Consider the following 57,671-nt stretch of genomic DNA (forward strand, 5'->3'; position numbering starts at 1 on the left):
AACGGGAATTACCGGAGCGACAGGAGAAACCGGACTTACCGGAGCTACCGGAGAGGTTGTAACAGCATCTTCTATGTATGCGGCTAATACAATTGGTAGTACAATTCTTGTTCTACTCGGCGGTACTAACATACCTTTACCGAGTGCTCAGAACTTAGATGGATTCACTTATAATGCGGGAGCTGCTACATTTACGGTACCAGTCACGGGAAGATATTATATTGCGTATCAAATTAATACCACTGCAGCACTTCTAATTTCATCACGTGTCGTGGTAAACGGTGCGCAGGTTGCTGGCACGGTAATAGCCCCTGCTGTATCGATTTCCAACTATCAAGGTAATGTAATTGTAAACCTTACCGCTGGCAATACAGTCGCAGTTCAACTCTTTGGATTAGTAGGAACAGCCATTCTTAATGGCGGTGGCTCTACAGGAGCATCACTGACTATCATTCGTTTAAGTTAAAAATAGAGGTGTCACCAAAAAGGTGACACCTCTATTTCTTTTGTTCTCGTATGACGTTGTTGATCCGCACCATGGTTTCTGTCATTTGATGCAACTCCTCAAGGTCGATTTTGGAATAATATTTATCGATGAGTATCTCATCTAATTGCTTGAGACTATCCATATATTCTCGACCGTTGTTACCAAGAGCTAAAAAGTATTCCCGTTTATTTGTAGGGTTAGCTTGCTTCGTAATCATATCTCTTTTCTCCAGTTTAGATAGCACTTGGCTAACAGCACTTTTGGAGATACCGAAATCTGCTGCAATATCATTGGCGGTAGTTTGTTTGTTTCTCTGGATATAAGACAGCATGTATTCTTGCTGAACAGTTAAATCCAGCTCATCAAGTTTCTTTGTCTCTTGGGAGATAAGAATGCCAAACTCCTCATAGGCTTCATTCATTCTTCGGATAATTTCCTTATACGAACGGCTCATATGCATCGTTCCTTCCAAAACAACTTCTTTTATTGCATATTACGCCATTTTTTAGCTTTTGCAAATACTAGGGCTGCCATAAGTAATCCAGCACCGGCAAATGCGGCAAGCAGAATACGTGCAGAAAAACCAGCGCTCATCAGGGAACTGAACAGGGTTTGAGAAATAGGGTCAAATGCTGTGGAAGCCAAGAATACGATACTCATGACCCTTCCCATCATCGCAGGATCTGTTTTCTCCTGAATGATGACATCAGTCGGAATGTACGTTATAAAACCGAAAAATCCAATCACTGCTGCAACCGGGATCAGCCAATGTAAACTTGGGATTTGACTAAAGAATCCAAGAGCTAAAACACTGGCAATCAGGAATATAAGAATTAGCCTTCCACGGTTCTTTTTTAGTGTGAAAAAAAGTAGGAAGATAGTGGCTGTTAGGGAACCAACAGAGAAACCAGCCTCTAGAAAGCTAAGATCCAAAGCGCTGCCGCCAAGTTCTTCAGCCAGGATAGGCAAGCTAAGGAACATCGGACCGAAAACAAAGAAATTCACGATGATAATAATGCTTATTGCAGATATATAAATAGAAGAGGATCGCAGATAACGATATCCTTCTTTAAATTCCGTAATAAATGAAGTTTTTTCTTTGTGTTTATCTGGTTTTGCATCCTTAATAAAAGCTGGGAAAACAAAACAAGCTCCTATTAAAGTAGCTGCAATGCTGACAGCAAAAGTAGCGCTGAAATTGTAATAATGCAAGATGGCTCCGGCAGCAACTGGACCAATTAAATAGAGCAGTTCCTGAGAGCTATGAATAAGTGTATTGGCAGGCTGCAATTGTTTCTGAGAAACAATACTCGGTATTAAAGACGAAAGAGCTGGGAAGAAAAAACCATCCAAACAGCCGATGAAAAAGGACACAATCAGGAGTAGAGCTAAAGTTAAGGAATCATCCATTACGCTCCAAAGCAGGATACCTAGTAAAACTCCCTTTAGCAATTGAGTACTGAACAAAATCTTTGATTTCTGTATGCGATCAGCAAGTACACCGCCAATTATCATTGTGATCATACGCGGTATCGAAGCAGCTGCCATTACTAAGCCAAGATACTGAGGGTGATGCAGCACATCAACCACATACCAGGACACTGTAATCATATACATGGAGAAACTCAAGACCGTAAAGAGTTCGGAAAAGAGAAGCCAGCTGAATTGTTTGTTCTTAAATAAAGCCTTCATCGTTAAGCACCTCATAAATTAAGTTAACTAAACTAAACTATATGAGTTTCTTTTATTGTTGTCAACAGGGAAACGTCTATTGGTATATACTGGAGATAGAGAATAGAGGAGGTATGGAGATGAAAGAAGTACGAGTAGCCTACGCATTGATTCATAGTGAAGAGACACAGCAAGTTCTTATGGTACATAATAAAAAGAACGGCAGTTGGACATTACCAGGCGGCTTAGTCGAACCAAGCGAATCATTGGCCGAAGCTGCAGTACGGGAAGCAAAGGAAGAAACAGGCTTGGATGTAGAAGTAACAACTATCCTTGCTGTGAATGAGGCTAAATTACAAGTGAAAAATGAACATGTTACCTTTGTGACGTTTAAAGCTAAGCGGATTAATGGAGAAATTCTGATTCAGGATACAGAAAAAATAGCCGAAGCTGTATGGAAGTCTTATTCCGAAGCGGATGAAGTGATGACGTACCATCCGGGTGGAATTGAGAGCCTTCTTCGAAATGGCGTGCCTTATGTGTATGAAGGAGTTATTGTTCCGACTTAGGATGAAGTACAGGTATTAGACAACTGCGAATATGGAATAGAAAGAGCGTATAGCTTGGAGGAAGTTGGTTTATCCTTCGAATATAGTTATGAAAAAGGAGATTGCATACGCGATCTCCTTTTTTCTAATTAATGTAGTTTGTTGAAGTGGTGGATAAGGGTGAAAAACATTGATATGAAGCATCATAGAGCGATTTAGGTCCTTTATACTGTAATACATAAGGAGTCCTGGAAAAGAAAGGTGCTATAAAACGAAATTTACTACTAAATGCCGATATTGTAAGAATATAGAACATGTTACGCTAATTAACAGAAGTTTTGAATGGAGGATGAAAAATTGAATAAAAAATTAATGCTACTCTTTGGCGCGATTCTTTCTGTATTTATTATTAGTGGTTGCGGAAGTGACAGTGAGAAAACAAGCACAGAAGAAAAACCAGCAGCATCTAAAGCAGCAGACAGTGAAGATAATACGGAAGTAAAAGCAGAGAAAGACTCTTCTGATAATAAAGAAGCAGCGGCAGCTGATTCCGAATCTGCAGATTTCACAGAACTTATTGATTATATGAAAACAACTATGGATGCGGAGGAAACAACTGTTTTTTATGAAGTCTCTGAACCACAAACACATGAAATGGAAGGTGTCACAGTCTCTTTGGATGCATACTCCCTTGTCGGTTTAAAGGATTTCCATACAGATTACAGTATTCCTTTTGATGACGAGACAAATGGTGCTGTCGTTCTTGCTAAGTACACCGTAACGAATGACACAGATACGGAAGTATATTATATGCCTAAGATTGATTTGACGTATTCCAGCGGACAAGTGTATAACAGCGATTACGGTGAAATTGTTCCAGAGGATCAACAGCTTTTCAATAAACTGCATCCAGATGATAAATATGCGCTTGGAGCCGGAGAATCAGTAACTGGTTACATAGCATATCCGTTCGGTACATCTGAACTTGAAACAGTAATGACGGAAGGCTCAGCTTTAATCGAAGTTCCGGCTGCACAAGCTAAGCCTGATGATTTCGGGAACGCAATCGGACAGCCTGGCAAGTTCACTATCAACTTCGATGAAGCAGGAGCAGAACAAACAAAAGCAAATGCAGAGTTTTACCAGGATGCAATTTCTGTTGATAATATGGGTGAAAAAACAATGATTGAGGAGAAGGAAGGCATCGGGCAAAGTAAGGATCTGGGTGATTCAACCATTACATTGGATGGCTATCAGTTCACAGATTTTACACCAAATGAATATGAAGCACCTCGCTTTGAGAATTTCCAAAATGGGGTCGTCCTGCTGACTGTTAAATTCAACGTCGATAACAAAGGACCAGACAATATCGGATTGGATAACATTGCATCCAATCTTTATGTAAATGATAGTTCGCAGTATCAAATGAGCGAACGTATGCTATCTCCTTATGAGTACCAGCAAAGCATTGCAGCTGGTGACTCTGGTGAATTGCTTCAGGTATATGTACTTGATAAAGAGCAGTACGACAAGATATGGAAAGATAAAGCGTTCGATATCGAACTTGGACCTTTGTATGATGAAAATTCAGAGGATATTTCCAAAGGAAAGAAAGCTGAATTCAAACTTAAATAAAAAGTCTACCTTTACTTTGGGTAATAGCCACTTAGAAGTTTGGGAGATGAACCGGTTGGCACCTGCCAGCCGGTTTTTTAATGATGCTAAGAATATAATGAATAGGGATACAGCTGATCAAGGTGCTTAATTTAATCCTGTAAACAATATGTTCACAAAAGTAAACTAAATAGACACTATATGTGTGTTAATATAAGGTCGCGATATCTATATATAGTTTAATTTGCTGTGGTAAGGGAACAGCTTACAGTATCGAAGAGACTCGGATTATGATAAAATGATGGGACTGACTTTTATGAAGGTACTTTCTGAAAGAGGATCTGCAATAATGTCGAACCCGAAAAAAACAAAAAACTTACTCATCGCCTATGCTTCCGTTAGCGGTAATACGAAGGAAGTTGCAAAGCTTATTGCGGATGAACTGACACATAAGCAGCAGGACGTGACGCTTTATTGCATGAATGGCAATGAGCCGTTTCCTCATGTGCCAGATTATGATGCTATGCTGATTGGTACGTATACATGGGGATCAGGTGATACCCCATTCGATGTGAAGGATTTTGTGGCGGATGTTGGATATAAGCCGGAGAATGTGTTCGTTTTCGGCACTGGTGATACGCAGTTTGGCGGTGATGATATGTTTTGCATGGCAGCGGACAAGCTAGCCAAATTCTATCATTCGCCAATTGCCCCGCTCAAAATAGAACAATCACCAAGAGGATCACAGGAAGAAGAAGTATTGAAATGGACGAGAGGAGTATTGGAATGTCTAAATTGATGAAGGCTACCGTTTTGGAGCCGACGAATCCAAATAAATCAACTGCATTATTTAACGGAGATGCAAGCGGAATCCTACATTGGGATAACGTTGCTTACCCGCATTTCTATGAACTGCGCAAAACGATTCGCGGTTTGTTCTGGACTGCCAATGAAGTGAATATGGTGGCAGATACGAAGCAATTTGCGAATCTATCCGATCAGGAGCGGACAGCATTCCTGAAAATTATCGGTTTGCTGGCGACATTGGACGGTCCTCAAACGGATATCGCCTCTAAAATAGCTGCTTATTCGACAGACCCAAGTGTAAAATCGATTTTAGCAACAATTGCTGATCAGGAAAGCGAGCATAACCATAGCTATACGTATGTACTTGCTTCAGTTACAAATTACGATAACCAAATTACGTCCTTTAACGAAGGACGTACGGATAAGGTTTTATTGGAACGGAACGAAAGAATCGCAGCTGTATATAACGAATTCGCCCAAAATCCGACAATTGAGACAGTGCTAAAAGCAATGGTGTACTCTACACTTTTGGAAGGATTATTCTTCTATAGTGGATTCGCGTTCTTCTATAACTTGGCGCGTAATCAGAAAATGGTCGGTACATCGACGATGATTTCCTACATCAACCGGGATGAACTGCATCATGGTCGTTTTATCAGTGAATTGTTCCGTGCGACACTAGCGGAAAATCCAGAGTACAATAACGACGAATTCATTGAGTGGGTATATGATCAATTCCGTCATTCAGTAGAGCAAGAAGCGCGCTGGAGCCGTTATGTATTGGACGGTATCGATGGAATCAACCTGGATGACATGGAAGGCTACGTGAAATATCGTGCGAATAAAATGCTTCGTATGCTTGGACTGAGCGAAATTTACGAAGGCTACGAAAAGAACCCGATGAAATGGATTCGTGCCTACACGGATAACTTCAATGGTACGAAATCCGATTTCTTTGAACAAAAATCCCGTCAGTACACGAAAACAAGTGATTTGAACGGATTCGATGATCTATAAAAACAGCAATAGAGCCAGCCGGTGACGGCTGGCTCTATCTGTATTCCTCTTTCTTTTGAACGATTCGGTGAATATGGATCGTCAGGTAAAGTAAATCTTCATTGGTCAGCTGCTCCTGGTACATCTTTTGGATGTAGGACTGGACCTTCTGCGCACATGCAAAGGCTTTACTATAATTGGTCTTTACCATTTCGAATAAGCTATTATCTTCGTCCTTTTGTTTGCGGTGATTCAAGATCCTCTGGGCAAAGAACTTCAAGTGTGTAACAAATCGGTAGTAGGCTAGCGACTCTTCATCGTATTCGATACCAAAATGGAATTTAACAATATGAAGGACATCCTGGATGAACTTCGTAATATTGATCATTACTGGCATGTCTTCATTCATTTGAGCATTGACGATATGCAAGGCAATGAAGCCTGCTTCGTCCTCAGGCAGAATGATGCCGACTTTTTCCGCAATAATCGAAAGCGCATGCTGTCCGATACGATATTCATCTGGATAAAATCGTTTGGTTTCCCAAAGCATTGCATTCTTAATATCGATTCCCTGCTTGAATCTTTCAACCGCATAGTAGATATGATCAGTTAGGCTGACATAGATATTGTCATGTATTTTCTTATTTGTGTGTTGCTTGGCATATTGGATAATCTCTTCAGATACTTCGACAAAGGAAAGCGGAATCTCAGATAATAATTCCATCAGTCGTTTGTTCATTTCCTTATCATCGAGCTTGAATGTCTTTTCAATCCTCGTTTCATCCACTTCATCGCCAGCTTTACAGCCAAAGGCAATTCCACGCCCCATGATGACAAGCTCTTGCTCCTGCTCGTCCAAGACGGTGATGACGTTATTATTCAACACTTGCTTGATCTGCATCAGGACCACCTATTCCTTAAAAAGGATAAACTATCTAGGTCTATAGTATAGGAAAATGATAACGATTACAATCGACATTATCTTAATTACATGACAAATTAGTGAGCAGATTTACTTTCCCTTTAAAAAGGGTCCTTTTATGCTGGAAAGCAAATTTGATTTTGTTATTTTAATATTGTTTTATCGCGCGTTGAGTATACTATCAACAACGTTATTTCTTGTAGGTATAAGAAAAAAATCACTATCAAAAGAATAAATAATAATAAAACTAGGTGCTGCAGATGCAGCATCATTTACGTGTTGAATAGTATATCAAGTAAATAAAATAACATGGCAAAAAATTATGTGAAATAATTCTATACTATGTAAAGAAATAGAGCCGAGCAGTGCACTCGGCTCCTTAGGACTTACAGGATATCTACTCTTACAAGTAGTGCCACTAGCAATTGAACAAGCAATTGAACATTTACAGCTATATCAGTATCTGTGGTTGTTACTCTAACATTACGGGAATTTTTCACAAAGGTCTTTTGAACATTTTTCTGTTTTACAGTAGCTTTCTGGAAGAGTTCCTGGGCAATCTGATCTGATCTGCTGCTATCTGCAATAGAGATATTCAAGATGACTGCAATAGCTGCTTGCAAAGCCGCTTGAATAGTCAGAGCCGCTTGCGTGTCAGTTGTTGATACTTCTACATCTACAGAATCGATAACATAGATACTTTCCTTAGAAAACTGTTCTGTTACGGATTTTTGTCTAGCTTCTTGATTCACATCAGGGTCAGAGAAGTTTTTTGCAGTTCTTGGATCTAGAGCACTCCACTTTTGATTATTATCTGGACGCCAAACATCACTCATCTATATCACCTCCTTAATCTAGTATTCGTTTAAGTTCTAACTGAAGTTCGTCAGAAATCTTCTTGATTTGATTTTTTCTTTCAGGGGAAAGGTTCCGTAGAGCATTATCGGATACCCCATGCTTTGCTAGAACATCCGTTAGCAGTAAATCCATAATGGATCCCTTAGGATTGCTTCCAGCAGCTTCCATGAATTTTTTTTTGAAATTCTCATCCATGAATGGCCAGCCTCCTTCTTTAATAAGTTTTTCATTCGTATAGTGTAGACTATGAGGAAATGCAATATTGTAGTGGGTAGATTACAGCTATGAAAAACCTATTTTTTCGGAAACTAGAATAGATGTCCCTGTTTTAACTAGATAAAAGTCCTTATATAAGTAAAAATAGGACAGGTGTCTCTATTAGGTTTATGAAATATTTTTTAAGTACTTTAGTGTCGTTATAGAAGTTGATAGGCAGATGGTGTGCCATGTCTTCTTGTCGATTTCTTGTGCGGTTTTATTTGATTTGTCAAAAGCAAATGAAGGTGTTATCTTAATACTGTACCGTCTGGACGGTTAGGAGAGATAAAATGAAGACACAAGATAAAATCCTGGATGCAGCAGCTGTGCTTATCCTGGAAGAGGGCGTCAGTAACGTCACACTCGAGAAGATAGCTAAGCGTGCGGAAATCAGCAAAGGTGGCTTGCTGTATCATTACGGCACAAAGGAAGCATTGTTTCAGGAGTTGAATGTAGCTGCCCTCAGGGAATTTGATGAGGCAATTGTCCAATATCTAAATAAACAACCAAATGGAAGAGGCGCGTATGCAAGGGCATATGCATTAGCAACAATAGAAGATATCCAAAAAGGCGGCACACATCGCAGCAGTGCACTTATTTCTATCTTCAGTGACCACCCAGAAATCATGGCAATTTGGAAAGAAGGCTATGCGAGATGGCAGGAGCAGTTTGACCAAGATGGGTTGGATTGGGAAGAAGCTGCCACCATTCGCTATGTTTGTGATGGCCTTTGGTTCAATGAAATGGCTGGCACAACAAGCACATCTGCCATTGCTGCGGACTTATTGCACAATCTGCTAGCACGTATAGACAAGGGAGAGGGGGATTAATATGTCTTATTTATTCTTGGCTGCATCCATCTTATTCGAAGTATTCAGCTCCACAATGCTGAAATTATCGGATGGATTTAAACGCCTGCTGCCAGTCATTGGAATTGTTCTGGGGTATGGCATCAGCTTTTACGCACTATCCATCACATTACAGTCCCTTCCGCTAGGAGTTGTCTATGCGACGTGGAGTGGTGTTGGGACCATTTTGACTGTTGTGATCGGTATATTACTTTTCAAAGAGAGGGTCAATAAAAAGGGTGTTCTGGGCATCGCCATACTGCTTGTCGGGCTTGTATTGATGAATTTATCGAAGTGAAGGTGGATGTAATATGAAAGCAGGTATATTTCTTGCACTAGCAATTGTACTGGAGACGATCGCTTCTTCTATGCTGAAAGTATCAGATGGTTTTTCTGTCTTACTTCCGTCGATAATCGTAGTGGTCGGATATCTAGGCGCATTCCTATTTTTATCTTTCACGCTGAAGTCCATGTCACTATCTACTGCTTACGCGACTTGGTCTGGAGCTGGCACAGCTCTTACAGCAATGATTGGAATCACTGTATTTGGAGAATCGGCTTCCTGGATGAAGTTTATCGGCTTGGCATTGGTTATTGTCGGACTTGTGTTATTGAATACACAGCATAAAGAGGCAAAAGAAAAAGAGGCATCAGCTCAATAAGAAAAGAGGTACTGCGCATGCAGTACCTCTTATTTTTTCAACAAAAGATAAAGAAAATAAGGAGCGCCTATGAAGGCGACAACGATGCCAGCAGGCAGTCCATCAACCGTGGTTATATTCCGCCCGATCGTATCTGCCAGAAGTAACAGCCAGCCGCCGATCAATGAGGCAACAGGGAGCACGTACTGATGTCTGGCACCTACAAGCGCTCGTGCGATATGAGGTGCCATCAAACCAACAAAGCTGATTCCTCCAGCAACCGATACAGCCGCTGCAGCAATTGCTACTGCTGCGACCATAAGAATGATACGATCGCGATTCAGTTGAACACCGATACCAACTCCGACTTCTTCACTTAGAGCCAATACATTGAGCCGATTCGCCATATAAAGTGTAAGCGGCAGGATGATAAGAATCCACGGTAATAGTGCAAGGACGAATGGCCAGTCCGTACCCCAAATATTTCCCGCTAGCCACTTAGCGATAAAATCTACTTTCTCCCTGTCAGCGGAGGATATTAGGACAATCATCATACCGGATAAAGCCATGGAAAAACCGACACCGACCAATACAAGACGTACCGGCTGGAGGCCGTGCTGTTTGCTGTAGGAGAAAAGATAAATCAGCATGGCTGTCAAAAGTGCACTCACAAATCCAACAAGCGGCAGGACATATGCAAAGCTTCCTGCATCAATTGGCATGAATAAGAAAAACACTGCAATACCTAATCCGGCACCGGAATTGATACCGATGATTCCGGGATCTGTCAGATCATTCCTCGTAATTCCTTGCAGAATTGTACCGGACAGGGCTAATGCCATTCCGGCAAGCAGTGTAACTGTAATACGAGGAAGCCGTATATCAAACAAAACGAATGATTCAGGGAAAGTTCCATTGCCAAATAGCGTTGGCAGTAAACGGTTATAAGATAACGAGGCAGGTCCAAGCCCCATACCGATGATGATTGTAATAAGGATCAATGCAGTAAGAGAAATCAACAGGATAGCCTGTCTGCTTTTCTTTGCAGTTTTCATGAGTATGCGCGACCTCCCCGATGGACGATGAATAAGAAGAATGGCAGACCAAGTGAAGCGACGATAGCTACAAGTGGTGTTTCATAAGGTGCATTGATCGTCCGCGCAGCCGTATCAGCGAGCAGCATGAAGGTTCCTCCGGCAAAGAACGACAACGGCAGTATATACCGATAATCCGTGCCAGCAAAAAAGCGGACAATATGAGGAATCATTAAACCGATGAAGGTCATGTTTCCAACCAAAGCGACAGATGCTCCTGCCAGCAGAATAGTCACAAGGAATAATAATGCCTTGATTGCAAAGGTCTTCTGACCAAGGCCCACAGCTACTTCATCACTTAAGCTGAGCAGCGTCAGCTGATGCGAAAGAAATAACGACAAGATGATTCCTGCCAGTATGATTGGAATAAAGAGCTTTAACTGCGTCCAGTTAACACCGACAAGTCCACCTGCTGTCCAAGCAGAAACCTGTTTAGACAGTTTAAAGCTTAAGCCAATCGCTTCGGATACCGCATATAATAAGGCGGATACAGCAGCACCAGCCAGGACGACTTTGATTGGGGAAAGACCGCCAAGACGAAGTGATCCAATCCCGAATACAAGACCGGCGCCAACAGCAGCACCGATAAAGCAGGCAATTATAATAACAATGTAATTTGCTTGGGGGATGAACGCTATAGCAGCTGCCAGCGCTGCATTCGCTCCAGCGGTCAAACCGAGCAGGCCCGGATCTGCGAGCGGATTACGTGTCATACCCTGCATAATGGCACCCGCCACAGCTAAAGCTGCTCCAACAAAAAAGGCTCCAACTTCGCGCGGCAGCCGGTTTTCACGGATGATCAGAATATCATCATTTGTTTGATTACTGAATAGTGCGTTCCAGATATCACGTAAGGAAATATCGGCAGCACCCAGAGACAAAGCCACAGCAAATGCTGCGATAGATAATAGGATTCCAATAACAAGTTTCAAAGCAAATGGTATGTTCTTCATCGGCCAGCCATCTTTCTATGTAAGGATAAGGGAAAGAGCTTCCTATTTTCCTAGGAAGCTCTCTTTGATAAATTCTAACTGATAATCCAGTGTATTGGAATCGTTAAAGTAGAAGGCATTTCCATCAACTTCATATACCTGATTGTTTTTTGCGGCAGTCGTATTCTGGAAGGACTCGGAATCTTCGACAGATGTATCTGCATCATCGAATTTGCTGAAAATGACATAGTCACCCATATACTCAGGCAATACTTCTGTCGATAATGCGAAGTAACCTGCCTCCAGTGCATCCTCTTTCACTTTCTCCGGCATATTCAAGCCCATTGCCTGGTACAGCACTTCTGTTCCGCGTCCCCAGTTATCGCCGTACACGTACAGCTGTTTATCGAAGTTCTCGACAACGGATACTGTTGCGTCAGCTCCGATTTTATCCTTAATCTGTTCACCAGTTTCTGTTGCACGTTTTGTAAAATCATCAGCCCAGGCTTGCGCTTCATCCTCTTTATTGACAAGCTTACCGATCTCAACATGCTGATCAAGATAGTTCAATTTACCATAAGTGAACGTAACAGTAGGTGCAATTTCTTTCAGCTTTTCTAGGTTTTTCAAACCGGTAAGGCCTATAATCAAGTCCGGTTTGAGCTCAATGATCTTCTCAAGATCATCTTCGGTTACTTCCTCTGCATCCTTCAAAGCATCCTTAAAGCGTGGATTCTGCATGGACCAGGCATCTGCTCCGACAATCTGAACATCCAAATCGATTAAATCGCCCACATAAGAGGAAAGAACTATAACTCGCTGTGGATTAGCGGGCACCTCAACTGAGCCATCTTCGGATTCGTATGTATGGGTTTCGTTCTCATTTCCGGATGAAGACGCTTTCTCTTCGGAACCAGATGAATTATTGCTGCCACAAGCAGCTAATACAAGCACTAAAATAAATAATAACGGGAATAGCTTTTTCATTATGTATGTCACTCCTCATGTTATAGGGGGGAGTGCCCTGTTAGGGGGACAGGGCACCAGGGTTATACGATGAGAATGATTATCAATCTCGCTTGATTCCATCATAAAGGCAGAAAATTTGTATGTCAACATTGATTTTGAGAATTTTTTCCGGTATATTTGAATGAGAATGATTATCACTATCGGATTAAAGGAGGAGTCAGTGTGCAGGAAGAATTGCTCTATGATGTTACGATCATTGGTGGAGGTCCAGCGGGATTATATTCTGCTTTCTATAGTGGGTTACGGCAAATGAAGACGAAAATCATCGAGTTTCAGCCTTATTTGGGCGGTAAGCTCCATGTTTATCCGGAAAAGATGATTTGGGACGTGGGCGGATTACCACCGCTTCCGGCGGGCAAGCTGATTGACCAGCTGACAGAGCAGGCGCTTACCTTCGATCCGGAAGTGGTATTGAACGAGAAAGTAACAAGTATCAAGCGGAACGATGATGGTATTTTTGAACTTCACGCTGCAAGTGGTACAGTCCACTATTCGAAGACAATCATTGTAGCAGTCGGCGGGGGAATACTTAATCCGCAAAAACTGTCTATCGAAGGTTGTGAAAGGTTTGAGGTAGCGAATCTTAACTATACAGTGAAAGACATGCAGCGTTTCAAGGATAAGACTGTCATTATCTCTGGTGGCGGTAACTCTGCTGTCGATTGGGCAAATGAGTTGGAGCCTATCGCGAAACAGGTATACGTTACATATCGCAATGAGGCGCTGAAAGGTCATGAAGCATCAGTAGAGCGATTGCAGTGCAGCGGTGCCAAGTGTTTCCTTTGTACATCAATTACGAAACTCGTGGCATGTCCGAACCAGCAACATATTGAACGTGTGGAACTGACGAATCACGATACCAACGAGACTACTTTCTTGCCAATTGATGAGGTAATTGTGAATCATGGCTATGAACGGGATATGGATCTGATTCAAAACAGCGAAGTGGATATTGAGCTTTTGGATAATTACTATATCGCTGGAACATCAAGCGGGGAGTCCTCTGTACCTGGTCTGTTTGCTGCAGGAGATATTCTGAAGCATGATGGCAAGGTCACCTTGATTGCCGGCTGTTTCCAGGATGCAGCGAATGCTGTCAATAAAGCGAAACAGTTTATCGAGCCCGCTGCAGACAGCTGGGGTATGGTTTCTTCTCATAACGTATTGTTCAAGCAGCGTAATAAAGAGCTTACACAGAAATTGGTATAAGAGCGCATATTGCGCTCTTTTTTCTTTTTCTACAGAAAAGAAAATTGAGCATTTGGACGAACAGAAGCGACACAGACTATTGGCAGATATTTTAAAGTAAAACGCTTAGTATAACAGAATCAGAACCGAATCCATATTTATGAAGAAAGTACCTTTATTTTACATAAGATTACAATATCTGCTTATTTCTTGATACCAGGTGGTATAGCTTAGCGAGGTGATGAGATGAGTAAAAAAATTCTGATTGCGCCATTTGCTGCATTAATCCTATTCCTGTGTGGCTGTGGGACGAGCGCAACCGACGATACTACAAGCGACGAAAAAGCTAAGAGCGAAGCAACGGAAACGGCGTCTGATAATGAGAATGAAGGATCATCGGACTCAGATACATCTACTAGTAAAGACGAAAAAGCAGCAAAACCAGATGATTTTTTTGCATCAGAAGAGGACAGTGAAGAAATGCCTGAAAGTGATTCTCCTGTTCAAGAGGAAGGAACAGATGCATTGGAAGCTGACACATTAGAAGCAGGAACCTCATCTGCTGAACCAGTAGATGGAAAAGTAACATTTGAAGGGATTTCATTTGAACTGCCGTCTGATTATATTTCTCTAGGTAAGATGGAAGAAATGGGCATACCGATGGTTGGTTATCAATATGGATCAACAACAATCAGTGTCGTAGCAGAGGACATTTCTACATTCCCAGATCTTACACTGGAAACGTATATTGCACTAGCAAAACAGCAAACCGGCTATGAGTATACTAGCGATGAAACATACGAGATTAATAGCTTGGAAACGAATGAACTTATCAGTATGATGGACGGCTTCACGTTACAGCAGAATACTATCATTCATGATGGAACAGCATATATTTTCTCTTTCAATACAATGGATGAGACATATGAACAAGATAAGGAAGTCTTCAAAGCAATATTGGAATCAGTTTCATTTGAGAGTGAAAGTAATATCTAAAAAAGAAGCCGCCGGAGCGCAGCTTCTTTTTTTCAGATATTATAGCTTGTGTACTCTTTCCACAATTGCTGCCGTGACATCCGCCGTACCGTACGTCCCGCCCAGATCAGGAGTCAGAATCCCAGCTGCTGTCACATCTTCAATGATATCCAGCAGTTTAACTCCGAGCTCTTCCTCGCCAAAATGATCGAGCATTAGCTTCGCGGTCCATATTTGTCCGATTGGATTGGCGATGCCTTTACCGACGATGTCCGGAGCAGAACCATGGACGGGCTCGAACATGGAAGGATACTTACCATTTACATTGATATTGGCAGCAGGGGCAATACCGATACTTCCCATAATTGCGGCGCCGATATCGGTAAGAACATCACCAAATAGATTGCTTGCGACAATAACATCGAAGCGCTGCGGCTGCGTGACGAAGAAAGCGGCAAGGGCGTCGATGTGCTGACTATCTGTTCCGATATCCGGATAATCACTTTTCACAGATTGAAAGACTTCATCCCAAAACGGCATAGAATGGACAATTCCATTTGATTTTGTTGCGCTTGTTACATGCTTTCGGCGCTTTGCCGCTAGTTCAAAAGCATAGCGCATCGCTCGTTCTGTGCCGCGTCTCGAGAATATCGCATTCTGAATCGCTACTTCGTCTTCACCTCGGAAAATCCGGCCGCCGACTTCGCTGTATTCTCCTTCACTATTCTCCCGTACGACTAATAAATCGAAGTCCTTCGGGTTAGTAAGTGGTGAGGTAATGCCCTTTAATAGCTTGGCAGGTCGGATATTGATAACCTGCTCGAATTCACGCCGTATTTTGATAAGCATTCCCCACAAGGAAATATGATCTGGTACGAGCTTTTGATTCCCGACAGCACCGAGGAAGATGGCATCTGCATCCTGCAGTCTGTCCAATGCATCATCCGGCATCATCTGGTCATGCTCCAAGTAATATTCACAGCTCCATGGATATTCAGTGAAATCAAACCGCAATCCGCCATGCACCTCGGAAATCGCTTTCAAAACTGTCTGCGCTGCTGGGACTACTTCTTTACCTACACCATCTCCTGGTAAGTTTGCAATCTTTAATTTCTTCATACGTCTCCTCCTTGTTTGGCTTCTATAATCGTTCCCATGTATGTTAGCGGTTACTATTATTCTACCTGAGTGAACTAAAATTCGAAAATAATTCACGGTGATTTATTTGAAAATCCAGCATATATACCTTATAATCCTGATAAGTTAGTATACATGAGCGGAGAGAAAAGCCTCCATCCCGGTAACGAGATGGAGGCTTTTTTTCAAAACTGAAAGGAGGCGATTCCCTTGGGAAGGTGAAGGTATTGAACATATTAACGCAGCGAAAGAAGACACCAATATAGAAATACAACATCATACGGAGGTGAACCCCTGTAAAGGGGGAAAATTTGGACCCATTATTAGCGCTTAATTTAGCTTTAGTCGCCTTGTTCATCATTCTGACGGCATTCTTCGTCGGTGCCGAGTTCGCAGTCGTGAAAGTACGTATGTCACGAATTGAGCAGCTCATCGAGGAAGGGAACAAGACCGCCTTAGTCGTACAGAAGCTTGTCCGTGATCTTGATTACTACTTATCTGCTTGTCAGCTTGGTATTACCGTAACTGCACTAGTATTAGGTGCGCTCGGTGAGCCGACTGTTGAGAAGATATTACACCCAGTATTCGAGTACTTCGGTTTATCAGAATCTCTTTCTACCATTCTTTCATTCGCCATCGCCTTTGCGGTCGTGACATTCTTACACGTCGTGATTGGTGAGCTGGCCCCGAAAACATTGGCAATCCAATATACAGAAAAGATGACGCTCATTCTGGCGCGTCCGCTGTACTGGTTTGGAAAGCTGATGGCACCTTTTATCTACACACTGAATGGATCTGCACGCGTATTCCTACGCATGTTCGGCGTTAAGCCAGTTGCGCATGAGCAGGCCCACTCCGAAGAGGAACTGAAGATCATCATGGCACAAAGCTTCCAGAGCGGTGAAATCAACAAGACTGAGCTGGATTATATGGAAAACATCTTCACATTCAACGATCGCGTCGTCAAGGATATCCTCGTTCCGCGAACACAGGTTGTCGCCATTTCTGACACAATGACACGCCGGGAAATCCAGGAAGTGATGGTGGAGCATCAGTATACACGCTATCCTGTCACAGAAGACGGTGACAAAGACCGGATTTACGGCTTTGTGAATGTGAAAGAAATGCTGACTGATTTTGCGTCAAAAGAGGATAGAAACCTGGATGCTTTCATTCACCCGATTCCGACGGTACACGAAGGAACGAGTCTGAATGATACGCTGCTGACAATGCAGAAGAGGCGTGTTCATATTGCGCTAGTCGTTGATGAATACGGCGGAACTGCTGGTATTGTAACAATGGAGGATGTGCTTGAAGAAATCGTCGGAGAAATACGCGACGAATTTGATGAAAATGAAAAACCGGACATCCTGAAGGTTGCCGAAAATAAATACCGTTTAAATGGCCGTGTATTGATCGAAGAGGTTGAGGAGCAATTCGACATTCGATTTGTCAACGAAGCAGAAGTTGATACAATCGGAGGCTGGATGCTAACCAATCTTCGTAACATCGAGGAGCATCGCATTATCGAAGCTCATGGATATGAGTGGGAGATAACCGAAACGCTGAACCATCAAATCGTTGAAGTGGAAATGCGCAAACAAACCCAGGTTGAACAGCTGGAAGAAAGCATCTCCAATTAAAGAAACGCCGCCCCTAAGGAAGGGGTGGCGTTTTTTGCTGCTATTTATCCAGATCAACCGTAAAAGCTTCTTCAAAATAATACGTATTTGGACTATAGATAGTATATTCTCCGTCTAGAAAGTTACCTTCTAGAACTACTATTGCATCTTTATTTGCTCGGGAACTAACACTTTCATCTAAAATTCGTATATGATCTGCGCCACTCTTATCTTTAATGACAAAAGGCAAAAATTCGTTTACTGGAACATCAGCGTGATAAGAGATATAAGTTTTACCATCTTTCACCTCTGTGTTTGAGATGGTAATATATTCATCTTTACTTATCGGGAGTTTGGTTTCTCCATTTGGCTGGAACAGAGTAGAGTTTTCATCCGTCAATTGGGTGCCCATATCTAATTTATACGGCACAAATTTTAAGGATTCCATTAAAGGATTACTATTTTCGTAATTGCTTAACATTCTTTCCGTACCATCACTACCGACTCCAACTGATCCATTTTTCCAATGTTTTGGTTCTCCGTGATTGTCTTCAATCAGATAATCAATGATGCCGGAACTTTCGTGCTGTACACCTTGTAAATGAATTCTGATAGGTGTTATTACTATTTTCTCTACCATTACATCCGTACCTAAAGCAGATAGATCTTTGTTTACATCAACTGTATTACTATTATTTGCTGCTTTCTGTGTGTTCACTTGAAGGGAAAACTTCCATTCTCCTTCCATATTTTTATCCTCTTTAAATCCTAGAGCAGTTGCTTTCATATCTAATTTAAATTGTTTCGGTAACTCTGAGATATCAATTTGATTTCCTTTTAACAAGATATCAGGGTCTAAATTTGCTTTATCAGTATCACTAACTGTGAATGCCTCTTTATTTAGCGGAAAAATCACCATGCCATCATAAGCTTTCTTGTTATTATCTAAGAATTCACCTACTTCATTTGAGGGAGAAATAGTTGATTCAAAACCATCAAATGCGATCTTCGACTCTTCCGGGAAGAGACTAGGTGATTCAGAGAAAGGTTGATCACTTTCAGCATGATAGGAAACCAATAAGTAATAGCCATCAAAGATTGCATTGGTAATAGATATCTCTACTCCATTACTTTCTTGTACGATGTTAGCTTCATTGGATACTTTCTCCGCATCACCTAATGAAAGCCTATCTATAAGTTTATTAGGAACTCCTATACTGCTTGCCAATGAGGGACTCAATTGTACACTCACCAAGAATATTGCAAGGATAGCTACAGCTGCTGACCATATAATAGCTGTCCTCTTCCTTTTTCTGTGTTGATTTTTATCAGGTAAATTTGCCAAAGTATCGTCTATTTTAGCTTGAAGACGTTCAGGAATATGGTTAGAGTTGTCCCTTAACTTATCTTTGAAGTTATCGTCAAACATATTTGTCATGTTACTGCTCCTTTCTATACTCATTTAATTTCTGTTGTAATAGAGTTCTCGCTTTTGATAATCTGGAGCGGACCGTTCCTTCAGGTATAGCTAGTAACTTAGCAATTTCCTTTGTTGAAAGATCTTCGTAATAAAAGAGTACGGTAACAATCCTTAGTTTTTCCTTTAAAGAATAGAGAGCTTCTTGTAGTTCTAGATTTTCATATGTATCCTCAAAAGAAGCTATTTCTTGATTAGTGCTGTCTAAATAAACTGTTCTATTTCTTTTCCTTAACATACTCTTACATTCATTAATGAGTATTCGAATGAGCCAGGTTTTGAAGTACTCAGCTACTCTTAATTTTCCTATATTTTCATAAGCCTTTAAGATAGTCATCTGAATCGCGTCTTCGACATCTGCTTCATGATGTAATATCCCTTTCGCCACACGATATAGGTTCCGCTTGTTTTCTTGAATCAGTGATGAGAATGCGTCTTTGTCACCATTCTTCGCTAAAAGTGCTAAGTCCATTTTTTTCTCTATTTGAATATCTGTTAAAAATGCTGTTTTCACTGCCTTACCTCCTTTCACACTCATTAGAGATTACAACTTATAAATATGTTCACTATTTTATTGTTCTATTTGAAATAAAGGATATAAATATGTGCTGGCCGCACAAGGCGTTTTGATCATTATCTGTTTTTTCTTCGTCTTACAGTCAAGAATATCTTTGTATGTCTTCTATGAAAGTGACTTTCTCTCCTGAAGATAACTAACAGTGGCGCGGTAATTCGACATCCAATTATGCATACAAACAAATCTTTATTGATGGACCCGCTTTTACCATAAGAATATACAGCAGCAGAAAAAGTGCTTAATAGGGATGCGTAAGAGTGTTATAGTTAATACTTTACAATTTACACGACAGTTATTGGAACTTAAAATAAGGATATGTTACTAATTAACAATATCAAGGACCTTGTTGAAAAAAAATAACATTAAAGTGTTGACTTTTAACATAAATACACATATTATGAACACATAAGATGTTCATGATTAACAAAGGTGATACAAAATGCAGCCAAATGAACGCAGAGATGTGATTTTAGAACAATTAAATCAGAATGAAAAGATAGATATTGATGCCTTAGCAGAAGAACTCAATGTATCTGCAATGACAATCCGAAGAGATTTGAACTATTTGGAGGAACAAGAGCAGATTATCCGAACGCTTGGCGGTGCAATTCTCAACAAGCCATTAGTAATGGAGTCATCATTCCACACAAAAGAAGGCAAGCATGCTGATGAAAAGCGTCTGATTGCTAAACGGGCTGTTGAGCTGGTGCAAGAACACTTTACAATCCTGCTTGATTCAGGAACAACGACGCTTGAGATTGCGAAGCTGCTAAAACAAAAGCAGAATCTGACAGTCGTAACGAATGATATCAAGATTGCAGCCGAGCTGATGGACAGTGAGGTTAAGGTGATTCTAACTGGCGGAGAAATGCAGAATAATATCGGGGCGCTATTTGGACCGCTCACAGAGCAGACATTGCGTAACCTGCATGTAGATCTGTTTTTCCTGGGAGCGCATGCGGTTCATCTGCAAGTCGGGGTGACGGCGCCTACTTTTGAGAAGGCTTCCATTAAGAAGTTAATGGTCGAATCAGCTCAGGCAACTTGGCTGGTGGCAGATTCGAGCAAGCTGGATCAAAAGGCGCTTGCGAAAGTTTGTGATCTAGAAGTATTATCCGGTGTTATTTCGGATAACGGTATTAAGGCTTATCATCCGAGAGAATTACCGGAGCTTTTGGAGGTCGTAGCAGCAGAGGAGGAAGCCTGATGAAGATTGGTGTAATTGCAGATGATCTAACTGGTGGAAATGGAACTGGTGTTAAGCTGACGAAGCTTGGATATAACGTTGCAACGATGGTCTTCTACGACCATCTGCCTTCCTCAGACCAGATTAACGGTGTGATTGTCGATACCGATAGCCGGTATGTGAAAGAGGAGGTCGCGCACCGTCGAGTGAAAACGGTTGCGGAGAACTTGAAGAAATGGGAGACGGATATTGTCTGCAAGCGGATTGACAGTACAGTGCGCGGTAATATCGGTGTTGAGCTTGATACACTGCTCGATGAACTGGGATCGCAGGCGGTTGCCGTTGTTGTACCGGCTTATCCGGATTCAGGGCGAATCGTATCCGGCGGGTACTTGCTCGTTCATGGGGTACCTGTTCAACTGTCAGATGTAGGTAAGGATCCAGTTAAACCGGTTACCGAATCACATGTTCCGAAATTGGTGGAAAAACAGAGTAAATTCACAGTAGCAAGCATCGGTCTTGAGACAATCCTTGCAGGTAAGCAAGCGATCGAGAGCAAGATGCAAGAAGCAATTGACGCTGGTGCCAGAATACTTGTACCGGATGTCATTACGAATGAAGACATTGATGCAGTCGCAGGTGCCATGGCAGAGCTAGAAGCTTACCAGATGGTGCCGGCTGATCCTGGTCCGCTGACAGCGGCATTCGCTCGGGCTTTCAGCCGGAAGCGAATGAAGGATAAAAAGATTATCGTCACAGTTGGAAGTGTCACTTCGAATAGCTCGAAACAGCTGCAATACCTGAAGGATAAGACGAATCTTCGACCAATATATGTGGATTCCAAAAAACTGGCGACAGTGGATGGAGTATGGGATGAAGAGGTAGATCGGGTAATTGCTCTGGCAAAACAGGAGATGGAGAAACAAGACATCTTGTTGATCACAACTGATGCACCTGGTGCTGAAATCCTTGATTTGAAAATGCTTGGAGCACAGCAAGGTGTAAGTCAAGATGCGTTAGCAAAACGTATCGCAGACGGTCTCGGCAAGATAACGCGGGTAGTTGTTCAGGAAAGTAAGTTTGAAATTGGGGGCTGTTTCTCAAGTGGCGGAGATGTAACCGCTTCATTGTGCTCGATAAGTCGAGCAGAAGGAATCCAGCTGATGGATGAGATATTGCCGCTAATCGCTTATGGGAAGTTCATGGGAGGCTATTTGGATGGTATTCCGATCGTAACCAAAGGTGGTACAGCAGGCGGAACGAAAGCAATCTATACAAGTGTGAAATATTTGGAAGCTAAATTTTAAGGAGGAATAAACAATGACAGAAAGAGCAATTATCGCAATTCCAATGGGAGATCCAGCAGGTATCGGACCGGAAATTACAATGAAGTCACTAACAAAACAGGAAATTTACGATGTATGTAAACCACTTGTGATCGGTGATACAGCAGTCATCAAAAAGGCGATAGAAATCGTGGAAGCGAATTTAGAAGTAAATGAAGTATCTTCCCCGACAGAAGGAAAATACGAATTAGGTACAGTCGACGTAATTAATCTAGACAACATTGATATCGATACATTAGAGTATGGCCAAGTTTCCGCTCAAGGCGGCCAAGGCGCTTTCGAATATATCAAGAAATCTGTTGAGCTTGCAATGGATGGTCAGGTGCAAGCACTTGCGACAACACCTATCAACAAAGAGTCCTTGAAAGCAGCCAAAGTTCCTTATATCGGACATACTGAAATGCTGGAAGATCTAGCTGGTTCTGATGATCCGCTAACAATGTTCGAAGTTAACGGCATGCGTATCTTCTTCCTTACACGTCACCTTTCCTTGAAAGATGCTATTGCACAGATGACAAAAGAAAGAGTACAAGATTACTTGATTCGCTGTGACAAAGCACTTCAGCGTCTAGGAGTGGAAAATCGCCGCTTTGCAGTAGCTGGATTGAACCCTCATAGCGGTGAAGGCGGCTTGTTCGGCTGGGAGGAAGTAGAACAAATCAAACCTGGTATCGAGCTTGCAGTTAAGGATGGTATTGATGCAGTCGGACCAGTTCCTGCTGACTCTGTCTTCTTCCAAGCACTAAACGGCAAGTATGATGCAGTTCTTTCCTTGTACCATGATCAAGGTCATATTGCAGCGAAAATGACAGACTTCCACCGTACTGTGTCCATCACGAATGGCCTGCCGTTCTTGCGTACATCCGTTGACCACGGTACAGCATTTGATATTGCTGGCAAAAACATTGCGGAAAGCATCAGCATGGAAGAATGTATCAAAGTTGCAGCACAATATGCACCAAACTTTACTCGTACGACGCTTTAAGCAAAACAACATACCAGATGATTGGAAGGATTAGTAGTCCTTCCTTTCTGACGGACAACAATGAAAACACTTACAAAGAGATTTGGGGGAAATCATCATGCCATTACTGATCATAGCTTTAGGTGTACTATTATTGCTTATTATGATTATGGGACTTAAGCTCAATACATTTGTTTCCTTGATCATTGTTTCCTTTATTGTCGCATTGCTGTTAGGCATGCCGATGTCAGAAGTAGTTGGCTCAATTGAAAGCGGTTTAGGCGGTACGCTTGGTCATATAGCGCTAATATTCGGTATGGGTGCTATGCTTGGCCGTCTGATTGCAGACGCTGGCGGTGCAAATCGAATTGCAACTACGCTTATTGATAAATTCGGTGAAAAACGTATTCAATGGGCTGTTCTATTTGCTTCCTTCATCGTTGGTATTGCTCTGTTCCTTGAAGTAACAATCGTCTTGCTTATTCCGATCATCTTCTCGATCGCAAAAGAATTGAAAGTATCCATTGTTCACCTCGGTTTGCCGATGGTAACAGCGGCACTTGCAACACACGCATTCCTTCCGCCGCACCCAGGCCCAACTGCAGTAGCAGCGGAATATGGTGCTAATATTGGACTTATGCTTATTTATGGTATCATCGTTGCTATTCCTACGGTTATTCTTGCAGGTATTCTATATCCGAAGCTTGCTAAAAAAATAGTTCCATCAGCTTGGACACGTGAGGGCAGTGAATCCTTTGGTGTTGCGAAAACATTTAAAGAAGAAGAAATGCCTAGTTTCGGTATCAGTGTTTTCACGGCATTATTCCCGGTTATCCTCATGGCAATCGGTGCGGCTGTGGATATCTTACAAAAATCACTAGAGTTCGATAACAATATGTTGATAGAAATCATCCGCTTTGTGGGTAACTCCTCCACAGCGATGGTAATTTCTCTGTTAGTTGCGATATACACAATGGGGATAAGAAGAAATATCCCAATCAAAAAGCTGATGGATTCTTGTGGATCAGCAATCAATGCACTTGGAATGCTGCTCTTGATCATCGGTGGAGGCGGAGCGTTAAAACAGGTTCTTATCGACGGAGGCGTTGGTGACTATGTAGCTTCTATCTTTGCAGACACTTCTATGTCACCAGTGTTCTTCGCCTGGATGGTCGCTGCAATACTTCGTATCTGTCTTGGATCCGGAACTGTGGCCACACTGACAACAGCGGGTTTAGTTATTCCGTCACTAGGTACGATGCCAGATGTAAACCTGGAGCTGGTAGCTCTTGCAACAGGTGCCGGCAGTGCGATTGCATCTCACGTCAACGATGCGGGATTCTGGATGGTAAAAGAATCACTTGGTATGACATTGAAAGAAGCCTTTGGTACGTATACGGTACTATCGACCGTTGTAGCTGTTTCTGGTCTTGTATTTACGATGATTTTGGATATTTTCATCTAATAAAACACCCCGGTCAAGCGATACTTGGCCGGGGTGTTTTTTATAATAGAAACAATGTGATAATCGCTAAGAATAAGCAATAAATAGAGAAATATATCAATTTACCTTTTTTCATGACGTCGATAAACCATTTCAAGGCAAAATAAGTTCCTATGAGAGAGGCAACAAAGGCTATAGCATAAGCGATTAGATAATCTGCAGTAATATTTTGACTGAACATGTCAGGAATCTCTAGGATACTAGCTCCAAAGCTTACCGGTATATATAGTAAAAAGGAGAACATTAATGCTGTGTCTCGATTCATCCCTGTCAGCATGCCTGTGACCACTGTAGCTCCAGAGCGACTCACACCAGGAATAAGAGCAATTGATTGTCCAAGCCCAACCAATAGAGCCTCTTTCCAGCCTATTTTTTTCATATCCTTCGTTCCTTTGATATTTCTGATTAGGAATAAAGATATTGCAGTTAAAAGTAGTGCGATGCCTACCGTAAATGTACTCTTCAGATTTTCTCCAATAAAATCGTTAAATAACAGTCCTAATAAAGCTGCTGGTACCGTCCCAATAATAAGATAGATGACGAGATTAAAATCATCTTTTTTTGTTTCTTCTCGTTTCACTATGTATTGGTAAGATGACACAGATAATCTGGCAATTTGATTTTTATAAACAAGTATCACAGCAATAAGAGAAGCTGTGTTGACGATTACTTCAAAGCTTAAGTCCTTTACTTCTATACCTAATAGATGCTGCGCAATGATTAAGTGTCCGCTTGAACTGATAGGAATAGGTTCAGATATTCCCTGAATAAGACCTAAAAAGAGATATTTGCAGAGCAAAATCCAAAAATCCATAATTATTTTCCTCACTATTTGTTTCTGACTTTTTTCCCACTAGGATACCATATAGAAATGTTGATGTTTTGTCAATGTTAAGGTAAAAAAGCAGCCGTATTGTTGACATGTTGTCAACAATACGGCTATCATGGCGAAAGCCGGTAATTTCTAAATGACTTAGTTTTCTTAATTGGAGATGCTCGATATGTTATCGAAAATGAAAGAGCTAGATAAGACGTTACTCTTTTTGGTTATATGTATTTGCTTATTTGGATTGATCATGGTGTATAGCGCTAGCTATCCATTAGGTTCAATAAAATATAATGCCTCAAACTTCTTTTTTCATCGACAATGGATATCGTTTTTGATCGGAATCTTTGCCATGACAATAGGCTTTTTTCTGCCCTACAAGCTGTATCAAAAATGGAGTCCTCTTCTTGTAATAGGATCAATGATACTGCTCATTCTTGTCCTCACACCTTGGTTTGGAGAAGTTCGGAATAACTCCCAGCGTTGGCTGCAGTTAGGGCCTATTGTCCTCCAGCCGGCAGAATTCGTAAAGTTTACAATGGTCGTCTATTTTGCATCTGTTTGTGGAAAAAAACATAAGGCACTTACAAGTTTTAGGAAAGAATTGTTACCTCCGCTCTTACTGTTGGGAATAGTATTCCTGCTCATTCTTATGCAGCCGGATCTAGGTACTGCTACTTCTATAGCAATACCTTGTTTCTTTATTCTGCTTTGTGCCGGGATTAAGAAACGTCATTTGTTCGCCATCGCTGGAGTTGGTGCGTGTGCTGTAATTTATTTAGCTGTATCTGCTCCTTATCGATTGGCGCGTATCTTATCCTTTCAGAACCCGTTTAGTGATCCAAATGGCAAAGGCTATCAGCTGATTAATGGTTATGAAGCAATCGCTTCTGGTGGTGTGTTTGGTAAAGGTGTGGGAGGCAGTGTACAAAAACTTGGTTTTCTTCCCGAAGCTCATACCGATTTTATTATGGCTGTCGTCTTGGAGGAACTGGGTACTTTGGGGCTGGCTGTAGTGTTCGTCCTTTATTTTGGGCTTCTCTTAAAAGGAGTCTACATAGCATTGCGGGCAGAAAGTTCATACGGTGCTTTATTGACGATTGGTTTATTGTTTCAAATAATGGTTCAAGTAGTTTTTAACTTAGGTGCAGTTGCCGGTCTTTTGCCGATTACGGGGATACCATTGCCCTTTATCAGTTATGGCGGTTCCTCTCTTATTGTGAATCTATTTACGATGGGAATTATTTTGCAGATATCGCGGAATGCCAAGCAAGTCCGTATTCCTCTCGTGGAAAGAAGGCGTTAACTATGTTTGTAAAGAAATTGCGATTGGACGAGTTGGATAAGCCGATCTTGACCATATTATGTGTGTTGTGCGGAATCAGTATTTTATTCATTTTTAGTACGCAGTCTGGAGGACAATTCGGTGCCCAGAATTTTGCATTGAAGCAATTTATCAATTATGTAATTGGCTTTACTTTATTGTTATTGTTCAGACTATTGGATTTGAATCAGCTTCGTTTACTAGCTTGGTCATTCTACATTGTTTCATTTTTGTCGCTATTGTTTCTTACTATTGCACCGGAATCGATTGCGCCTAATATATTGGGGGCGAAAAGATGGTTCAGTATCCCTTTCGTAGGATCTATCCAGCCATCAGAGTTTTTCCGTGTCAGCTTGATTGTATTGGTAGCCAAGTTGATAGCTGATTTCAAAGAAAAACACCCTAATAGAACAATACAGGAGGATTTGCTTCTACTGGGTAAAATATTGCTCGTGGCGATTCCTCCTAGCCTGCTTGTCTATCAGCAGCCAGATACAGGTATGGTCATGCTTTACATATTTGCGATAGTAGCAATGTTAGGAATGATAAAGCTTAATAAAATTGTGGTGACAATAGGCGTACTTGTTCCTTTACTAGCTATCAGTATAATTACTTGCTTATTCTTATTTAAACCAGAGATTATTTATGATGACGTTATACCGAAGCTGAAACCCCATCAGCAGGACCGAATCATTGGCTGGCTGGATCCAAGTGATAACAGCAACCAAGCGTTTCAAAGCAGAAGATCTGTTTTAGCAGTTGGAACAGGCGGAATGATAGGAAAAGGAATAGAAGGCGGAAATGTGTATGTCCCGGAAAAGCACACAGATTTTATCTTTGCTTCTATTGCAGAAGAGGGAGGATTTCTGACAGGGTCAGCTGTTATATTGCTCTTTTTCCTACTAATAACAAGAATTTTAGAAATAGGTTCAAAGAGTAATGATCGATTCGGAACGTATATTTGTGCCGGATTGGCTTTGAGTCTTACTATACAAATAGTGCAGAACATAGGTATGGTAGAGGGGATGTTACCAGTCAAAGGAATTGCTCTTCCTTTTTTGACATACGGAGGTAGCTCTTTATTTTCTAATATGATCCTGCTGGGGATTGTTATGTCTGTTCGGAATACATATGCCCATCAGTTTTTTGGAGAACAATAGGAGGCTACTTAGACATTTAGAAGATAGTCGTAATAAAAAAAGCCTGCAAAAAGTTTTGCAGGCTCTTATTGTATTTACTGAGCTAGGTAACCGCCGTCAACTACAAGCGTTTCACCTGTTACGAAGTCGTTTTCAGTCAAGAATACGATAGCGTGTGCGATTTCATCCGCTTTACCAAGACGGCCAATTGGGTGTTTCGCTACAAGGCTATCATAGAAGTCTCCAAGAGCTTCTTTGTTTACCATTCCTGATTCAACGAAGCCTGGGTTTACAGCGTTAACACGAATATTTTTATCGCCATATTCCACAGCTAGAGATTTAGTCAATGTGTTAACAGCACCTTTGCTGGCATTATAAGAGAATGCGCCAGGCTGTGCAACGAAGCCGAGTACAGAAGACGTGTTGATGATGACGCCGCCGCCTGATTTCAACATTTCTTGGATAGCATATTTGGAAGCCAAGAAAATACCATCCTGGTTGATTGCGATTACTTTGCGGTAATCTTCATAAGACAGCTCATGAGTTGCGCTCATGCCGCCGATACCAGCATTGTTTACAAGAATATCAACTTGACCGTAATGTGCTACTGTTTGATCGATCAAACTCTTAATAGAATCCTGTTCAGCAGCGTTGAACTCGATGAATAGAACGTCCCCGCCAGCCGCTTTCAGTCTGTCAGTTTCTCTTTGTCCAGCTTCAGCGTTATAGTCTGCAATAACTACTTTACCGCCTTTATTTACATAAGCTTCTGCAGTTGCAAGACCGATACCAGATGCTGCTCCTGTAACGATTGCTACTTTTCCTTCGATTGTTGACATATGCGTGACCCCCAGTAAGTGTGTTTAGGTAAATTATCCTACAACTTTATGATGAACTTTTGAACTAGATAAGTCAAGAAATTGACACATTCTTAGCATATTTTTCATGCTAAGAAAAGAAGCGCCCTGCAGACGCTCCTCTTTATTGTGCTATTATTTTTCATACTTATACACAACTGCTTCGTATGGTTGTAGTATATTTTTATTATCCACATGTGGATAATTGCTGATTACACAACTCTTTTTATCCCAATCATCCACACACTCGCTGGGGATATCGTATTGTGCTTCTTCATTAGTCATATTCAGCAGGATAATCCATTCCTCATTATCCAGCTGGCGTATATATCCAAAGATTTGCTCGTGGTCGTTTAGGATAATCTCAAAATCTCCATATACCATAATGGAGTTTTCTTTACGGAGCCGAATTAGCTTGCGATAAAACTGCAGAACAGAATCTGGATTATCAACACCTGATTGCACGTTAATTTCCTTATAATTCGGATTGACCGGGAGCCAAGGTGTACCATCTGTGAAGCCTGCTTGATCTGATGTATTCCACTGCATTGGAGTTCTGGCATGGTCACGAGTCTTCTCCTGTATTCGATCCATAATAGTCGTTTCAGAAGCACCTTGCTCGTTCACTTTCAAATCATAGTAGCTGAGTGCTTCTTGGTCATCTATTGAATCAATAGAATCGAAATGAGGATAGTTGGTCATACCAAGTTCTTCTCCCTGAAAAATGAACGGTGTCCCGCGCAAAGTATGCAGCATAGTAGCTAGCAGCTTTGCCGATGGAATCCTATATTCTCCATCATCTGCAAAGGTTGAAACCATTCGCGGTGCATCATGGTGGCTAAGGTATAAACCGAACCAGCCTCCGCCATCGCCAACGTCCTTTTGCCATTTGCGAAGTACCTCACGGAAATCATGTACTGACCATTTCTTACTTTTGTACTTATCTTCATCCTGATCAGCGAGTTCAGATGCTTCAGCAGACAGTACCATATCCAATTCTTCACGCTCTTGCTTTGTATACCGAAGTACATCATGATCATGTACGGCAGAGGTTTCACCTGCTGTGAAGAACTCGAAATCCTTTTTCAACTCTCTGTTCATTTCATGCAGATAGTTGTGGATGTGCGGACCGTTTTTAAAGTATTCCTCACCTTTAGCCTGTAATGTCTCTTGATCAGAATCTGGGAAGCGCCGATCCTTCGAGATGACATTTACTGCATCTATACGGAAGCCGTCAATTCCTTTTTCCAGCCAGAATCGCATAATATCATATATCTCTTGGCGGACTTGCGGGTTATCCCAATTTAAATCGGGCTGTTTATCGCTGTAAAGATGCAAATAAAATTCTTCTGTCTGCTCATTCCACGTCCACACTGGGTGTCCAAGATGGGAGCGCCAATTCGAAGGAAGAGTGCCATCGGGGTTTCCTTGTTCCCAAATATAATAATTATGATAAGGATTATCCTTAGAGGACCTCGCTTGTCGGAACCATTCATGCTCGATGGAGGTATGATTCGGTACGATATCGAGTACAAGCTTAATGCCGCGACGGTGAAATTCTGCCAGTATGTCTTCAAATTGTTCCATTGTCCCGTACTCTGGCTGAATGGCTCTGAAATCCTTTACATCATAGCCGTGGTCAACATCCGCGGATACATAGATAGGGGGAAGCCATACTGTATCCACTCCGAGATATTCTAAGTAATCTATTTTCTCCAAAATACCGCCAAAATCGCCGATTCCATCTCCATTGCTGTCTTTAAAGCTACGGGTATACAATTCGTAGATAACACTTTCCTTCCAGTACTTCTTCTCCATCTGATCACCTGTCCTCCAAAATTTTCTTGTAGGACTATTCCCTTAGTAGAGATAAATGAAAACCGCCAAGCTCATTGAAAGCAAGGCGGTTATGTACTAGCTGCGAATTTTCTTGATGATTAAGAAACAAAGTGCTGCAGCGATTCCAGCTGCAGCATACGGGGAGATTTCCAGCTTTATTTTTATAGAAAAATTCATCGCTATTCCTCCCTTTATAATCGAAAGATATTATAAAAAAGTGGCCACACGAAACGCTAATTTCCTCCGATTATTCTTTAGACTCGTGCTTAGTCGAAGCTATTTTTTTAGATCTGCGGTACAGCAAAATTCCAGCCAATCCATAGACTAGTCCAAGAACAACAAAAGCAATTCCTAAATAAAATTTATCACTAGCCCATATCATCACACCAATTCCAGCGAGAATACAGAGTGTACCAAGGAAGAGTATATAAAGGGCGTTCTTTTTTAACATAAAATAAAAGCCTCCTAAACGGTGTTAAACTTGTACTATTATAACAGAAAGCAAGACATTTTGATGCCTTATCTATTAAACTGGAAGCCTTTCCGATAAAATGGAACTAAGACATATTGCGGGGGGAGACAGCATGCTGAGTTTGGTTCCATTAATGATTGAACGGGTGGGTATCATCCTGATAACGGTTTTCCTGTTCTCCCAATTGAAAGCGTTTCGACGGCTTATTCTTCACAATCAATCAATGAAAGAGAAATTGCTTTTATTGCTTATTTTCGGATTCTTTGGTGTGTTGAGCAATTATACAGGCGTAGAGATCCATGGTGACAATCGCATGGCCAACACGTGGTTATTAGATATTGAGGCGGATAGTGCCATTGCAAATACTCGAATTCTTGGGGTGACGATTGGCGGTTTGCTGGGAGGACCTATTGTAGGGTTGGGTGTCGGCTTAATAGCTGGTGTGCACCGATTGTTACTAGGCGGATTCACAGCTGAGGCTTGTGCAATCTCAACTGTATTAGCTGGTTTAGCAGCGGGCTATTTCGGACGTCGACGCAAACAGAAAAAACAGCTGACAGCAGGGTATGCTATCCTGATTGGCGTCTCGATGGAGATCATCCAGATGGCCTTGATTTTGCTGCTATCATCCGACATGGAACCAGCTTGGCAGCTTGTGCAAATCATCGGTTTGCCGATGATCGTAATAAATGGAATCGGCATGCTGCTGTTCATGCTTATTATTCAGATTATCCTGCGAGAGCAAGAGCGAACACGCGCGCTGCAGACGAATGCTGCATTTGCTATAGCAGACCATACGCTTCCTTATTTCCGGAAAGGACTGAACACGGATTCGTGTAATAAAGTGGCAGAAATCATGCTGGAATGGACAGAGGCCGATGCGATCGCAATCACAGATAAACATGGTGTACTAACTCATGTTGGGGTCGGGTCTGATCATCATTTACCAACCCACGGTTTTGCTACCGAGCTGACAAAACGTGTGCTTCAGGAAGGGCGTGTACTGACGGCTAAATCACAGGAAGAGATTTTATGCTCTCATCCGAACTGCCCGCTGCGTGCGGCGGTCGTTCTCCCACTTCGAGTCGGGGAGGAAACAGTTGGTACGTTAAAGCTGTATTTCATGAATCCAAACGACTTGACGCGGGTGGAACAGGAGCTGGCAGAAGGATTAGCTAATCTGTTTTCCACACAGCTGGAGCTTGCTGAAGCTGAGCAGCAGAGCAAGCTGCTGAAAGATGCGGAAATTAAAGCGTTGCAAGCGCAAGTTCATCCGCATTTTTTATTTAATAGCATTAATACGATATCTATTCTTTGCAGAACAGACCCGAACCAGGCACGTCAACTGTTGCAGGAACTGAGCCGCTTTTTCCGAAGCAATTTGCAGGGAGCAAGGCATATGCTGATTCCGCTTGAGAAGGAAATCGAGCATATTCGGGCATATATCTCACTGGAGCAAGCCAGGTTTCCAGAAAAATTCATGTTGCAGCTTGAAATTGAGCCTGGGTTGGAACAGACTCTTGTCCCGCCATTCCTGCTGCAACCATTGGTCGAAAATAGTGTGAAGCACGGTTTTCGTGACACAGAAGCAAACGGAACAATACTAATCAGTATCAAAAGAAAGGATGAATATGTCAGCATTACTGTGAAAGATAATGGAAATGGAATGGAACAGGATAAACTGACTCAAGCAGGGCTGCAGACAGTCGATTCGGTAACAGGCACAGGAACAGCACTGATTAACATACGGGAACGGCTGGAAGGCATTTATAATCATGAAGCAACATTACTTATTACAAGTAAACAGGAGAAAGGTACGACTATTCGTATCCAGCTGCCAAGCAGTCAGAAAGGGGAGATACCATATGATGACGGCCTTTATCGTCGAGGATGAGCCGCTTGCTCGCCAGGAGCTTGTCTTTCTTTTGGAAAATAGCGGAGAAGTCGAAGTTATTGGAGAAGGATCGACTTTAACCAAAAGCTATGAAGCCATACGAAACACAGCGCCTGATGTCGTCTTTTTAGACATAGAACTTGCCGAAGGAACTGGGCTGCAGCTAGCGGAAAAACTGCAACAGCTGCCAAATTCACCTTCCTTCGTATTTGCAACAGCGTACGATGACTATGCTCTGCAGGCATTTGAGCTGCATGCAGCTGATTATCTGCTTAAGCCATTCGATGAACAGCGGATCAATCAGTGCATTAATAAACTGCAGCGGATGATCCCGGGTGCTTCGGAGCCGAAAACGCCAATCAAGAAACTTCCCGTCATAGAGAATGAGCGGATTTCTTTGCTCGATATCCAGTCCATCCTCTATATCACTACCCAGAGCGGTAAAACCCAGATAAAGACACTCCAGAAGCTCTTCCATTTAAATGAGCCGCTGGCATCTGTGGAGAAAAAGCTGACAGTTTCGAGTTTTATGCGTGTGCATCGCAGTTATATCGTCCATCTTGAACATGTAACTGCGTTAGAGCCATGGTTTAATTCCACATATAATCTCGTAATGGAGGATGGTTCTAAAGTTCCGGTGAGCAGAACTTATGTGAGAGAAGTGAAGGAGCGATTTGGTTTATGAATGAGCTGTTTGAGGCGATTAGTTTAAGAGAAGCAGGTAAGCTGGCGGAAGCCAATAAAAGATTGATCGAGTTGGCTTCTGCTTATCCAGATGATGCTGAAGTACAGTATCAATGTGCATGGAGCTTTGATGTACTTGGACAGGAAGCTGCTGCTGTACCTTATTATGAACGTGGAATTGCGCTGGGATTACCAAAAGAGCATGAAGAGGGTGCTTATTTAGGGTTAGGAAGTACATACCGGACACTAGGGAATTATAAAAAAGCTGAGCAAACCTTGAAAGAAGCAATGAATCTGTTCCCCAAAAATAATGCTTTTCCTGTTTTCTACGCCATGGTGAAATATAATCAAAAAGAACATGGTGAAGCGATGCAGATTCTCCTCCAATTGCTTGCCGAAACAACATCCGATAATGATATCTTAGAATATCAGAGGGCAATTGCTTTTTATGCGGATAAGCTGGATATCGTGTGGAGTTGAGAAGTCGTTAATGCAAAAGAAAAGCCCCACTCACGATCAGAGAGTGGGGCTTTAAATATTATTGTGCAGTATAACCGCCATCAACGATTAAGCTGTTACCAGTCATATAAGAAGAATCGTCAGAAGCTAGGAATAAAACAGCTTTCGCCATTTCTTCCGCTTTACCAAGACGCTTCATTGGTGTCATCGTGGAAAGTGCCACTTTATCATCTTCCGGGATGATTGGTGTGTCGATGAAGCCTGGGCATAATGCGTTTACGCGGATATTTTTGTCCGCATACTCAAGTCCAAGAGAGCGTGTAAGATTCACGACGCCGCCTTTGGCTGCATTATATGCTGCAGATCCAGGTGAGCCGACCCAGCCATACATGGAAGCAGTGTTCACGATAGTGCCGCTGCCATTCAAAAGCATGATGCGAAGTGCTTCACGGGCAACTAAGAATACACCGTCCAAGTCAACGTTTACTGTGTTGCGCCATTCAGCATAATCCAAGTCATGCGAAGGGTGAACACGTCCGATACCGGCATTGTTGAACACAACATCGACTTTTCCAAAAGCAGTAACTGCTTGTTTGAACAAATCAGCTACTTCGTTTTCGCTTGTAATATTTGTTTTGATGAAGACTGCTTCTGTACCAGCAGCTTTAAGTTCTTCCTCCACCATTTTTCCTTTTTCTTCGTTCAAGTCGACTAATACGAGCTTAGCGCCCTCTGCTGCGAATAGACGAGCTGTAGCAGCGCCAATCCCTGATGCTCCCCCTGTAATTAGTGCAACTTTATTTTGTAATTTCCCCATTTTTGTTTCCCCCAGTATAATAGTATTAAATCGGTTACAATTTAATTGTAATACTTTGGACACATTTCTCAATCAGTAGCTGAAAAGCAGATGTCTAATTAATAGACAGATGATCCAATAATGTCTGACTAAGGGGGGATTTTTTTATGGAATATGAACAAAATTCGACATCTAAACGGCGCAATCGGACAAAAGAGCATTTTCGTGAGGCGTTGATCAAGCTGATCAAGAAGAAGGGGTATCATGGGATCACAGTGAAAGATATTGTCGAAGAAGCAGCTTATAATCGCAGTACATTCTATTTCCATTATCAAGATAAAATCGAGTTAGCAGAGGATCTGCTCGACAAAATGTTTACGGGTCTGGAGGGCGCTGCGGGTATTATGTACACACCAGGGAGAAAAACATCTACAAAAGATATAGATGTTCCATCCTTCTCGCTTATTGCGTATATTTATGAAAACAAAAATTTTTTTGAACTAATTAAATATGAAGACACACTGCCGGGTATGCATACCCGCTTTCCAAATGCGATCAAGAACATATATGAAAAGCAATTTGAATTTGAGACAATTAATGGGATGCATGTGAATATGGATTACTTCAAGATATACACGGCTTTTGGGTTTTACGGGCTTGTTCGCAACTTGATTGCAGAGGATTTTCAAATGCCTGAGGAGCAATTCACAAAGGACGTTATCGAATTATCACAAACGCATATTCAATCTTTCAAATACATCGGACGTTAGTTCAAATAAAACAAGCTCAACCTCATCAAGTGCCAGCGAGGTTGAGCTTGTTATGTTTACCTTCATAGTAACTCGCGCAGAGTGAACGCTTGTTACACAGGTTTATTATCTTCTTCTTCTGCTTTCCACCATAGGGCATCCTCTGGATTTTCAACAGCTTCTTTAAACTCAGACTTCGTAGCAACTGTAGGGTAAGATCCTTTTAAGGATTTCCCTGACGTACTCTTGAACAAGAATAGAATCACAAGGAATCCAATGATACTCACGATCGTTAAATACCAGGCAGGTGCTAAATTATTCCCTGTTTGGTGGACGAGCCATGTGGAAACTAATGGTGTCGTACCACCGAATATGGAAACCGAGACATTAAACGTTACAGATAATGTTCGGTACCGTATATCTGTGTAAAACATCGTTGGTAAGGATCCAGGGATAGAGCCTTCATACGTTGCAAGCAGCACACCAAGAATGAGAATACCTATCGAAACAAATACCAAACCATTCAAATTCACTAAATAAAAAGCAAACGCAGAAAGAAGTGTTAATCCGCCTAAACCAATTAAGAATACAGTTTTGTTTCCGATTTTATCACTGAGTCGGCCGAACATTAATGTAAGTGGCACCATGATGATCATGACAAGTGTAATCAATACGGTACCTACAGTACTGGATAAGCCAATGATTTCATCTAAATAGGATGGCATGTAAGATAATAGCATATAGTTTGTCACATTAAAGAATGCCACAGCTACGAAACAAACAATAATATCTTTTTTATGGTTTTTCAGTATAGACAGGAAGCTTTCTTCCACTTGTTCTTGACCTTCATTATTTGAAAGTTCATTTTCGAAAATTGGTGATTCCTCTAAGCTTTTTCTTAGATACATCCCAACTAGTCCTAATGGTAAGCCAAGCAGAAACGGTATTCTCCATCCCCACGAAGCCATCTGCTCATCAGATAAAACGATAAAGAGTAAGCTGGCAACTAGTGAAGCTAATATATAGCCTGTGAGCGTACCAATTTCCAATCCGCTTCCCAGTATATTACGCTTATTATCTGGAGAAGATTCTGCAATATAGACCATTGCACCAGCGTATTCACCGCCAGTTGAAAACCCTTGAATAATTCTTGCGATTAATAAGAGTATCGGTGCCCATATACCTATTTGATCATATGTAGGCAATAATCCGATGAGTAATGTAGAAAAAGCCATCAAAATGATAGTGGTCGTTAAAACGACTTTTCTTCCTAATCTATCGCCAATTCTACCGAATATAATTCCGCCCACTGGACGCATCAAAAAGGCAATCGCGAATGTTGCAAAGGTGAACACTAATTTCAGCTCATCATTTTGAACAGCACTAAAAAAGTTTTGACTAATTATAACAGCCAAGTAGGAATATAAACCAAAATCGAACCATTCCATTGCGTTTCCTACTCCAGTAGCAAACACACTTTTCTTCGCTGTTTGTATATCTACAACGTTAATCTTTTTCTTGTTAAATTTCATTTTTTGTCAACTCCATGGTATACGGTTATACAAGGACAACAAATACAGTTAAACTGGCTACAAATCACTGCATTTCCCTTTGGAAATCAGGGGTAGGGCCAGCATAGCTGTCACATGAGGAAAATGTATCTAACTGTAAACACCCATACTTTTTGATTTAAGGTTTGATCCATCGCAATCCGGTTTATGTAACATATTGTGCGCAAAAGATCTCTAACCATACTGATATAAAAAATGTAATTAAAAAAGCTTTCAAAGGGTATTTGAAAGGTTTTTGATTCAGTAAGTTAAATTGTATCAACCTAAGTAAATCATCAAGCAAAGGAGAGTACATTCCTCCTTTCCTTCTATACAGATTTCCATCTATTCGATGAATACACAGCCATGGTTATCACCCAAGTTAATGATAACCCCCTTGTATTACCTCTATTATTTAACTCATATTAAATACCCTAACAAACCACAGACTAAACATAAAATATTTTGCTTTTGACTACTTATGTTTAAAAATCTGATATATAACACAGTGTACTTATCTTGTTTTTTTCTATATAATACCGACATGAATTCATATACACGTCGCAAAGTAATCTGATACGTATATAGGTAACAGTAAAAGCAGCAAAACAGATAGAAATAGAGGTGCCAAGATGAAATTCAGTGAATATGAAGTAGGACAGCGCTACGAAACGAAAGCCCTCAAGCTTTCTAAAGAAGACATTATCGAATTTGCTAAAGTGTACGATCCTCAATATATGCATATAGACGAAAAAAAGGCCAAGCAAGGACGCTTCGGTAATTTGATTGCGTCTGGAATGCAGACGATGAGCACTTCCTTCAAGCTGTGGGTTGAGACAGGTGTTTACGGAGAGCACGTAGTAGCGGGGACCGGGATGAACAATATCCAATTTATAAAGCCGGTATTTCCTAATGATGAGCTGCGGGTTGTCGTTGAAGTGATTGAGACTGTTCCAAAACGTCGCGGCAATGGTATCGTGACGGTGCAGTTAAGCACGTATAATCAAGATGAAGTAAAAGTATTTCAAGCGGAACTTAGCGCACTTATTGATAATTAATTACAAAGGAGACATCTATATAGATGTCTCCTTTTAGCTTTCTATACTTCGTCAGCTCGGTTTAGCTGCGAAATTCGGAATGAAGCAGACTGAAGAGAAGAACATCCTGAAACTGACCTTCCCATTTTCGTCCTTGACCTCGAGCCTATTCAGCTGCAATCTGTCAAAGCCGATGTGTAAAAAGCTCCTGCAGGGCTGCTTTCATGTATCCTTGGTGCCAAAAGGCACTGTCGAGCTCGAATTCGATTTCGCCTGTTTCATGCCGAAAGTTTAAGCGTTTGAATCCACAAGTACCGATGATAGTCTGGTCATCGTGCTGACGAATCGCATATCGGCAGTAATGCGTTGGCATCTTCCTCAGAAATCGGCTTTAGTAAGACTAAGTTATGAGACATGCGTTCCTCCCTATAGTTATACTTCTGCCGTTTCTTGGTTGTGTTTTCCGTGTACTAGGATTGCAAAGAAAGCTTGTAATAATAAATAGCCATATCGTTTTGTCCGGTTTCTGTAAAGTACGCCGCTAGCTCACTGGCGTAAGTTCGTACATTGAACTTATCGCCTTGTTCCAAGAAGTATTCAATTCCCTCTGTCCAAACCGTTTCAAAATTTGCATGATCGACAAACTTTTTGTGCAGCATGGCAAATTCCCATTTGAATATGTCATCTTTCTCCTCGATGCTAAGCTGGAATCCTTCCTGATAGGCATCCATTGCCTTATCCTGCTGTCCAGTCTTCCAATAAGAGTCTGCCAAAAGGAATAATGTCTTCAAATAAGCAGGATATGTCCGATACTTACGGGCAGCTGTTAAGTATGGAATAGCTGCTAAAGGCATTTGTTGTGCAGCATATAAATATCCAATATTATGCTGAATTAATGCAGCCAGTGCACCTTCATTTTTAAAATCTGTATGTGAAAGGGCATCATTCAAGGTATTCTCTGCTTGAATGAATTCCTTTTGGTCAATAAAGTTGAGTCCTCGCATTAAAAGACTGCGAGCAAGAAGATATCGGTAAGCTGGGTGTTTTTCGAAAACTTTCACTGCATATTCTGTATGGAAGACAGAAAGAGATGAAATATCCAAGTAGAAATATGTCATCGCTTTACGGAAGTGGAAATCACCTTGTTCTACTTCATCATCAATAGAGGGGAGATATTCCTCTGCCTGTTCAAAGGCAGCAAGTGCAGACATATATTCCTTTTCTTCACCTAGACGCATTCCTTCTGCAAGATGATAATAATAATGTAATGCTGGCACGAAAGCATGCTTATATTTGCCTGCTTCGTCGTGATACCGTTTACTTTTCGTCAAATCCGATACAAGCACATGAAACCGGCAGGAGAGTAATAAATAGACTATGTAAAGTGTATCCTCCTGTTGCAGTTCCTCTACTCGGACTGACAATTCATGATACATGTCTGATGCTTTCTGTCGCTTCCCAAGCCGGATCTGCAAATACCAATCCTCCAAAGCCGCAGTCAAATCCTGATCTATTACAAGTAAACTCCTATCCATACGCGTCCCCTTTATAGTTGTCTTTCGTTATATTTTACCATTTCCGCCCAAATTTGTAGATATAGATGCATTAATATGTAAATTACAAGTAGATTACACCCTATGAGAAATGGGAAGTATATTCTATATCTCAGGAAGAGCGTGTATAATACTGCTATAGATAGAGAGGGAAAATTCACAGTAAGGTGATGAGGGACATAGCCAGCATGGAAGAATTGCATCAGGAAAATGAACGGCTGAAGAAAAAACTTGCAGAATACGAGGGAATGATTAAGGAATTATCTGCACCGATGATTCCATCCATTGTACCGAATACGATTCTTGTTCCGCTGACTGGAACATTTTCTGTGGAACGCTTTACACATATTCAGGATAAGATCGTAGGCAGCGTCGTCGATGTTGATGCAGATACAGTCATCATTGATCTTACCGGTATCAACTACTTGGATATAGATACAATTGGCTACGGGGAGCTAAGTGCCAATATAAAAAATCTAACAGAGGCACTGAAGCTTATGGGAGTTGAAACGTTATTCGTCGGCTTTTCAGCCAAATTGGTACAAAAGCTCGTCCTATCTAATTCAGGATTCCAAGGATTCAAGTCGTATTCGACATTCCGTTCAGGTCTTAAAAGCCTGTTAAAGCAAAAGGGAATGGAAATTAAGGAAATAAACAAATAAGCCAATGTAGAGCTCTTGTAAATGCGAGGGCTCTTTTTTTCAATACTTTTCCATTATATTGACAGAATTCTTACAGTTTCCGTACGGACTTCAGTATTAGCAATATAACTGCTTACTTTCTATCTTATTTTTTTGATATAATGCGAGGTAATCAAAGGTATTTATAAAGTAAGGTGATGATCATAAAAAAACTGAAGAACGTCTTATTCTTCCTGCTTGGAACCATTTTCTTAGGCTTTGGGATAGCAGGAATCGTTTTGCCGGTACTGCCTGGCGGCCCGTTCTTGATGATAGCTACATTTTGTTATGCAAAAAGCTCCAAACGAATTGATGATTGGTTTAAAAGCACCACTTTCTATACAAAATATGTACTGGCTATCACAGAGAAAAAAGGCATGACCCTTAAAGAAAAAATTCGAATTAACATAATTGCAGATGCCTTCATTTTATTTTCGGTATTTTATATAGATATATGGCTAGTGAAAATTGTATTAATTGTACTTGGTCTAATAAAACACTATTATTTCATAAAGAAAATTAAAACGATAAGGCCGGAAGAAGTAAGCGACGCTGTTAAGAATCGTGCATGACTTTTATAGATGAAGAGAAAGACCGTTTTCTAAATAGAAAACGGTCTTTCTTATGAAATTTTGTTCCCGACTGCAATCCATCTGCCATCTATATCTTCAAACACAAACTCCTTATTGCCGTAGTCGGTCACCATTAACGGGCGAACGAGGGTGATCCCTTTGTTTACAAATTCCTGCTGCATCGCTGCCAGCTTCTCTGTAATGAAATACGCATCATATCCGTAGCCATACTGAATACGATTCGGGAAGATTTTCTCCAGTGCAGATTGCGTCAGAATAAGCTCGATAGTATCACGGTACAGACACATATGCGGCTCTGCACTATTAAGATAAGGAACAGACCGAAATCCTATTTTTTCATAATAAGCTGCTGTTTTCTGTATATCCGGACAGGGGAAAATCTGCAGTAAATGGGAAAAAGATGCTTGCGTCATAAGGGCATACCACTCATGGCAGCAGTGATCACAAGCCGAGTTTGGTGTGAGATGAAATCGTTATGTAAGGTATTCATATTCTTTCCTCCTTCATTTATCTATACGCTGTTTGCTGTTTCTTTTCCTTCTTATAAGAAAGATGCTTCATCTACATAAAAGTGATGTTCCAATAGCAACCTTTTCCATATAAATACTATAAGAGCCGAAGGAGGATGCATATGGCAAATGTATTACTCATTATTGGCGTTATCGCCGTTATAAATGGTGGAATATTTATGGGTGCTCTAACTAGCGGACAGCAGCAGCGGGCGAACTACCATACCGAAACGAAGGAAGATAGATTGCTGCGATTAAAGGTCGGGAGAATTTCTGTGTTGGTTGGGGTACTTGTCCTACTTTTAGGACTAATTCTAGTTATTTTATAGTGAATTAAATTCACCAGTAATAGGTGCGGTGCGGAGAATGAAAGCTGAGTATAAGCGTTACTGGAACGGGTAAAAGAGATGCGGTTGTTTTAAATTTCACAGTAAGTTCCTGCTGCATTGTTTTTATATCTGTGTACAGTACTGTTTTTATTTTTGGTATAATTTAGAAAAAACTGTAAGGAGGAACTGGGATGAAAGCTTTATTTCTGTGGTTGCGTATTACAACCTTTGCTATCATAGCTTTATGGCTCGTTGCTCAGTATTATCCAGAAATAAGTGCTCTGCAGTTTATGCAAAGCAATTGGCTTGCTGCGGTTGCTGTTATCTTAATAATTGGCGGGGCTGTGGTGGCGAGAAGCTTAATCTATGATCTTATCTTCCTGGCATTCTTCCAGCTCTTTTTGACAGTATTAAATATCTTACAGCCTGGCCAAGATACAGGGTTTGGTTTTAATCAATTCTACTATTGGGGATTAACTTTCCTTATGATATGGCAAATGATACTTTTAAGAATTAGAAAAGAAGCACAAGCTGAAACAGCATGAGGAAGCTCGGGCAGTCAATCTGTCCGAGCTTTTGTTTTTCCATGAACAATAAGAGCGGCGATATACTGCAGGGATGATAGTACAAATGCAAGGAGCGAATAGTCAAAGATAAGACCTAAAACCAACATCGTCAAAGCACCGGTGACAAATAGCAGATTACTTATATAGTTTCGCATACTCTTAGCATAACATTTCCAGTTAAATGGGTGTCGAGGTTGATTCGTATTCCGTATAAAGAAGATAGTGTCACAGAGTGTTTATTGCATTTCAACCTTCCAATCCTGCAACTCATCATCAGATTTTCGCTTTTTATAATGTAAACGCTATCAATTGAAGATTTGTCCCGTATAGTGGAGTGGTATATAACTTCTGCTTTGAGGGGGCGGAACAATATGAATGCGATTACAATGGTGATCGGGTCGATTTGTATTTTGATGATTGTGTACCGCTTATATGGAACATTTATGGCGGTAAAGGTGCTCAAGCTGGATGATTCAAAGAAAACACCAGCTCATGAGCTGGAGGATGGCAAGGATTATGTGCCGACAAACAAATGGGTGTCATTCGGACACCATTTCGCGGCAATTGCTGCAGCAGGTCCGCTAGTTGGACCGATTCTGGCGGCGCAGTTCGGCTACTTGCCAGGTTTGTTATGGCTATTGATTGGTGCAGTTATCGGGGGAGCTGTCCATGATATGGTCGTCTTGTTCGCATCCATGCGGCAAAAGGGAGAGTCAGTAGCGGAAATTGCGAAACGGGAGCTTGGGCCGGTTGCTGGTTTTTGTACAGGACTTGCCATGCTATTCATTATCACCATTACGATGGCAGGCTTATCCTTAGTCGTATTGCATGCACTGGAAGAGAATCCGTGGGGGACATTCTCGGTTGGTATTACGATTCCGATTGCAATGGCAGTGGGATTGTATCATCGCAAAACAGGCAATCTGAAGCTGGCTACTATCGTTGGCTTCGCATTGATCATGGCTGGCGTATTCGTCGGACCGCTTATTGTCGGTACGCCACTAGGGGACTTTTTAACATTAGATGTAAAGACATTATCCATTCTTTTACCGATTTACGCATTCTTTGCAGCAGCATTGCCAGTATGGCTACTACTGGCACCACGAGATTATTTGAGCAGCTTCTTGAAAATCGGTGTATTCCTGGCATTGATTTTAGGGGTATTCATTGTAAACCCAGCGATTCAAATGCCGGCATTCACTGAATTTGTTGGAGGTGGAGGACCAGTAATGAATGGGCCCGTCTGGCCGTTCATCTCGATTACGATTGCCTGTGGGGCTATCTCAGGTTTCCACGCATTCGTCGGTTCTGGTACGACGCCTAAGATGATCAATCGCTGGAGTGACATCAAGCCAGTCGGATTTGGTGCAATGCTAGTGGAATGTGTAGTAGGTATCATGGCCTTGATTGCGGCAACGGCTCTTCATCCAGGAGACTACTTCGCAATCAACTCTACACCTGCAGTTTTCCAAACGCTCAATATGAGTACAGTAGATCTGGCGAGTTTGAGTCAGTCCATCGGGCTTGATCTGGAAGGCAGGACCGGCGGGGCAGTTACATTGGCCGTCGGGATGACATTCATTTTCACATCGATTTCATGGTTCGACAATTTGGCATCGTTCTTCTTCCAATTTGTGATCATGTTCGAGGCATTGTTCATCCTGACAGCGATTGATTCCGGTACACGTGTCGCTCGTTACTTGATTCAGGATTTCGGTAGCGTCTTCTACAAGCCGCTTAAACGCGTCGACTGGCTGCCAGGTAATATTTTCGCCAGTGCGCTCGCCTGCTTCCTGTGGGGATACCTGCTGTTCTCCGGAGATATCAGCTCCGTCTGGGCACTGTTCGGGGTATCCAACCAGCTGATGGCGTCCATTGGATTGATCATCGGAGCAACTATCATCCTGAAAATAGCAGATAAACGCCGCTATATGCTAACCTGCTTAATTCCACTCGCGTATCTGTACGTGACGGTCAACTACGCAGGCTACTGGATGGTAACGAATGTGTACTTAAATGCAGAAGCAGCAGGCTACAATTTATTGAACGGAATCTTGTCGATTATCATGCTTGTCCTAGGGCTCGTCATCATGATAACAGCTATTCGTAATTGGATGCAGAATTGGAATCGACCGGATGTGGCGTTGAGAAGAGAGTCAGTATAAAAGGGGAAAAAGACCGGTGCATTAGTGCCGGTCTTTTTATGTAGGAAAAAATATTAAAAAGAACCTGTTGACATGTTTAATTGATGTGATATATAATTATCTCGAATTCGAGATAAAGTACTTCTTCTTGAGAGCTCATATTTTTTTAACCAAATGTCTCGAATTCGAAGTAAATGGTTTAAATTTTTTTATTCAGGTATCTCGAATTCGAGGTAAATGAGGAGACGAAGAAGATATGTCAGAATTTATCGAGTTAGTAAATCAGCGGAGATCAGCAAGCAACTTTCTCCCAGACAACCCAATAACGAAAAAAGAACTTGATGAGATCTTCAAATTAGTAAAGCTAGGTCCATCAGCATTTAATCTGCAGCACACGAATTACGTAGTCGTCCTAGACTCTGAAAAGAAACAGAAATTAAAAGAAGCAGCAAACGGACAGTACAAGGTTGAGAGTTCATCTGCTGTAATCCTTGTACTAGGCGATAAACAAGCCTTCCAGCAAGCAGCCGATATTTATAAGGGCTTGAATTTGTTAGGAGTTATTAATAAACAAGAATATGACCTTATGGTGAATGACACGGTCTCCTTTTATGAAAAACGGGGGCAGGAATTTCACCGGGACGAAGCAATCCGGAATGCATCCCTTTCCGCCATGCTGTTCATGCTGGCGGCCAAGGAAAAAGGCTGGGATACTTGTCCGATGATCGGCTTTGATGCGGACAAAGTTAAGGAAGCATTAAATGTTCCAGAGCAATATGAAGCAGTACTGATGATTACGATTGGCAAAGAAAAAACAGCAAGCAGAAAACCAAGAGGATATCGCAGACCAATTAGTGAATTTGTTAGTTATCAATAAAAAAATGGGGAGTGTATAGACATGACAAAACAAACACAAGGAATTCATCATATTACCGCAATTGTAGGACATCCACAGGAAAACACTGATTTTTATGCTGGTGTATTAGGACTTCGTCTCGTGAAGAAAACAGTGAACTTTGATGATCCCGGCACATACCATCTTTACTTCGGCGACGAAAAAGGAAAACCAGGAACAATTATTACCTTCTTCCCTTGGCCAAATGCTTACCAAGGCAAGATCGGCGACGGTCAAGTGGGCGTTACATCTTATGTGGTTCCAAAAGGCGCACTTGCTTTTTGGGAGAACAGACTGGAAAAATTTGAAATTGCGTTTGCGAAAACAGAACGCTTTGGTGAGCAGTACTTGCAGTTTGATGATGTACATGGGCTGCATTTAGAAATTGTGGAAAGAGAAGCAGGCGAAACGAATACATGGACGTTCGGTGATGTGACACCTGAAGTTGCGATCAAAGGATTCGGAGGGGCAACTCTATATTCTAAGACTCCTGGCGCAACAGCAGAGCTACTCAAGCAAATGGGTTTGAAGAGAGTCGGAGAAGAAGGCGATTATGTCCGCTACCAAGCTGCAGGCGATATCGGAAATATAATTGATATTAAACTGACAACGAGCGGAAAAAGCCAAATGGGCGTTGGTACCGTTCACCACATCGCATGGCGTGCAAGCGATGATCAGGATCAGCTAGATTGGAGTGAATATGTGGATGGACTTGGCTATGGCGTCACACGCGTTCAAGATAGAAACTACTTCAATGCGATTTACTTCCGGGAGCACGGCGAAATCCTATTCGAAATCGCAACAGATCCTCCAGGATTTGCAATTGATGAAACCCAGGAAACAATGGGTGAGAAATTGATGCTTCCAGCGCAATATGAACAGCAGCGCAGTAAAATCGAAAATCATGTATTGCCATTCGAGGTTAGAGTTTTAGACTGATGTCAGCGAAAGCATGAGGTCAGTTGCTTTCAAGCGATTCTTTGAACTCACAAAAAATTATAAGTTTCCAACCAGAGTTTTTTCTACTGAAAGGCCGAAAAAAGTTGCTATCTCATGGCGGAAGGATTGAGAAAAATGCTTAAAACAGCGGGAATTCATCATATCACTTCAATGGTTAATGACGCGCAAAGAACAGTTGATTTTTATGCAGGTGTTCTTGGGTTAAGACTTGTGAAAAAAACAATCAACTTTGACAGACCTGAGGTATACCATCTCTATTTTGGGGATGAGCTGGGCAGTCCTGGTACGATCATCACATTCTTTCCGTGGCCAAAACAGCTCAAGGGTCGTATTGGAAAAGGGCAAGTCGGCGTAACCAGCTACAGCATCCCAGACGGAGCTCTTCCTTTCTGGGAGGAGCGGCTGAAGAAATATGAGATAGTGACTGAATCTGCTAAACGATTCGGCGAAAGGTATCTCCGCTTTGTTGATCCGGATGGTCTTCGTCTGGAGTTGGTGGAACAAAAACTTGGCCCTGTGAACAGCTGGAACTTTGGCAGCATCACATCGGCAGTTGCGATAAAAGGATTTGCCGGTGCGACATTGTATTCAGCAGCGCCTCATCAAACAGCTAATATTCTGGAAAACATTCTGGGATTGACATGCATCGGCCAGGAAGGTGATTATGTCCGGTTCCGTGCCGATTCGGAAATTGGCAATACAGTCGATATTCAGCTCACTCCAACAGTCCGTGGCTTAATGGGTGCTGGAACTGTTCACCATATTGCTTGGCGCGCAAAAAGCGATGAAGAGCAGAAGAAGTGGCACGAGCTTTTGGAAGAGAAGGATCATTATCCGACTGAGATAACCAATCGAAATTATTTCAACGCATTATATTTCCACGAACCCGGTGGCATTCTTTTTGAAATCGCGACAGATCCACCAGGTTTCTCCGTGGATGAACAAACAGAACAGATGGGAGAGAAACTCATGCTGCCGTCCTGGTTTGAATCCAAACGAGATGAATTGGAGCAAACACTTCCGGACATCACAGTCAGAGTTTTAGGGGGGGATACATGATGAAACACTTTTTTCATAAAGGAAAAGATAGCACAAAGCCGACCTTCCTGCTGCTGCACGGAACCGGCGGAAATGAATTGGACTTATTGCCTCTAGCAGGGAGAATCGATGAAGATGCTTCTGTACTGAGCGTGCGGGGAAGCGTCTTGGAAAATGGCATGCCGCGCTTTTTCAGACGTCTAGCGGAAGGTATATTTGATGAAGAGGATCTTGTATTCCATACAAGTGAATTAAATAAGTTTCTTGATGAAGCTGCAGCAGAATATGACTTCGACCGGGAAAACATTATCGCAATCGGCTATTCAAATGGCGCCAATATCGCTGCAAGCCTGTTGTTCCATTATCAGAATAGCTTAAAAGGTGCCATTCTCCATCACCCGATGGTGCCAAGAAGAGGAATCGAGCTTCCGGATCTAACCGGCAAAAACGTCTTTATTGCCGCAGGTACCAATGATCCAATCTGTTCACCGGCGGAATCATTGGAACTGGTCAAGCTACTGAAAGAAGCACATGCAGACGTCCAGATCCATTGGGAAAACAACGGACATCAGCTAACAAACACAGAAGTGGAAGCAGCTCGTGAGTGGTATGTTAGTTAGATTGTTATAAGAATTCGTCAACGCGATTGCGCATCAAATGATTGGGTTGATTCTAAGCAAGTTCAAAATCACCACAAGAGGAGTGTAAACACAAATGGGATTTTTAGATAAATTATTTGGAAAAACAAAGGAGAATGAAACAATGGAAAACGTTAAATTAGCAGTAGTTTATTACAGCATGGGCGGTACGAACTATCAAATGGCAAAATGGGCGGAAGAAGCTGCAAAAGAAGCAGGCGCAGAAGTAAAAGTACTGCAAGTACAAGAACTTGCACCACAATCCGTCATCGATGGTAATCCAGCTTGGAAAGCACAAACAGAAGCAACAAAAGACGTACCTGTCGCATCTTCTGCTGATTTGGAATGGGCAGACGCCATCATCTTCAGCGTACCAACACGTTTTGGTAATATGCCATCTCAAATGAAGCAATTCCTTGATCTTCAAGGCGGCCTTTGGGCTAATGGTAAAACAATAAACAAAGTAGTCAGCGCTATGACATCTGCGCAAAACCCGCACGGCGGACAAGAAGCAACCTTGCTTTCCCTATACACAAGCATGATGCACTGGGGCGCAATCATCGCTACACCAGGCTACACAGATCCAGTATTATTCGCAGCTGGAGGAAATCCTTACGGTACAAGCGTAACAGTGGGCCAAGATGGCAAGATGATTGAAGATGTGGAAGCTGCTGTGAAGCATCAGGCGAAACGTACAGTTTCTGTTGCAGAGTGGGTTAAGAAAGGGAATCAATAAGAACTATATTATATAACCAAAAGGACACTTCTCTAGGATAAGTGTCCTTTTTGGTTATATTGGTAACGTTGAAGAACGCTATTATTTAATTTGTTGGTACACCCATTTGTCTTCTCGCCTGATCAAGTATCTCCATTGTGATAATTGAATTTTCCCATGTGTTGATCGTGGACTGCTGTTTATTCGTTTGGATAAGCTGGATGAACTCAGCTATTTCATAGTACATCGGGTCATATTCCTGCTGTCTGCTAATGTCTTCACTTGTTCCGTCAGGATATTGTATTTCCGCTTTCTTGGGACTGGAAATATGGTGGACTACAATTGTTCCTTTCTCGCCGATTATTTCGGTAGGAAGATAGGAGTTCGTAATGCAGGAGAACATGACACTTGCTTTAATTTCTCCATAGTCAAGGAGCATATGCCCTTGCCCATCAACATCTGATTCCAAAATAGTACCAGTCGTTTGAATAGTTGTTGGTCTGCCGAGTAGCGCAACTAGGGGAGCGATGGTGTAAACACCAAGGTCCATTAAAGCTCCGCCAGATAGGGCAGGATTGAATAGGTTTGGCAGTGATCCGTTCTTCAAATCATCATAGAACGGAGAATAACGGCAGCTTGAAGAAAAATAAGATCGTACAGGACCGATTTTATACAGATTTTCTTTAACTGTTAAGAAGTTCGGCATGAATGTAGATTTCATTGCTTCCATTAAAACGACGCCTTTTTCTTCTGCCTTTTTGATCATATGTAGTACATCCTTGCTGTTGGAGGCAAAAGGCTTTTCGCAAAGTACATGCTTGCCGTTCTCCATAAACAATAAGGCTTGTTCTGCATGCAAAGCGTTAGGGCTGGCAATATAGACAGCGTCTATTTCATCGTGTGTAGCCATCTCGTTAATATCAGTAAAAGCGAGTTGAAGCTGGTGCTTCTTAGTAAATGCTTGTCCTTTTTCTTCCGAACGGGAATACACTGCTGTGACTTTAAAATCTTCATGCTGTCTGCCAGCTGCAATGAATCTCTCGGTAATCCAATTTGTACCGACAATACCGAATCTAATCAACTGCATCCACATCCTCTCAGGGTAATATACTTTTATCTTAATTCTATATTAGCATTGAATGAAGTACGACTTAAGCAGGAGCACAAAAAGAGAACGGACACGTATCATAAGGATATCCGTTCTCTAAATCAGTTTTCTTCTGTTTATTTATCCGGAATCTCTAAGAGAAATACTGCGCTTCCAAGATCGGTTGGCTTTTCTGTAGTACCATGATGATTTGCATATCCGACTAAGCTACTTATTACAATAGTACCTATTAGTACCAATGAAAAAATAACTTTCTTCAAACAAATCCTCCTCTTTTTAAGTAAGAGTTAACAGATAGTACTTCATTGCAAGGTCATGTTGATTGTTATCTGCATAGTATTGGGCTAATTCTTTCGAAAAAAGCCTGACATTATACATATCCTCTACACTTTGAAAATACTTTATCCCCTCCTGCCAGACAATCTCAAAATTCAGCCTGTCTTCATATTTTTTATGCAGCATGGCGAATTCCCACTTCTTTGTCATATTATTTTCTTCAATGCTGGCTCGAAATCCTTCTTTATAGATTTCTATCGCTATAGAAGATTGATTCGTTTTCCAATAACAATCAGTTAATAAGTACAGGATCTTTAATTCAATTCGTTTTTGTTTTCCTTGCAATGCTGCATTAAGATAGGGAATTGCCATAGCCGGTAAACCACGCTTCACATAAAGCACGCCTAGATTAAGATTTGTAGAAGAGATAAAATTTTCATTTTCTTTTTTCTTGAATATTGTTAACGCCTTGAGAAGAGATTTTTCAGCTGATTCGTAGTTGAGTTGATCTATGTAATTTAATCCCTGCAACATTTGCGTCCGGGCAAGCAGGAATTCCAGTCTTTTAGAAGATTTGAATACTTTTGCAGCTCTTGCAGTGTGAAGAACAGACAGATTGGTAATGTCGAGAAAATAGTAGGTCATGGCTTTTCGAAGGTGGAATTCACCTATACTTATAGGATCATCCAGTTGTTCGATGTAATTCTCAGCTCTCTCAAAATAATGAAGTGCTTTTTGGTAATTTCCTTCATCATAGAAAAGAATACCTTCTGCTAAGTACAAGAAATATAGGTGGGTATCATGGAAGTGGTCTTGGTGTGCTCTTGCATTATAAAGCGATATAGCGCTATTCACAGCATCTTTTTGAATCAAATAATAGCGGCTCTCAAACAGGTAATATGTGATAAGCGTCGCGACATCAAACTCGTTAATATATTTCTTAAGCTCTTTATGAATAGTTGCAGCAGCACCTTTTTTATCAAGCTGAATACTGACAGACCAATTATCCATTAGAACCGCAATATCGAGGTGATCCGGGAGATTGCGTCCCATAGTGAAAGGCTCCTTTTAAAATTATTATTAAGTACAATTCTACCATTTTTTGTAGAAAATTAAATTGGAAGACTTGGAATTGGAAGGAATTACTATGCAAGATTAAAGTATTACATATTCAGAAGTCAAAATAAAGGTTATATCAACAGCTATAATAGCAGATTTCTACAATAGTAAGAAACAAGCAAGTCTGATTAGAAGTGAATTTTAAAAATAAATAAGAAAAAGCTCTCCTGCTTAGGAGAGCTAGTTGTAAATATTGTTGCCACGAAGAATAAGATAATTTTTTAGATATGGTTATTCAGCTTTTTCCTGCAGTATAAAATGCAGCACGATGAGAAATAAGCCGATTATTCCTGCGATGATGGGGAACCACAGAGAACCTGTATGGTAGTATCCTTGCTTCACGTCTTCATCAAATAGCATTACTTCATGGGGAAAAGCCCTAGAGAACAAATCAACGAAAAAGAACATTACAATTGAAATGGCAATAAAAATGATTCCAGAAAAAAAATACATAGATTTCAATTCTCCTTTATAATTCCTCAATTATGAAGTCCAACAATGTAGGACACCATATATTATGAATTTTGTCATAATATATATATAAGATTTAGTAAATCCAAATTCTATTCCTTTAAGAAAATACTATATTTTTTTAATGTAAATATTAATCTCCATAACAGATAAACCTGTTTTTAGACAGGTTCTTATAAGAATCGGCGCCTTTCCTATGGGAGGCGTCGTTTTGTGTTAGCCTATTTAATCAAATCTTTACAAGAAACGTAATTAGAAAAAATCTATGTTTGTTACATTTATATTGGGGTACAAAGAAGTGAAATGTTGCTATTTCATATTAATTATTTTAGAAAATTACGATGGGCGATGGGCGTGCTGATGCATAAATAAAAGTCCCAATTTGTAAATGCCCGCAGATCATCTTTATTCAGTACTTAAGGAGGAAAAAGGTAAGTAGCTCTTTTAAAAAGAGATTAACAGTATGGGTGTGAATCCTTATTATACATTTTTTGGGAATGTCTGTGAAATTTCTTAACCTAAATTTTGGGGGCGGTCAAAAGTAGGGAAGAGCGTGCCTCCATAAGCATTTTTAAAACAATGTAAGAAATTAGATAGAAATGGATACTCAAAGATTAGACTATCAGGCTATTAATCTAAGATGCGGGGTGTATCATGGTTAAAGATGCGTTAGAGATATTAAGTCATTTCATTTTTTACATTGGATTATTATTTACATTGGTATTTGTTTATAAAGTTGTCTACATAATTGTTGCCTTTAAAGCGAGAAGAAGCAAATATTCAAAAGAGAAAGAAGTTCCTTTTCGCAAATACGCTTTTTTAATTCCAGCTCGAAATGAAGAACTCGTTATCGGGCAGTTGATTGAAAGTATAAAGAATCAGAATTACCCTAAGGAATTGTATGATATCTTTGTTATTGCTGACAACTGTACGGATAATACAGCGCAGATTGCTAGGGAAGCAGGAGTGATCGTCGCTGAACGCTTTAACGATAAGCTGGTTGGGAAGGGATATGCGCTTAAGCATATGCTGAATATCATTGAGATGGACTATTCATCTAAGAATTACGATGGATACTTTGTATTTGATGCTGATAATCTTCTTGATGAGAATTACATATTTGAGATGAACAAAACCTTTAATCAAGGATACAGGGTCATTACGAGTTATCGAAATTCCAAAAACTATGATCAGAATTGGATTACGTCTGGATATGCGCTTTGGTTTTTATATGAAGCAGAGTTCCTTAACCGTCCAAGAATGTTTCTTAACACGAGTTGTGCTGTTTCAGGAACAGGCTTCTTAGTCAATGCGGATGTTTTTAAAGAAAATGGCGGCTGGGTTCATCACCTTCTTACAGAAGACATTGAATTCACGGTCGCGCAGATTATTAAAGGTGAAAAGATTGGATATTGCAGCAGTGCAGTATTTTATGACGAACAGCCTTCTACATTCGGACAGTCTTGGAAACAACGGTTACGTTGGGCAAAGGGGTTTTACCAGGTATTCATGAAATACGGTAAAGAGCTGTCTTATGGTATGATCCGTGGAAAAGGAAATAGATTTTCATGCTTTGATATGATGATGACGGTGCTGCCAGTAGTAATTGTTTCCATGCTCTGCCTTATCGGTAATATACTGATACTTTTACTTGTATCATTCGAAGGAAAAGGACTGTTCCAAACTTATCTAGCAGGGGGAGCTTTAGGGGTTCTGTGGATTTATGGATTGCTTTTTGCACTTGGACTGATAACCACCATAATGGAATGGGATAAAATTCGTTGTCCAAACTGGAAAAAAATCTTTTATCTGTTCACTTTCCCACTCTTTTTGTTTACCTATTTGCCAATCTCCATCGTGGCGTTGTTCAAGAAAATAGAATGGAAACCAATTCCTCATACGGTTGTGAAATCTCTTGAAGATTTGCGCCAACGATCCTGACTTGGGAAGGTCTTTTCTTCCGTATCGTATATATCTCAAACTGGAGCAAACACCTTTTCAGTTTACACTGACTTTAAATTCTAATGAAAGCAAAAATCCCCCTCATTTTTGAAATGAGGGGGATTTAAGTTTTTATATTATTTTATTGCTTTGCTTACTTTTAACTTTTTCCCTTTGATAGTCGTATTCTCCATGGCTTGTAAAACTATTGAGCCCTTTCCATTCAGAATATCAACGTATGACATTTGATCCTGGATAGTTATAATGCCGATATCGTCTGCTGTGACTCCAGGGATTTTTGCGAGCGTTCCAACAAAATCAACAGCGCGAATTTTTTTCTTTTTACCACCGTTGAAATGGAGTTTCATAATATCTTGATTGATTCGGGCTGTTTTGTTATTTCTTACAATGCGTTTACTGCTAAGTTTTTCTTCAAAAGCAGCTTTTCCACCTGCAACTTCTGATTGACTAGGAGCTTCTATAGTAGGTATTTCAAAGCCGATATATCTTTCTATTGCCCTTATGAACTTTCCTTCATAAGGGGTTGAGAATGTGATGGCCTTTCCTTTATTTCCGGCACGTCCAGTTCTTCCAGTTCGGTGCACATAGGATTCTTTTTCCATAGGAATGTCATAGTTGATGACAAGTTTTACGTTATCAATATCAATACCTCTGGCAGCTACATCAGTGGCCACTAAATAGCGGAAGTTCCCTGATTTGAAACCTTCCATAACAGCAAACCGGTCTTCTTGTTCTAGTCCACCATGGAGTCTCTCGCAAGAATAGCCAGCTTCATCCAGTTCGCTATACACAGTCTCAACGTGTTCTTTTGTTCGACAGAAAATTAGGCAGCTGTCTGGATTTTCTACAACTGTGACGTTTTTAAGAAGGGAGATCTTTTCTTCTTCTTTTGCTTCGATTAATAAATGTTCAATCGTATCGGCTGTTACTCCAGTTGATTCAATCTCAATGCGAGTAGGATCTTTCATATATTTAAGGCAAAGATTTTCAATGTCTTTAGGGAAGGTAGCTGAAAAAACCATTGATACTCGGTTTGAAGGCAGTTTTTTAATGATTGCTTCCACTTCATCGATGAAACCTTTATTAAGCATTTCATCAGCTTCATCTATAATAAGATACTTTATTTGATCCAAAGCTAGGGTTTCACGTTCTATATGGTCCATGACCCGTCCAGGCGTACCAACAACTACATGCGTTTTTTGTTGCAATTCTTCCTTTTGCTTCTTAAAAGGTTCTTTTCCATAGACGGCTACTGCCTTAATGCGTTTAAACCTTCCGATATTCGTAATATCCTCGCGGACTTGGACCGCAAGCTCCCTAGTTGGGGTAAGAATTAAAGCCTGTGGTTTTTTTTCCTCCCACACAACCATTTCGGAAACAGGAATACCGAAGGAAGCAGTCTTTCCACTTCCTGTTTGAGCTTTTACGAGAAGATCTTGATTTTCCAATGCTAATGGAATGACTTCACTTTGAACTTCTGTTGGAGTTTCGTATTTTAACACAGCTAGTGCTCTTTTTATTTCTTCGCTTATTTGGTAATCCGCAAAACTTACTTTACTCATTATTTAACCTCGTTTTTTTGTTTTTTCATTATGTGTATAGTATTTTTTTAAACAAATATTATATGCATTATGTGAATATGGTTCATTATACTTGAAAAGTGAGGGGCAAATCGGCTTTTATTATAGTTTTTAAAAAGAAATCAAGGCATGTGCCCGGAACAATACCGGACAACATGCCTAATGAGATAATATATCTAACTTTGTGAGTTCTTCGTAATAATGTTATTCAAATTTCTATTCTTCTTCAGGTGCAGTATGCTCGTAGTAGTATTCGAGAGCGCGGTTGGCAATATTATATGTTATTGGATACTGTTGTCCACCGCTGATGATGCCCAGGTTTGGTACCATGATAGCAAATGCTATGTCAGGATTATCCGCATCGGCATAGCCAATCAGTGTCCAGTTTTCCAGATCTGTGCCGTTTTTACTTGTTTGGGCGGTGCCTGTTTTACCAGCGATGTTATAGCTTTTTGCCTTATTAGTAAGGTGGCGGCTAGCAGTGCCGTTCGAAGTTTGGAAGACCATCTCAAAGCCAGTTTTTACTCGTTCAATTTGTTCATCTGTCGCAGTAATCTTATTCAATACTTCTGGAGAAACTGTATCTGCGAGCGGACCAAGTTCATCTTTTTTATTGGATGGTTCATGTATCTCACTTACGAAATGCGGCTTAATTCGGTAACCGCCATTTGCGATTGTTGAGATATACTGAGCTAATTGCATAGTAGTATACGTGTCGTACTGACCTATTGAAAAGTCCATCAGGTTACCAGCTTGACCGGCATTTCCTACGTACCCGGTAGATTCAGAAGGCAAGTCTATACCGGTTTCCACACCTAACCCTACTTGATTATAATAGTTGCGTAACACCCGAAATGAATCTGGCTCAAATGAAACACTTTGATTGTATTTGTAATGGTATTCGCCGCCTAGACGCAGAGCGACATTGAACATGTATACGTTGGAAGATTTCTGTAAAGCCTGCAAGTCAGAGGTTGGACCCATATCTTTATAAGATCCTTTAGGTTCCGTACCCGCAATTTTCATTTTTTTATCGATGAATACATCTCCCATATTCACGACACCTTCTTGATACCCAGCAAGCAATGTCGCTCCCTTAACAGTGGAACCAACTGCATTCGCGCTGAAGACAGTGTTCATATCGGCAGATTCGTACTCATAGTTTTCCCGATTATAGTGTTGTCCGCTGGCAGCATAAATTTCTCCTGTGTTCGGGTTTAGCATGACTGCCATCGCATCTTCCAGGTAACTATTTGCACCAGGATGTCTGTTGATGGCACTCTTTAGTTCATCGCGTACAATCTTATCCAATTCTTTTTGGAAGTCCATATTGATAGACAACTGAAGATCCTGGCCGCGCTGCCCTTCAGAAATAACTTCCTGTGAGACGATGTTATTGTTATTATCCGTTACATAACGGACGCGTTTCTTGTCACCCTTCAGTAAGCTTTCGTATTCCTTCTCTAAACCGCTTGTACCGATACGGTCGTTCAATTGATAGTTGCGGGATTTATAATAATCTTCTTCCCCTTCTGGGATACCGGTCTTAATGCCGCCAAGAATACCTTGAAGGGAACCGTCATATGGATAATTACGTATCCAATCAGTTGTAACATTGATACCTGACATGTCACCCATGTTTTCGGCAATTGTTGCATACTCTCTTTCGCTTACGTCTTTGTTCTTGATTACATGCGGTACAAGCTCAGTTGCACTATCCAGCTCACGCTTGATACTAATGATCTGTTTTGCTTTTTCATCATTCTCAAGCTCTTTGTAATCATCCTCTGTTATCCGGTCAAGTGTCGTATCGTACACTTCAGCATCATCAAGTGACTCTTTTTCAGAAGCTGTTATTCGTTTATTCGCTTCTTCTGTATTTAATAAGAACCAATATTCCTTGTATTCGCGCTCGGTGATTTTCTCTATAGATTTATCTTCCATCTTGATAATATCGGCGAGTTTAGTCGCGATATCAAGCCGTTTATCAGCAGGATCTCCGTTCTTTGGCGGGGTGTATGTAATAGAATAAACAGGTTCATTTCCTACAATCACATTTCCACCACTATCATAAATCATGCCGCGCGGAACAGAAATCTCAGCGATATCATTAGTTGTCGCTTCCAATACTGCCTGGTGCTCTTCGCCATTAATGATCTGCACAACTCCAAGCTGCAAAACCAAGGCAGAGAACAGCAAGAAAACAATCACAAACAAAACATTGAGAC

General features: G+C 41.1%; 59 protein-coding genes (1 of these 59 running past the window's edge). 33 read left to right on the forward strand and 26 right to left on the reverse strand.

Annotated elements, in window-relative coordinates; genetic code table 11:
* The coding region (locus CHH58_RS07335; protein ID WP_430980831.1) for a BclA C-terminal domain-containing protein at positions 1-466 on the forward strand (466 nt) is incomplete at its 5' end.
* 31 nt (positions 467-497) lie between these two features.
* Here the strand turns inward: CHH58_RS07335 and CHH58_RS07340 are convergent.
* Complete coding sequence (locus CHH58_RS07340) at positions 498-941, reverse strand: MarR family winged helix-turn-helix transcriptional regulator (protein ID WP_093880965.1); 444 nt, start codon at positions 939-941, stop codon at positions 498-500.
* A 29-nt stretch (positions 942-970) separates the two neighbouring features.
* The gene (locus CHH58_RS07345) at positions 971-2,179 is read right to left on the reverse strand and encodes an MFS transporter (RefSeq protein ID WP_170937553.1); all 1,209 of its coding nucleotides are present in this window, start codon (positions 2,177-2,179) and stop codon (positions 971-973) included.
* Positions 2,180-2,298: 119 nt separating this feature from the next.
* Here CHH58_RS07345 and CHH58_RS07350 point away from each other — a divergent pair, with 119 nt between their 5' ends.
* The 4 genes from CHH58_RS07350 (at position 2,299) to CHH58_RS07365 (ending at position 6,144) form a co-directional block, all read left to right on the forward strand.
* The gene (locus CHH58_RS07350) at positions 2,299-2,727 is read left to right on the forward strand and encodes an NUDIX hydrolase (protein ID WP_095231974.1); all 429 of its coding nucleotides are present in this window, start codon (positions 2,299-2,301) and stop codon (positions 2,725-2,727) included.
* Between the two features lie 336 nt (positions 2,728-3,063).
* Positions 3,064-4,341: a DUF5068 domain-containing protein gene (locus CHH58_RS07355; protein WP_249275062.1), complete on the forward strand. Its 1,278-nt coding sequence runs from the start codon at positions 3,064-3,066 to the stop codon at positions 4,339-4,341.
* Between the two features lie 328 nt (positions 4,342-4,669).
* The gene (locus CHH58_RS07360; protein WP_095227206.1) at positions 4,670-5,119 is read left to right on the forward strand and encodes a flavodoxin; all 450 of its coding nucleotides are present in this window, start codon (positions 4,670-4,672) and stop codon (positions 5,117-5,119) included.
* Positions 5,107-6,144 (forward strand): ribonucleotide-diphosphate reductase subunit beta, encoded by a 1,038-nt coding sequence (locus CHH58_RS07365; RefSeq protein WP_095227207.1) that lies wholly within the window; start codon positions 5,107-5,109, stop codon positions 6,142-6,144. Before CHH58_RS07360 ends, CHH58_RS07365 begins: the two co-directional genes overlap by 13 nt.
* Before the next feature lie 34 nt (positions 6,145-6,178).
* Here CHH58_RS07365 and licT read toward each other — a convergent pair whose 3' ends face one another.
* The 3 genes from licT to CHH58_RS07380 form a co-directional block, all read right to left on the reverse strand.
* The gene (licT, locus tag CHH58_RS07370) at positions 6,179-7,024 is read right to left on the reverse strand and encodes a BglG family transcription antiterminator LicT (protein ID WP_095231975.1); all 846 of its coding nucleotides are present in this window, start codon (positions 7,022-7,024) and stop codon (positions 6,179-6,181) included.
* 407 nt (positions 7,025-7,431) lie between these two features.
* A complete protein-coding gene (locus tag CHH58_RS07375; RefSeq protein ID WP_095231976.1) occupies positions 7,432-7,881 on the reverse strand; it encodes a spore coat protein in 450 nt (149 codons plus the stop codon).
* A 13-nt stretch (positions 7,882-7,894) separates the two neighbouring features.
* Entirely contained in the window at positions 7,895-8,098 is a 204-nt protein-coding gene (locus tag CHH58_RS07380; RefSeq protein WP_249275063.1) for a spore coat protein, read from the reverse strand.
* 353 nt (positions 8,099-8,451) lie between these two features.
* Here CHH58_RS07380 and CHH58_RS07385 point away from each other — a divergent pair, with 353 nt between their 5' ends.
* Genes CHH58_RS07385 through CHH58_RS07395 form a run of 3 tightly spaced genes read left to right on the forward strand, consistent with a single transcriptional unit; the run spans position 8,452 to position 9,671 of the window.
* Positions 8,452-8,991: a TetR/AcrR family transcriptional regulator gene (locus CHH58_RS07385; RefSeq protein ID WP_095262267.1), complete on the forward strand. Its 540-nt coding sequence runs from the start codon at positions 8,452-8,454 to the stop codon at positions 8,989-8,991.
* Positions 8,987-9,307, forward strand: a complete 321-nt coding sequence (locus CHH58_RS07390) for a DMT family transporter (RefSeq protein ID WP_141234972.1) — start codon at positions 8,987-8,989, stop codon at positions 9,305-9,307. Before CHH58_RS07385 ends, CHH58_RS07390 begins: the two co-directional genes overlap by 5 nt.
* Before the next feature lie 13 nt (positions 9,308-9,320).
* The gene (locus CHH58_RS07395) at positions 9,321-9,671 is read left to right on the forward strand and encodes a DMT family transporter (protein ID WP_095227213.1); all 351 of its coding nucleotides are present in this window, start codon (positions 9,321-9,323) and stop codon (positions 9,669-9,671) included.
* A gap of 29 nt (positions 9,672-9,700) precedes the next feature.
* Here the strand turns inward: CHH58_RS07395 and CHH58_RS07400 are convergent, their stop codons facing one another.
* Genes CHH58_RS07400 through CHH58_RS07410 form a run of 3 tightly spaced genes read right to left on the reverse strand, consistent with a single transcriptional unit; the run spans position 9,701 to position 12,663 of the window.
* Positions 9,701-10,705: a FecCD family ABC transporter permease gene (locus CHH58_RS07400; protein ID WP_095227214.1), complete on the reverse strand. Its 1,005-nt coding sequence runs from the start codon at positions 10,703-10,705 to the stop codon at positions 9,701-9,703.
* On the reverse strand, positions 10,702-11,697 hold the full coding sequence (locus tag CHH58_RS07405; protein WP_095262268.1) for a FecCD family ABC transporter permease: 996 nt from the start codon (positions 11,695-11,697) through the stop codon (positions 10,702-10,704). The genes CHH58_RS07400 and CHH58_RS07405 overlap by 4 nt, the downstream gene beginning before the upstream one ends.
* Before the next feature lie 42 nt (positions 11,698-11,739).
* Positions 11,740-12,663 (reverse strand): iron-hydroxamate ABC transporter substrate-binding protein, encoded by a 924-nt coding sequence (locus CHH58_RS07410; protein ID WP_095227216.1) that lies wholly within the window; start codon positions 12,661-12,663, stop codon positions 11,740-11,742.
* Between the two features lie 204 nt (positions 12,664-12,867).
* On the opposite strand from CHH58_RS07410, the gene CHH58_RS07415 reads away from it, so the two are divergent.
* Entirely contained in the window at positions 12,868-13,914 is a 1,047-nt protein-coding gene (locus tag CHH58_RS07415) for an NAD(P)/FAD-dependent oxidoreductase (RefSeq protein ID WP_095227217.1), read from the forward strand.
* Positions 13,915-14,139: 225 nt separating this feature from the next.
* Positions 14,140-14,889 (forward strand): hypothetical protein, encoded by a 750-nt coding sequence (locus CHH58_RS07420; RefSeq protein WP_095262269.1) that lies wholly within the window; start codon positions 14,140-14,142, stop codon positions 14,887-14,889.
* A gap of 39 nt (positions 14,890-14,928) precedes the next feature.
* Here CHH58_RS07420 and CHH58_RS07425 read toward each other — a convergent pair whose 3' ends face one another.
* On the reverse strand, positions 14,929-15,987 hold the full coding sequence (locus CHH58_RS07425) for a tartrate dehydrogenase (protein WP_095262270.1): 1,059 nt from the start codon (positions 15,985-15,987) through the stop codon (positions 14,929-14,931).
* Between the two features lie 329 nt (positions 15,988-16,316).
* On the opposite strand from CHH58_RS07425, the gene CHH58_RS07430 reads away from it, so the two are divergent.
* Positions 16,317-17,648, forward strand: coding sequence for a hemolysin family protein (locus CHH58_RS07430; protein ID WP_095262271.1), 1,332 nt, complete (start codon positions 16,317-16,319; stop codon positions 17,646-17,648).
* A 40-nt stretch (positions 17,649-17,688) separates the two neighbouring features.
* Here the strand turns inward: CHH58_RS07430 and CHH58_RS07435 are convergent, their stop codons facing one another.
* Together CHH58_RS07435 and CHH58_RS07440 are read right to left on the reverse strand one after the other, a co-directional pair.
* Complete coding sequence (locus CHH58_RS07435) at positions 17,689-19,065, reverse strand: DUF4179 domain-containing protein (protein ID WP_170937554.1); 1,377 nt, start codon at positions 19,063-19,065, stop codon at positions 17,689-17,691.
* A gap of 1 nt (position 19,066) precedes the next feature.
* The gene (locus CHH58_RS07440; protein WP_346426085.1) at positions 19,067-19,576 is read right to left on the reverse strand and encodes an RNA polymerase sigma factor; all 510 of its coding nucleotides are present in this window, start codon (positions 19,574-19,576) and stop codon (positions 19,067-19,069) included.
* Between the two features lie 544 nt (positions 19,577-20,120).
* Here CHH58_RS07440 and CHH58_RS07445 point away from each other — a divergent pair.
* The 4 genes from CHH58_RS07445 to CHH58_RS07460 all read left to right on the forward strand — a co-directional run bounded on the left by CHH58_RS07445 (position 20,121) and on the right by CHH58_RS07460 (position 24,642).
* Complete coding sequence (locus CHH58_RS07445) at positions 20,121-20,888, forward strand: DeoR/GlpR family DNA-binding transcription regulator (protein WP_095262274.1); 768 nt, start codon at positions 20,121-20,123, stop codon at positions 20,886-20,888.
* Positions 20,888-22,174, forward strand: a complete 1,287-nt coding sequence (locus CHH58_RS07450) for a four-carbon acid sugar kinase family protein (protein ID WP_095234197.1) — start codon at positions 20,888-20,890, stop codon at positions 22,172-22,174. Before CHH58_RS07445 ends, CHH58_RS07450 begins: the two co-directional genes overlap by 1 nt.
* 13 nt (positions 22,175-22,187) lie before the next feature.
* Positions 22,188-23,198, forward strand: a complete 1,011-nt coding sequence (gene pdxA, locus CHH58_RS07455; protein WP_095227242.1) for a 4-hydroxythreonine-4-phosphate dehydrogenase PdxA — start codon at positions 22,188-22,190, stop codon at positions 23,196-23,198.
* 97 nt (positions 23,199-23,295) lie between these two features.
* Positions 23,296-24,642, forward strand: coding sequence for a gluconate:H+ symporter (locus CHH58_RS07460; RefSeq protein ID WP_095227244.1), 1,347 nt, complete (start codon positions 23,296-23,298; stop codon positions 24,640-24,642).
* 40 nt (positions 24,643-24,682) lie between these two features.
* Here CHH58_RS07460 and CHH58_RS07465 read toward each other — a convergent pair whose 3' ends face one another.
* Positions 24,683-25,495: a TSUP family transporter gene (locus CHH58_RS07465; protein WP_095227246.1), complete on the reverse strand. Its 813-nt coding sequence runs from the start codon at positions 25,493-25,495 to the stop codon at positions 24,683-24,685.
* A 187-nt stretch (positions 25,496-25,682) separates the two neighbouring features.
* Between CHH58_RS07465 and ftsW the strand changes: the two genes are divergently transcribed.
* Positions 25,683-26,813, forward strand: coding sequence for a putative lipid II flippase FtsW (gene ftsW, locus CHH58_RS07470; RefSeq protein ID WP_095234196.1), 1,131 nt, complete (start codon positions 25,683-25,685; stop codon positions 26,811-26,813).
* Between the two features lie 2 nt (positions 26,814-26,815).
* A complete protein-coding gene (locus CHH58_RS07475) occupies positions 26,816-27,991 on the forward strand; it encodes an FtsW/RodA/SpoVE family cell cycle protein (protein ID WP_095262275.1) in 1,176 nt (391 codons plus the stop codon).
* Between the two features lie 74 nt (positions 27,992-28,065).
* Here CHH58_RS07475 and CHH58_RS07480 read toward each other — a convergent pair whose 3' ends face one another.
* From CHH58_RS07480 to CHH58_RS07490, 3 genes are all read right to left on the reverse strand, one after another.
* The gene (locus CHH58_RS07480; protein ID WP_095227252.1) at positions 28,066-28,809 is read right to left on the reverse strand and encodes an SDR family NAD(P)-dependent oxidoreductase; all 744 of its coding nucleotides are present in this window, start codon (positions 28,807-28,809) and stop codon (positions 28,066-28,068) included.
* A 153-nt stretch (positions 28,810-28,962) separates the two neighbouring features.
* Complete coding sequence (locus CHH58_RS07485; RefSeq protein WP_095262276.1) at positions 28,963-30,645, reverse strand: glycoside hydrolase family 13 protein; 1,683 nt, start codon at positions 30,643-30,645, stop codon at positions 28,963-28,965.
* A gap of 268 nt (positions 30,646-30,913) precedes the next feature.
* A complete protein-coding gene (locus CHH58_RS07490) occupies positions 30,914-31,117 on the reverse strand; it encodes a hypothetical protein (protein WP_095227256.1) in 204 nt (67 codons plus the stop codon).
* Between the two features lie 133 nt (positions 31,118-31,250).
* On the opposite strand from CHH58_RS07490, the gene CHH58_RS07495 reads away from it, so the two are divergent.
* Genes CHH58_RS07495 through CHH58_RS07505 form a run of 3 tightly spaced genes read left to right on the forward strand, consistent with a single transcriptional unit; the run spans position 31,251 to position 34,196 of the window.
* Positions 31,251-33,032, forward strand: coding sequence for a sensor histidine kinase (locus CHH58_RS07495; RefSeq protein ID WP_095227258.1), 1,782 nt, complete (start codon positions 31,251-31,253; stop codon positions 33,030-33,032).
* Entirely contained in the window at positions 33,004-33,717 is a 714-nt protein-coding gene (locus tag CHH58_RS07500; protein WP_095262277.1) for a LytR/AlgR family response regulator transcription factor, read from the forward strand. The genes CHH58_RS07495 and CHH58_RS07500 overlap by 29 nt, the downstream gene beginning before the upstream one ends.
* Positions 33,714-34,196, forward strand: coding sequence for a tetratricopeptide repeat protein (locus tag CHH58_RS07505; RefSeq protein WP_095234191.1), 483 nt, complete (start codon positions 33,714-33,716; stop codon positions 34,194-34,196). The genes CHH58_RS07500 and CHH58_RS07505 overlap by 4 nt, the downstream gene beginning before the upstream one ends.
* A 58-nt stretch (positions 34,197-34,254) precedes the next feature.
* Here the strand turns inward: CHH58_RS07505 and CHH58_RS07510 are convergent, their stop codons facing one another.
* Positions 34,255-34,992 (reverse strand): SDR family NAD(P)-dependent oxidoreductase, encoded by a 738-nt coding sequence (locus CHH58_RS07510; protein ID WP_095227264.1) that lies wholly within the window; start codon positions 34,990-34,992, stop codon positions 34,255-34,257.
* Between the two features lie 146 nt (positions 34,993-35,138).
* On the opposite strand from CHH58_RS07510, the gene CHH58_RS07515 reads away from it, so the two are divergent.
* Positions 35,139-35,741, forward strand: coding sequence for a TetR/AcrR family transcriptional regulator (locus CHH58_RS07515; RefSeq protein ID WP_095262278.1), 603 nt, complete (start codon positions 35,139-35,141; stop codon positions 35,739-35,741).
* Between the two features lie 92 nt (positions 35,742-35,833).
* Here CHH58_RS07515 and CHH58_RS07520 read toward each other — a convergent pair whose 3' ends face one another.
* Positions 35,834-37,252: an MFS transporter gene (locus CHH58_RS07520; RefSeq protein ID WP_095227268.1), complete on the reverse strand. Its 1,419-nt coding sequence runs from the start codon at positions 37,250-37,252 to the stop codon at positions 35,834-35,836.
* 650 nt (positions 37,253-37,902) lie between these two features.
* Between CHH58_RS07520 and CHH58_RS07525 the strand changes: the two genes are divergently transcribed.
* A complete protein-coding gene (locus CHH58_RS07525) occupies positions 37,903-38,328 on the forward strand; it encodes a MaoC family dehydratase (protein ID WP_095262279.1) in 426 nt (141 codons plus the stop codon).
* Positions 38,329-38,491: 163 nt separating this feature from the next.
* Here the strand turns inward: CHH58_RS07525 and CHH58_RS07530 are convergent, their stop codons facing one another.
* A complete protein-coding gene (locus CHH58_RS07530; RefSeq protein ID WP_095261590.1) occupies positions 38,492-38,680 on the reverse strand; it encodes a GNAT family N-acetyltransferase in 189 nt (62 codons plus the stop codon).
* 97 nt (positions 38,681-38,777) lie between these two features.
* Entirely contained in the window at positions 38,778-39,842 is a 1,065-nt protein-coding gene (locus tag CHH58_RS07535; RefSeq protein WP_095262280.1) for a tetratricopeptide repeat protein, read from the reverse strand.
* 206 nt (positions 39,843-40,048) lie between these two features.
* On the opposite strand from CHH58_RS07535, the gene CHH58_RS07540 reads away from it, so the two are divergent.
* Together CHH58_RS07540 and CHH58_RS07545 are read left to right on the forward strand one after the other, a co-directional pair.
* Positions 40,049-40,522, forward strand: coding sequence for an STAS domain-containing protein (locus CHH58_RS07540; protein ID WP_095262281.1), 474 nt, complete (start codon positions 40,049-40,051; stop codon positions 40,520-40,522).
* Between the two features lie 176 nt (positions 40,523-40,698).
* The gene (locus CHH58_RS07545) at positions 40,699-41,112 is read left to right on the forward strand and encodes a YbaN family protein (protein ID WP_095232004.1); all 414 of its coding nucleotides are present in this window, start codon (positions 40,699-40,701) and stop codon (positions 41,110-41,112) included.
* A gap of 50 nt (positions 41,113-41,162) precedes the next feature.
* On the opposite strand, the gene CHH58_RS07550 is transcribed toward CHH58_RS07545, so the two are convergent.
* Positions 41,163-41,546, reverse strand: a complete 384-nt coding sequence (locus tag CHH58_RS07550; protein WP_095232005.1) for a glyoxalase — start codon at positions 41,544-41,546, stop codon at positions 41,163-41,165.
* Positions 41,547-41,764: 218 nt separating this feature from the next.
* Here CHH58_RS07550 and CHH58_RS07555 point away from each other — a divergent pair, with 218 nt between their 5' ends.
* From CHH58_RS07555 to wrbA, 8 genes are all read left to right on the forward strand, one after another.
* Positions 41,765-41,971 carry a DUF5316 family protein gene (locus CHH58_RS07555; RefSeq protein ID WP_095232006.1) on the forward strand — a complete coding sequence of 69 codons (207 nt, stop codon included), beginning with the start codon at positions 41,765-41,767 and terminating at the stop codon, positions 41,969-41,971.
* A gap of 191 nt (positions 41,972-42,162) precedes the next feature.
* Complete coding sequence (locus tag CHH58_RS07560) at positions 42,163-42,516, forward strand: hypothetical protein (protein ID WP_095262282.1); 354 nt, start codon at positions 42,163-42,165, stop codon at positions 42,514-42,516.
* A 392-nt stretch (positions 42,517-42,908) separates the two neighbouring features.
* The gene (gene cstA / locus CHH58_RS07565; RefSeq protein WP_095235366.1) at positions 42,909-44,702 is read left to right on the forward strand and encodes a carbon starvation protein CstA; all 1,794 of its coding nucleotides are present in this window, start codon (positions 42,909-42,911) and stop codon (positions 44,700-44,702) included.
* A gap of 235 nt (positions 44,703-44,937) precedes the next feature.
* Positions 44,938-45,558: a nitroreductase family protein gene (locus CHH58_RS07570; RefSeq protein ID WP_095232009.1), complete on the forward strand. Its 621-nt coding sequence runs from the start codon at positions 44,938-44,940 to the stop codon at positions 45,556-45,558.
* Between the two features lie 21 nt (positions 45,559-45,579).
* Positions 45,580-46,515 (forward strand): ring-cleaving dioxygenase, encoded by a 936-nt coding sequence (locus CHH58_RS07575; protein WP_095262283.1) that lies wholly within the window; start codon positions 45,580-45,582, stop codon positions 46,513-46,515.
* A gap of 135 nt (positions 46,516-46,650) precedes the next feature.
* A complete protein-coding gene (locus CHH58_RS07580) occupies positions 46,651-47,595 on the forward strand; it encodes a ring-cleaving dioxygenase (RefSeq protein ID WP_095260174.1) in 945 nt (314 codons plus the stop codon).
* Positions 47,595-48,194, forward strand: a complete 600-nt coding sequence (locus tag CHH58_RS07585; RefSeq protein WP_141235095.1) for an alpha/beta hydrolase — start codon at positions 47,595-47,597, stop codon at positions 48,192-48,194. Before CHH58_RS07580 ends, CHH58_RS07585 begins: the two co-directional genes overlap by 1 nt.
* Positions 48,195-48,336: 142 nt before the next feature.
* Positions 48,337-48,948 (forward strand): NAD(P)H:quinone oxidoreductase, encoded by a 612-nt coding sequence (gene wrbA / locus CHH58_RS07590; RefSeq protein ID WP_095227308.1) that lies wholly within the window; start codon positions 48,337-48,339, stop codon positions 48,946-48,948.
* A gap of 85 nt (positions 48,949-49,033) precedes the next feature.
* On the opposite strand, the gene CHH58_RS07595 is transcribed toward wrbA, so the two are convergent.
* From CHH58_RS07595 to CHH58_RS07605, 4 genes are all read right to left on the reverse strand, one after another.
* The gene (locus tag CHH58_RS07595; protein WP_095262569.1) at positions 49,034-50,008 is read right to left on the reverse strand and encodes a Gfo/Idh/MocA family protein; all 975 of its coding nucleotides are present in this window, start codon (positions 50,006-50,008) and stop codon (positions 49,034-49,036) included.
* A gap of 143 nt (positions 50,009-50,151) precedes the next feature.
* Positions 50,152-50,295, reverse strand: a complete 144-nt coding sequence (locus tag CHH58_RS18355) for a hypothetical protein (RefSeq protein WP_170937555.1) — start codon at positions 50,293-50,295, stop codon at positions 50,152-50,154.
* A 16-nt stretch (positions 50,296-50,311) separates the two neighbouring features.
* Entirely contained in the window at positions 50,312-51,364 is a 1,053-nt protein-coding gene (locus CHH58_RS07600; protein WP_095262285.1) for a tetratricopeptide repeat protein, read from the reverse strand.
* 297 nt (positions 51,365-51,661) lie between these two features.
* Positions 51,662-51,883, reverse strand: a complete 222-nt coding sequence (locus CHH58_RS07605; protein ID WP_095260176.1) for a hypothetical protein — start codon at positions 51,881-51,883, stop codon at positions 51,662-51,664.
* 672 nt (positions 51,884-52,555) lie between these two features.
* Here CHH58_RS07605 and CHH58_RS07610 point away from each other — a divergent pair.
* Complete coding sequence (locus CHH58_RS07610; RefSeq protein WP_095262286.1) at positions 52,556-53,842, forward strand: glycosyltransferase family 2 protein; 1,287 nt, start codon at positions 52,556-52,558, stop codon at positions 53,840-53,842.
* Positions 53,843-53,979: 137 nt separating this feature from the next.
* Here the strand turns inward: CHH58_RS07610 and CHH58_RS07615 are convergent, their stop codons facing one another.
* Both CHH58_RS07615 and CHH58_RS07620 read right to left on the reverse strand, forming a co-directional pair.
* The gene (locus CHH58_RS07615) at positions 53,980-55,425 is read right to left on the reverse strand and encodes a DEAD/DEAH box helicase (RefSeq protein ID WP_095262287.1); all 1,446 of its coding nucleotides are present in this window, start codon (positions 55,423-55,425) and stop codon (positions 53,980-53,982) included.
* Positions 55,426-55,659: 234 nt separating this feature from the next.
* Positions 55,660-57,671: the 3' portion of a peptidoglycan D,D-transpeptidase FtsI family protein gene (locus CHH58_RS07620; protein ID WP_095227316.1), read on the reverse strand. 43 nt of this gene lie beyond the right edge of the window; 2,012 of the gene's 2,055 nt are visible here — the last part of the coding sequence; its start codon lies off the right edge, out of view; its stop codon occupies positions 55,660-55,662.

The sequence above is a fragment of the Terribacillus saccharophilus genome (genome assembly GCF_002272745.1).
GTDB classification, from domain to species: domain Bacteria; phylum Bacillota; class Bacilli; order Bacillales; family Amphibacillaceae; genus Terribacillus; species Terribacillus saccharophilus_B.

Coding starts and splice junctions, on each gene's coding strand:
- CHH58_RS07535 (WP_095262280.1), bottom strand. CDS start 39,842: ATGGATAGGAGTTTACTTGTAATAGATCAGGATTTGACTGCGGCTTTG.
- CHH58_RS07615 (WP_095262287.1), bottom strand. CDS start 55,425: ATGAGTAAAGTAAGTTTTGCGGATTACCAAATAAGCGAAGAAATAAAA.
- CHH58_RS07480 (WP_095227252.1), bottom strand. CDS start 28,809: ATGTCAACAATCGAAGGAAAAGTAGCAATCGTTACAGGAGCAGCATCT.
- CHH58_RS07525 (WP_095262279.1), top strand. CDS start 37,903: ATGAAATTCAGTGAATATGAAGTAGGACAGCGCTACGAAACGAAAGCC.
- CHH58_RS07465 (WP_095227246.1), bottom strand. CDS start 25,495: ATGGATTTTTGGATTTTGCTCTGCAAATATCTCTTTTTAGGTCTTATT.
- CHH58_RS07445 (WP_095262274.1), top strand. CDS start 20,121: ATGCAGCCAAATGAACGCAGAGATGTGATTTTAGAACAATTAAATCAG.
- pdxA (WP_095227242.1), top strand. CDS start 22,188: ATGACAGAAAGAGCAATTATCGCAATTCCAATGGGAGATCCAGCAGGT.
- CHH58_RS07495 (WP_095227258.1), top strand. CDS start 31,251: ATGCTGAGTTTGGTTCCATTAATGATTGAACGGGTGGGTATCATCCTG.
- CHH58_RS07540 (WP_095262281.1), top strand. CDS start 40,049: ATGGAAGAATTGCATCAGGAAAATGAACGGCTGAAGAAAAAACTTGCA.
- CHH58_RS07365 (WP_095227207.1), top strand. CDS start 5,107: ATGTCTAAATTGATGAAGGCTACCGTTTTGGAGCCGACGAATCCAAAT.
- CHH58_RS07560 (WP_095262282.1), top strand. CDS start 42,163: ATGAAAGCTTTATTTCTGTGGTTGCGTATTACAACCTTTGCTATCATA.
- CHH58_RS07345 (WP_170937553.1), bottom strand. CDS start 2,179: ATGAAGGCTTTATTTAAGAACAAACAATTCAGCTGGCTTCTCTTTTCC.
- CHH58_RS07515 (WP_095262278.1), top strand. CDS start 35,139: ATGGAATATGAACAAAATTCGACATCTAAACGGCGCAATCGGACAAAA.
- CHH58_RS07575 (WP_095262283.1), top strand. CDS start 45,580: ATGACAAAACAAACACAAGGAATTCATCATATTACCGCAATTGTAGGA.
- CHH58_RS07530 (WP_095261590.1), bottom strand. CDS start 38,680: ATGCCAACGCATTACTGCCGATATGCGATTCGTCAGCACGATGACCAG.
- CHH58_RS07395 (WP_095227213.1), top strand. CDS start 9,321: ATGAAAGCAGGTATATTTCTTGCACTAGCAATTGTACTGGAGACGATC.
- licT (WP_095231975.1), bottom strand. CDS start 7,024: ATGCAGATCAAGCAAGTGTTGAATAATAACGTCATCACCGTCTTGGAC.
- cstA (WP_095235366.1), top strand. CDS start 42,909: ATGAATGCGATTACAATGGTGATCGGGTCGATTTGTATTTTGATGATT.
- CHH58_RS07500 (WP_095262277.1), top strand. CDS start 33,004: ATGATGACGGCCTTTATCGTCGAGGATGAGCCGCTTGCTCGCCAGGAG.
- CHH58_RS07550 (WP_095232005.1), bottom strand. CDS start 41,546: ATGACGCAAGCATCTTTTTCCCATTTACTGCAGATTTTCCCCTGTCCG.
- CHH58_RS07460 (WP_095227244.1), top strand. CDS start 23,296: ATGCCATTACTGATCATAGCTTTAGGTGTACTATTATTGCTTATTATG.
- CHH58_RS07505 (WP_095234191.1), top strand. CDS start 33,714: ATGAATGAGCTGTTTGAGGCGATTAGTTTAAGAGAAGCAGGTAAGCTG.
- CHH58_RS07350 (WP_095231974.1), top strand. CDS start 2,299: ATGAAAGAAGTACGAGTAGCCTACGCATTGATTCATAGTGAAGAGACA.
- CHH58_RS07510 (WP_095227264.1), bottom strand. CDS start 34,992: ATGGGGAAATTACAAAATAAAGTTGCACTAATTACAGGGGGAGCATCA.
- CHH58_RS07420 (WP_095262269.1), top strand. CDS start 14,140: ATGAGTAAAAAAATTCTGATTGCGCCATTTGCTGCATTAATCCTATTC.
- CHH58_RS07385 (WP_095262267.1), top strand. CDS start 8,452: ATGAAGACACAAGATAAAATCCTGGATGCAGCAGCTGTGCTTATCCTG.
- CHH58_RS07405 (WP_095262268.1), bottom strand. CDS start 11,697: ATGAAGAACATACCATTTGCTTTGAAACTTGTTATTGGAATCCTATTA.
- ftsW (WP_095234196.1), top strand. CDS start 25,683: ATGTTATCGAAAATGAAAGAGCTAGATAAGACGTTACTCTTTTTGGTT.
- CHH58_RS07425 (WP_095262270.1), bottom strand. CDS start 15,987: ATGAAGAAATTAAAGATTGCAAACTTACCAGGAGATGGTGTAGGTAAA.
- CHH58_RS07440 (WP_346426085.1), bottom strand. CDS start 19,576: ATGGACTTAGCACTTTTAGCGAAGAATGGTGACAAAGACGCATTCTCA.
- CHH58_RS07555 (WP_095232006.1), top strand. CDS start 41,765: ATGGCAAATGTATTACTCATTATTGGCGTTATCGCCGTTATAAATGGT.
- CHH58_RS07485 (WP_095262276.1), bottom strand. CDS start 30,645: ATGGAGAAGAAGTACTGGAAGGAAAGTGTTATCTACGAATTGTATACC.
- CHH58_RS07570 (WP_095232009.1), top strand. CDS start 44,938: ATGTCAGAATTTATCGAGTTAGTAAATCAGCGGAGATCAGCAAGCAAC.
- CHH58_RS07435 (WP_170937554.1), bottom strand. CDS start 19,065: ATGACAAATATGTTTGACGATAACTTCAAAGATAAGTTAAGGGACAAC.
- CHH58_RS07475 (WP_095262275.1), top strand. CDS start 26,816: ATGTTTGTAAAGAAATTGCGATTGGACGAGTTGGATAAGCCGATCTTG.
- CHH58_RS07580 (WP_095260174.1), top strand. CDS start 46,651: ATGCTTAAAACAGCGGGAATTCATCATATCACTTCAATGGTTAATGAC.
- CHH58_RS07600 (WP_095262285.1), bottom strand. CDS start 51,364: ATGGGACGCAATCTCCCGGATCACCTCGATATTGCGGTTCTAATGGAT.
- CHH58_RS07585 (WP_141235095.1), top strand. CDS start 47,595: ATGAAACACTTTTTTCATAAAGGAAAAGATAGCACAAAGCCGACCTTC.
- CHH58_RS07520 (WP_095227268.1), bottom strand. CDS start 37,252: ATGAAATTTAACAAGAAAAAGATTAACGTTGTAGATATACAAACAGCG.
- CHH58_RS07360 (WP_095227206.1), top strand. CDS start 4,670: ATGTCGAACCCGAAAAAAACAAAAAACTTACTCATCGCCTATGCTTCC.
- CHH58_RS07400 (WP_095227214.1), bottom strand. CDS start 10,705: ATGAAAACTGCAAAGAAAAGCAGACAGGCTATCCTGTTGATTTCTCTT.
- CHH58_RS07340 (WP_093880965.1), bottom strand. CDS start 941: ATGAGCCGTTCGTATAAGGAAATTATCCGAAGAATGAATGAAGCCTAT.
- CHH58_RS07610 (WP_095262286.1), top strand. CDS start 52,556: ATGGTTAAAGATGCGTTAGAGATATTAAGTCATTTCATTTTTTACATT.
- CHH58_RS07410 (WP_095227216.1), bottom strand. CDS start 12,663: ATGAAAAAGCTATTCCCGTTATTATTTATTTTAGTGCTTGTATTAGCT.
- CHH58_RS07490 (WP_095227256.1), bottom strand. CDS start 31,117: ATGTTAAAAAAGAACGCCCTTTATATACTCTTCCTTGGTACACTCTGT.
- CHH58_RS07605 (WP_095260176.1), bottom strand. CDS start 51,883: ATGTATTTTTTTTCTGGAATCATTTTTATTGCCATTTCAATTGTAATG.
- CHH58_RS07375 (WP_095231976.1), bottom strand. CDS start 7,881: ATGAGTGATGTTTGGCGTCCAGATAATAATCAAAAGTGGAGTGCTCTA.
- CHH58_RS07380 (WP_249275063.1), bottom strand. CDS start 8,098: ATGGATGAGAATTTCAAAAAAAAATTCATGGAAGCTGCTGGAAGCAAT.
- wrbA (WP_095227308.1), top strand. CDS start 48,337: ATGGAAAACGTTAAATTAGCAGTAGTTTATTACAGCATGGGCGGTACG.
- CHH58_RS07450 (WP_095234197.1), top strand. CDS start 20,888: ATGAAGATTGGTGTAATTGCAGATGATCTAACTGGTGGAAATGGAACT.
- CHH58_RS07545 (WP_095232004.1), top strand. CDS start 40,699: ATGATCATAAAAAAACTGAAGAACGTCTTATTCTTCCTGCTTGGAACC.